This is a genomic window from Psychrobacter pacificensis (assembly GCF_900101915.1).
GTDB classification, from domain to species: Bacteria; Pseudomonadota; Gammaproteobacteria; order Pseudomonadales; family Moraxellaceae; genus Psychrobacter; species Psychrobacter pacificensis.
The window spans coordinates 1-57,671 of sequence record NZ_FNAL01000008.1; the positions used below are offsets into that span (position 1 = coordinate 1).

A 57,671-nucleotide genomic window follows, 5' to 3' on the forward strand; every position below is an offset into this window, starting at 1 on the left:
GAGACTTTATTTGCTTGTCTAAAGGGCCGTGGCTTTAATCTTGAAGATACCCACTTAACCCATCTTGATCGGGTCAGTAAATTAGTCGCAGTGAACGCCTTAGCATTTTGTTGGGCTTATCATGTCGGTATTTATAAAGACAAAGATAAGCCGTTAAAGCGCAAGTTAAAGTCAAACGCTCGACCTCAAGCCAGTTTGTTTGCGCTTGGCCTGGATGTGTTGATTGAGGGCCTTCACTTGGTGTTCTTTAACAATGATAAGACTGTATTTCGACAGTTAGTTAGCTTTTTAACCCCTAAACCTATGAAAATCGGGTGGGGATGATTTTTTTGTCGTGTGCAGAGAAGTTTTATTACAAAACAGTTGCATAAAAGAGACTTTAAGCTTAGACTTTTCGACCCAACAAATATTAACTAATGGAGTCACGTATGAAAAAAGTTGTTGCTGTGGCATTGCTCGCTGTTTTGACATCAGGTTGTGCGACGCAAAACTATCTTGTGTCTTCATCGACTGCACCGACAGCCGCTACAAAGGCTGATGCTGATAAAATGCAGACTTTCTTTGTCAGCGGTTTGGGTCAAGAACAAGACATTGATGCGGCCGAAGTTTGCCAAGGCAAAGAGAATGTGGCTAGTATCCAAACGCAAAGCAACTTTATCAATATTGCGCTAGGTTTTATATCTTCAGGTATCTACACCCCACGCCAAGTCCGTGTTTACTGCAAGTAAGGAATAATGAATATGAAAAAACTACTAACAATGGCAGTGATGGGTTCAGTATTATTGGTATCAGGTTGTGCAACCCAAACAGGTCTTATTCAACCAACTCAAAATACCACTCCAGAATATACTAAGTCACAGACCTTCTTTATTGGCGGTATTGGGCAAGAACAGACTGTAAACGCTGCTGAAGTATGCGGCGGCGCACAAAATGTTGCCAAAGTTCAAACAGTACAAGAAGCCAAGGACATCGCACTAGGTTTGGTCACTTTTGGTATTTATACCCCTCGTACGGCTAAAGTTTTCTGTCGATAAGAGACGCTATCAATACCTCACATCATTTATTTTGACCATTAATTGATCGATGTTGAGCGCTGTATCTTAGAGCCGTTAAAAAAAGAGCAAACAGTCACTGTTTGCTCTTTTTTTTATGGTGAGTATTGGTCATCAGTGATGACAGAGATGCTGCAATGAATGGGTAAGATAACTGGTAATATTTTTATAACGGTGTTTATTTTGATTATTGCTATCATAAAGTATGGACTATAAAAAATGACTATACCGAACACTAATATTGATCGATATGATCCATTCTACAGTTGGCATTTCGGTATGACTGATATGTTTTTATGTTGAGGAAAATAACATGGCAGAAAAAAATTACTATGACATTTTAGGGGTCAAAAAAGACGCCACAGACGCCGAGATCAAAAAAAAATACCGTAAGCTTGTGCGTCAATTTCACCCTGATGTCAGCGATGATCCAGACGCGGATAGTAAGATTGCTGAGATTAATAACGCTTATGAAACCATTAGAGATAAAGACAAGCGTGCCGAATACGATGCGATGTTGGACAACCCGTTCGCTGGACAAGGTGGTGCAGGCGGTTTTGGTGGTTTTGGCGGTCAGGCAGGAACGTCGCAAGGCGGTTTTCGCTGGGAGGATATCAAAGGCCAGTTCGGCGATGGCGAAGCATTTGGCGATGGCGGCTTTCGTTTCGATGATATTTTTTCAGCGTTTGGTCGCGGGGCGCGTGGTTCAGCCAGTGGTCGCTCTCAAAGCCAAGGGTTTGACCCTTTCGGTGGCGGTTTTGGGACGCAAGATAGTAAAGGTCAGGACCAGCATGCCGAGATTACGGTCGATCTGTCTTCGGTCTATCAAGGGGACGATTACAGCATCAAGTTAAACGTTCCTGTGCGTCAGCCTAATGGCGAGGTGAGCTACGACAACAAAACGCTCAAAATTAAAATTCCAAAAGGCATTACCGATGGCAAGCAAATTCGCTTGAGCGGGCAAGGTGCTGCTGGCAGTAGTAATGGCAAAAATGGTGATTTGTTCTTAAAAGTAAAAATCCGCCATGATGACAATATCCGTATCGAAGGTGCAGACGTTTACCAGACTGTCAATATCGCACCATGGGAAGCCGCATTGGGTGAAAAAATTAATGTCAGCACGCCAGCTGGCACACTTGGTGTGACCATACCCAAAAACAGTAAATCAGGTAGCAATCTGCGTCTAAAGGGCAAAGGTATCCCTGCCAAGCAAGCGGGCGATTTATACTTGACCTTAAATATCATTAACCCTGATGTCAGTAGCGATGCGGCAAGACAGGCTTATGAGCAGCTCAAGCAAGCCTTTGCCGGCACCACTATCAACCGTTAATCCATGCGCTTGATGGTCGACATTCATCATTATAGTTAGCCATAGAGATGAATGCACCAAGGATGAAATAAAGAGAAAACGAGGATAATAGCTATGAAACACTCGCCTGAATTTACCGATATCATTATGAGCTTAGATGAGCTTGTCTCTGCTTGTGGCCAAGAGCGCCAATGGGTCATCGAATTGATTGAAGAAAGTATTATTGAATACGATGTACCAGAACGTGAGCAATTCACTGGCTATCAGCTGACAACCGTGCGCCGTGCCTCACGACTCAGCCGTGATTTTGATGCCAGCGTGCCTGCCATTGGGTTGATACTTGAACTGTTAGATGAGGTTGAGCAGCTGCGTCAATTCAAACGACAGTCTGAGCGCCAAACGCCTATCATAGAGGTTGAGATCGACAGTATAAAGTAGTTAAGACCTAAAAACACCGCATAAAAAAAGGCCTTTATTAGGCCTTTTTTTATCGACAGAAAATGCTTTGCTAAAAATTAACGTGAATAAGTAGGATCAGCTGCTGCGGTAAATAATACATCAGTTGACGAGTTCAGAGCCGTCTCTGCCGAGTCTTGAATCACACCGATGATAAACCCAATGGCAACCACTTGCATGGCGATGTCGTTCGGTATGCTAAATAAGCTCGCTGCCAAAGGAATCAGCAGCAACGAACCACCAGCAACACCAGAAGCACCGCAAGCACTAATCGTCGCCACCAAACTCAATAGAAGCGCTGAAGCAAAAGACACCTCAATGCCCAAGGTGTGAGCGGCAGCAAGGGTTAACACGTTGATGGTAATCGCCGCACCCGCCATGTTGATAGTTGCTCCTAGCGGGATGGTCACTGAGTAAGTATCTTCGTGCAATCCAAGCTTACGCGCTAGGTTCATATTCACAGGAATATTGGCAGCCGAACTGCGCGTAAAGAAGGCTGTAATTCCTGATTCGCGTAGACATCTGAACACAAGTGGATAAGGGTTTTTGCCCGTCTTAACAAACACGATAATAGGGTTTGCGACCAAAGCGATAAACAGCATACAGCTGATAAGTACCATCAAAATACGGGCATAGCCTGCTAGCGAGGCAAAGCCTGTTTCAGCGACCGTACTGGCAACCAGACCCAAAATACCAAAAGGCGCTAGGGCAATAATCCACTTGACCACTTGCGAGATGGCATCAGCAAAGTCACCAACGACATTGCGGGCCGTGTCGCTGGCTTGGCGTAGCGCAAAACCAATGATGATGGCCCATGCCAAGATACCGATATAATTGGCTTCTGCAATGGCATTGACCGGATTGGCAACCAAATTCATCAATAGGTTGGTCAATACTTCTTTTAGGTCAGCGGGGGGAACTTGCGCGATATCGGCGTTGACCAATACCAGATCAGTGGGGAACAAAAAGCTGGCACCAACGGCAGTTAAGGCAGCCAAAAAAGTGCCAAACATATACATGATGAGCACAGGCTTGACATAGACTTCATTGCCACTGCGATGTTGGCTAATCGCCGCCATGACCAAAATGAACACCAGTATAGGCGCTACGGCTTTGAGCGCGCCGACAAATAGCGTACCAAGTAGCCCTATGGCGATACCGATACTTGGTGCTAGCCAACCGATCAGCACCCCCAACACCAAACTAATAATAATGAGCGGCACCAGCCCAATACGCTGATACATCGCAATCAATGAACGCATTTGTACATCCTCGACATCTGTCAAAAGTAAATGAATTGTTTGAGCAAAAATTTATCGAGGGATGGTAGCATTTTTTGGCATATTCGCATACCACTCATAGCAGTGGAGGCGACGTATAAAGTAACAGGTAAAATATAACGAGTGTGCTCAAATGTGGAGCAAGTATAGACGAAGGCAAATGAGCAAAAATGCTTAGGGCGTGTTAAAAGTAGTGATAAGGTAAAGAGAGAAATAAACGGCAGCGCTATACCCTAAAGTGGGTCAACTCATAGCCTAATTGCTGATAGGCTTTATATTTGTGGCGACCTTCTTGGGTACTGGTAGCATCAGGTCGGATCAGCTCAAGGACGCGAGAGGGCTTGGCGTTATTGGTCGCTGCCATAAAATCATTGATAGGGCGCGTTGTTGTGTTGAGCACGATACCATTAAAGTCTGCTGGCATATAACTGCCGAGCAATACGGGCGCTAAAGATTTGTCGGCGTCAGAGTCAGCGGCTTTAGAATGAATATCCGACAGGCATTGATGCGGTATAAAGCTCGTGGCCTCTTGTGCCCAAAGTGCTCTATCTAGCTCTGCTAGCAACGTTTCATCTTCGATCAAAATCAATAAAGACTGCGTGCTTTTGTTCAGTGCTGTCTGAGTCAGCTGACAAATAAAGCCCAAGAAATCTTGGGCTTTACTCTCACTTAATACATAAAAACTGATCTTCATAGAATGGTTTTCATAAAGTATTTGATAAAATAGCATTTATCAATAGACGGTCGTTAATGCACTGCCATTGATCGATTAAGCCATATCCGCGCTGTTTTTCAGGTACTGCATAAATAGCGGTACTGGACGGCCAGTCGCGGCTTTGTCTTTGCCTGAGTTCCATGCGGTACCAGCAATGTCTAAATGCGCCCATGCCTGACCTTCTTCAATGAAGCGAGACAAGAAGCAAGCGGCAGTCACTGCGCCCGCACCTTTACCACCGATGTTTTGGATATCAGCAATTGGCGAGTCAATCAGTGCTTGATACTCATCATCAAGTGGCATGTGCCAGATAAGATCACCTGATAAGTTGCTCGCATTCTCGAGATCAAACAATACATCTTCATCGTTACTAAAGACTGCCGAACGCACATGGCCCAATGCAACCACACAAGCACCCGTCAATGTGGCGACATCGATGATGGCTTTTGGATTATAGCGCTGTACATAGCATAAAGTATCAGCCAGTACCAAGCGACCTTCGGCATCGGTGTTCAGAATTTCAACAGATTTACCATTCATGGCTTTGACAATATCGCCTGGGCGCGTGGCATCCCCTGATGGCATGTTTTCAGCACAGGCGAGCGCACCGACCACGTTGATTGGTAGACGTGCTTCACATAAAGCTTTGATAGTACCAAGTACTGAGGCTGAACCACCCATGTCAAACTTCATCTCATCCATTGCCGCGCCTGGCTTGATTGAGATACCGCCTGAATCAAAGGTCACGCCTTTACCGACCAAGACGATAGGCGCATCATCATTTGTAGCTTGTGCATTATTGTCGCTAGCTTTGCCGGCTTTCTTAGCGGATTTTTTGGTTGGTAGTTTATCAGTGAGCGCTTTTTTTAGACCAGTCACTTTCGCGTTGCTAATCGTTTGCTCGGTGGTGCCAGCGTTTGCACTAAATGAGGATTTACCGCGGTACTCCATGATGACAAGCTGACCTTCTTTGGTAGAGCCTTGAGCCACTGATAAGAAACAGTTCATACCCAGCGCTGACATCTCGTCTTCACCGAGTACCTTGACAGTCAATAGGTCAGGATAGGTTTTTGCAAGTTCTTGTGCTTGCTCTGCCATATATGCAGGGAAGCAAATATTACCTGGCTCATTGGCAACGTCACGAGTGAGGCTTTGACCGGCGAATACTGCCTCAGCAAATGCGAGTGCAGGCTTTAGTGAGTTATCAGCTAACAGATAAATATCAGTCAATACAGGCGTTGTTTGCTCAGATTTATATTTGTCAAAGCGATAGCTGGCTGCCAATAGGTTTAGGGCAAATTGACCAAAATGGCTTTCTTCTAGCGCATCACCTAAGGCAACGGTAATAGACGATACACGCTTTTGCGTGCTGCTATAGATGGTCTTGGCAATTTTTTGCAGTACGGTATTGCTGAATTTGTCCGTGTTACCGACACCAACCAACAATAGCTGTACAGGGTTTTGTTTGGTGGTTTTTTTATCCCCTGCCAATGCATAATCAGCAACGGTCTCACAGGCTGTGCCCTTAAAATGAGAGACTTCAATCAATTGCTCAATACGAGCGGTATAATCTGTCAGCATGGAGTTGGCAAGGATGTTTTTCTTATCATCGACCAAGACCACCAGACAAGCGTCGTCTTTACTTTTGGCTTCTTTTTTGAGGATTTTTTGCGTATGCGTCTTTGGCAGGTGCTGAGATAATTTGATATTCATATAGTTATCCTTATTAGAGTTATGAAAATGATGCAATTGCTGGTGCCTGTTAGATTATTGGATTATTTGGCTTGTAGAGCAATCACGATAGTGTAGCATATTGCGATGATGGTGCGCAGTTTGCACCGTTTAGGTAAAATGTCGGAACCGTTTTACTTGATCAGTGGTTAGGGATTCACGCTAACCTTTCACCAACTCATCAGTCGTTACTAACGCACTAAACCTGTCTTGTAGCGCTGCCATCGCGGTGTCATGCATGACCTCAGCACTGATGGTTTTTCTAGTAGCACTTGGGAGATCGCGAGTGGCACAGGCGTCGTGACAGACAAAATTGTCAAAACCCAGATCAAAGGCAGCTCTCACACTGGAACTTACGCACATGTGGCTCATGAAACCTGCAAAAATAATTTGTTGTTTGTTTGCAGACGAGAGTAGTGATTGTAGCTGCGTATCATAAAACGCATTGGGATGGTTTTTGGCAATCACGGTTTCGCCATCTTGCGGCTGTAGCTCTTCGACGATCTCGACGTTAGATGATAAAGGATCAAAGACATTACCATTTTCTGCACCATGATGGGTGATGTGAAAGATAGGGACATCTTGCTTGCGGGCTTTATCCAGCAATAGTCGTGCGTTGTCGATGGCCTTAGCGCCTGCTTGACCTAATGGCATGGCACCATCGACGTATTCGTTTTGATAATCGATAAGTACGAGGGCGCAATTTGACCAATCAAGTGTATCGAACTGACCACCAGCGAGTTCAAGTAGGGTTGCGGGCGTAGATGTGGTATTAGTCATTGGTATTCTCCATTACATTAGATGACATAAAAATATTTTTATCCGTCAGTCAGTTTAGCAATTAATAACAGAGATAGAGATTCGATGATACGAATGACAAACAAACCTTTCCAAACTAAATAAATAAAAAACGTATTGGAGAAAACCCTGTTAAACCAATTCCATATAAGATTTCATTAACGATTTATCCAATATTTGATATGTTTATCGTCTACCGATAGTAATGTGCTATCAGTAAAGTGTACGTAATGTTTGCAAACACATTTCACAGCCATTTTTAGGCAAAACATGCTAGGATTAGCGGTTATATTTGTCGCTTGTGTTTGTTGAGTAGGACTAATCAGTCACTCAGTAATTGTCAGTATTATTTGAACGTATACGATGCCTATGATGCATTGTTATTGTGCTCAAATATGACGATAGATCCCCCAATCCATCATGCGCATACCAACTGTTTAAGAGTACCCATTGTGATATTACGCCGCTATATGACTCGACAAGTTGCCTCGACCACTGCTTTGGTGCTGGGGTTTTTGGTAGTAATGATGCTTGGCGGTCGTTTGATACGTTATTTTGGCATTGCTGCTGAAGGCCGTTTGGATATTGGCCTGCTGTTTACGATCATCGGGTACAACCTGCCGTATTTTCTAGAATTGATATTACCGCTGGCCTTTTTTATCGCGTTGATGCTGGTGTTTGGTCGTTTATATGTCGATCAAGAAATGGCTGTCATCAATGCCAGTGGGGTGTCTCGCGGTAGGCTGGCTCGCCTGATGACACCATTGATATTAGCGTTGTTTGTTGGTGAGGCGGCGCTATCTATCGTAGGCAAACCATGGGGCGTACGCTCATCTGAGGCGGTATGGCAGCAGCAAGCATTGACCAGTGCGTTCGATCTGATTAGCCCAAATGAGTTTATAAGCAGCGATAACTACCATCTATACGTGGGTAGTCTCAGCGATGATAAGAAAAAACTACAAGATGTGATATTGATCCAATCTGAACCGACGCCAAAGGGTAATGCTGGCAAAAGCGCTGATATGAATAATACGATTGATCAAGAAACCGCTGATCAAATGGGCATCTCTGATATGCCAAAAGATATTATAAATAGAGATGCAAAAAACATCAGTAAAGATACCATCACGCTCGCCAAGCGTGCTGAACAGGTCAATACTGGCAATAGTGGTGTGACCCAGTTGGATCTATTTCAAGGTCGTCGCTATGAGGTGGGTGCAGGCAGCTTGAAATACAATCAAGTCGCCTTTGACCGTTATCGCATCACGCTTACTGAATCCTCGCAAGAGGTCATTACTGAAGACAATATTGAAACCCAAGCAATTGGACCTCTATGGCAAGCGGCAACGGGTGATGCACAAACCAGTACAAATAACGCGCTGCGTGCTGCTCAAGGTGAGCTTGGCTACCGTCTGGCACTGCCGTGGCTGATGATTATCGCACCGATGCTGGCTGTACCGCTTGCGCAAGTGCGTCCACGTCAAGGGCGTTGGCTGCGTCTATTTCCTTCTATCTTATTATTTGTCAGCTGTGCGCTAGGCATCATCTCGCTTAAGAACGCAGTGAGCAAAGGCAGTATTAGCGTATGGGCATATGCATGGCTGGTATTAGGCTTTATGGCACTAGCGCTTTATTTGAATTGGGGCAGCCGTGTGCAACATCGATTGCGCTTTCGTAAACAAGAAAATAGATTAGCCGTCGCCGCGCCTATCAGCAGTCTGGACAATCAACACAATAGCTCACAAGGAGGGCAGTCTTAATGCGCTCTTTATTTGCTAAGTCTGCAGGGGCTGGTCAGCTGGCCAAAAAACCTGCCAATTTAAAAGTCCTCAGCCGTTATGTCAAACTCAACGCCTTACTTGCTATTATCGCGGCCGTCGTTGGTTTATGGGCGTTACAGCTGGTATTCTCTTATCTATCAGAGCTCGATTCGTTAGATGACCGTTATACGATGGGGCAGGCACTTAAATATATCTTTTATCGATCACCCTATTTCTTAGAGCAATTCATCCCAACGGGTGCGCTACTCGGTGCCGTCATAGGATTGGGCTTACTTGCTAATAAAAGTGAGCTGGTCGTCATGCGTGCGGCTGGGGTCAGCATCTATCGTATCGTCGGCTGGGTGTTACAACCTGCCTTCATTTTTGTGCTACTGGCATTGGCGATTAATCAGTTCGTGCTACCGCATTCCAATCAATTGGCAAAGCAAATAAACGATGAGGACAACACATCGCTAGTCACTTCGGTGCGCGGCTATTGGACGGTGCAGCCACGCTTTGAAAATGCACAAGATGGCAGCGCCACACCTGATGGCAGTGATATTTTATATATCGATTATGCCGATGTTCAGGGTAATATCGGCGAGGTAAAACGTTGGCATTTAGATAACAACGGTAATCTGCAAACCGCTGTACATGCTAATGGCGGAAAATATACGGGGCGTGAGCCTATCGATGTGACCAGTGACAAGCCAAGCGAGCAGTATCGCTACGAATGGCAGCTGAACGATATGGTCGAGCTTAGCATTAATCAGGGCTTTGAGAGTAGCCAAGCCGTTTCACCATCAGATACGCTCAGCTTACCATTCGCTCCAGAGTCTGTGTATCTACTGACGCGCAAGGCAGAGGATTTGTCTCTGACGCAACTATACGAGCATCGTCAGTTTATGCGAGGGCAGGGCAAGCGCTCCTTGGATCATGAAGTGGCGTTTTGGCAAAAGCTATTATCACCTTTATCAATATTGTCACTGGTCATTGTTGCTTGCTCATTCGTCTTTGGCTCGCTACGGACGCACAGTTTGGGCTTGCGCATCGTGGTGGCTTTGCTGTTTGGCTTGCTCTTTAGCTATATTCAGGATTTGGTCGGATTTATATCGCTTGCTACAGGATTTTCGCCCATGCTGATGGTGTTGTTACCGATAATAGGCAGTGCGCTATTGGGTGGTTATTTGATAAAACGCCAGATGTAGAAAGACAGTTGGTCATACAAGACAAAAAGCACGCTAGATCTATTTTAGCGTGCTTTTTTATGACGATCTTTTATGGTTGGATGCTGAAGACTAAACTTTGGTCGCCATAGTAATCGTATAGGTTTTGCCTTGTTTGATCTTTTCGCTATTGCCGAACACTTCGGTAAACGAGCGCTTCATAAACTGGCGCAAGCCATTGATGGTCACGACATAAAAACGGCCACCTTGACGCATGCGTGCATAGGCATCAAGGAAGTACAGATAGTGTTGCTCTTTGCCAACTTTGGCGGGCAAGTTCGACATCACAAGGCTAAAGTCTTTGTCCGCTGCCACATGATTAAAGCCATTTGATAAATGCACATCGACGTTTTTTAGACCATTTTTTTCGCAGTTACGGCGAGCATATTCTACTGCCATAAAGTCTTTATCAATCAAGGTATGCTGACCATTTGGACATTCACGCGCGGCTGTCATACCAAGTACGCCATAGCCACAGCCCAAATCGATTGAATCATCATCGTTTTGGAAATCCACATAATCAAGCAGCATCAGGCTACCGTCATCGAGCTTTTGCGGTGAAAAAATACCCCACGTGGTTGCAAAATCAAACGGCTTACCCAGCACGTCTTGGCGAAAGTTAATGTCTTCGCGCCAATGTTGGGCATTTTTTAGCAGGTCAGCAGGTGGCTTATGATTTAGTGGGTGGCTCATAGGATTCTCGGATAATAGATAGGTAAAAGGGGGTGCGTTGTCTAATTAGACAGTGCGCATCGTATGACGAGTATTGTAGCGAGAAAAGGGCAGGTTTGCAGCATCGTATTACGGGAATCATTATGGTTGCCAAATTTAGCATGTAGAAAATACATAGAAAAAAAGATATTGGCAAGATTAGGTGAGAGGCTTACACTCAACTTTAACCTGATAGCTCTGAAGTAGTATGTATGGCAGACATTATATTTGTATCTAAAGTCGACTTCTGGATCGCGTTGATTTTATGGGTCGGTAGTTTATCACTTATCCTCATTCCATTATGGGAATGGCGCTGGGGCAAAAGTAATTCACGTATGCGAAACATACTGCTAATGATTATCCTACTGCCTTTTGCAGCACTGATGCTTATGCCTTTTTTTGGTACTAAATACACCCTAACCGATAGCCAGCTATATGTGGATAGTGGTCTGTCTACTCAAACCATTGAACTGGCAGATATCACATATATTACGCCAACTCGAAGCATGACGTCTGCACCAGCACTATCATTGGATAGACTTAAAATAGAATATCGAAACAAAGAAATATTGATATCGCCAAAAGACAAGCCGCGCTTTTATCAAGAGATACAAGCACGTAATCCCAAAATAGTGATAGAGAAAAAATATAATTTCTAGACTACTTACTCAACCGTTTCTTTAACACATGATCAAACACAAATGGACCAAAGGGCAAAAATGAACCAAGCACACCAGCAGGGAGCGCCCACAGCGGCATTTTGATTTTATGTGCCGTGATAAAGAGCACCACAATATAGGCGATGAACAACACTCCATGCACAGGCCCGACGTAGCCCACCATTTCAGGCATATTCAGCATATATTTGAGTGGCATGGCGATACCTAGCAGCAGCAAAAAAGACGTGCCTTCCAAATAACCCATAATGGTCAATTTTTTTAACGCAAATGCTTGCGCTTTGGTGAGAGTGGGCTTGGATGATGGCTGAGCTTGCGGCACAGTATGGTCCTTTGCTGATGAGTCAATATATAAATTAAGCGCTCGCGCTAACCACGTGGATGGTGCGCGGTATGTAGCTGCTGCAATCTTGCTGTCGCCACATGGGTATAGATTTGCGTCGTGGACAAGTCACTGTGTCCAAGCAATAGCTGTACGCTGCGCAAGTCGGCGCCATGATTGAGCAAATGAGTGGCAAAGGCATGGCGCAGCGTATGCGGTGAGAGTTCTTTGTCGATACTGGCTACTTTGGCGTAACGCTTGATAAGATACCAAAAGTTTTGCCGCGTCATATAGCCGCCTTGCGCGGTCAGAAATACCGCTTGGCAGTTACCAGATTTTAGATGGGCAATCAGATCGCTGCGCCCATGAGACAGATAATCTTCCAGTGCGTCCGCTGCGTATTCACCGAGTGGCACCAGTCGGGTTTTATTGCCTTTACCTGTGATTTGTAGCCAGCCTGCGTTTAGGTTCACTTGCTCAAGTGACAGATTAATCAGCTCACTGACGCGCAAACCGCAGGCATAGAGCACTTCTAGCATCGCTTTGTCACGCAGTCCAAGCGCCGTACTGGTATCAGGTGCGGCAAGGAGATTATCGACATCAGCCTCGGCCAAATCCTTTGGCAACGGACGTCCAAGCTTTGGGCTTTTGATACGCTCGCAGGGATTGTCTTCGCGCAGATTGCTCGCTATCATCCATAAATAGAACTGACGCAGACTTGAGAGCATACGCGCTTGGGTGCGTGGGGTTTTACCATCTTGGGCAAGCAGTGAAAGGCAGTGCAGCACATCATCAGGCTGCCAGCGGGTCAGGGCGAGTGGGTTGGTCAACTCACAAGAACGCAAGTCGCGCACATAAGCATTACGGGTACGCGTCGCCAAACCACGTGCTAGCATGGCTTGACGAAACTCCGTCATATAAGACGGCTCATCATCGACTGCCAGCGCTTTGGGTTGCCTTTGCTGTACGGCGCGGTCACGACTCATAGGATGCTCGGATATAGGTCAGATATAAGTTAACCACTTTTTTTCTTCACCACATAGCGATAGAGCGTGGCGCTTGCTGGCGTGGTGTCATCGCCATCAACAGTGATTTCATCAGGGTCAGTATCTAGGCTGATATTTTCTGCCAATGTTTCTTGAGTCATCAGCTCATGACCCAGATGACGACAGAAATTTGGAATGTCGCGGGTGGTAGCAGGGTCAGTGGCCAGTATCTCAATCACCTCACCGCTATCTGCTTTTCGGATGACTCGGTGCAGCATCATCACAGGCTCAGGACAGATCAGCCCCTGCGTGTCTAGGTGATGGTCGATGGTCGTATCTGGTATAGAAGTAGTCATAGTCATTATCGTAAAACTAAGTAGGTAGGTTAAAGAATGGATCGTTTGTTTAATCGCTTACTGAGGTGTACTGTCTAGATCGTCTACGGCTGCTGCCTCTTTGTCAGTGTTTGCCACGTCTAAGAAGTTAAAAAAGCGCTTAAAACTGACTTTGAATAAAAATGCCACACCCACCCAGCAGGATAATCCCAGCCATGCTGTATCAGCAAATAATAAGCCGCCAAGCAAAATGATGGACGATACGCCAATACTCATGGCAATCATCGAGGGTTGGTTTAAGCGATAACGATAAACCACAAAAGCATCATAAAGCGTAATGGGGATGGTCAACGCAACCAATGCGTAGGGCAGATTGTAAAACAGTTGATAAAGCAGCTGACTGTCATGAAAGGCCTTGATACTAGCGATGGTACCAAAGACCACAAAAGCAAAAATGGCCGCATAAATCAGATAAATCGCCAGCTGGTTGGCTCGCTGTGCGCCCTTGATACGAGCGATAGCAAGCGGGGCAAAACCATGTTGCGACTTAGTATGCAAGTCTTGGTCTAGGGCAGTGGTCATAGTAATCAGTCATTTATCTGTGAATAGGTACGATGTAGCAAAATGGTGCGACAGAAATAACAGTGTCTTCTACCTATCTTGCCTAATTAGTCTGCTTTGACCGCGTCGATAGCCAAGCTGCTATTTGGATCGGCAAAATACGTCGACATCAAAATACACGCAGAGATATCATCAATCGGGTCGCGCTCGTTTTGGATCCAGCCGTTGTCCCATGCGATTTCTCTTGCTTCGATAGAGGTTAAACGCTCATCACATAATGATACGGTCACTGGCAGATGCTGCTCCATAATTCTATGAGCCAGACGCCGCGCAAATTTATGTGCGCGTTTTGAGAGCATGGAGCTGCTACCATCCATATTAAGTGGCAGGCCGACCACCACCTGTGCCACGCCCCAGACTTTGATAATACCGATGAGGTTGTCCCAGTCGGGCTGACCATTATTCATCGCCAAGATGTCAAAAGCGCGTGCGGTTTGGGTCAAGCTATTACCGAGTGCCATGCCCATTTTCTTGACACCATAATCTAGCGCCAAAATAAGATGCGGTTTGATCTTTGGTTCAATGGCATCAATCTCAATGTCACTCATATTGCCACTAACCTTGCCATTAGTGTCAATGTCATCATCAATGGTATCTTCATCATTTGCTATAAAAGGGCTATCTACCATATTAAAGGCTATCCTTTTTTATCTGTATTCATAGAGCATGTGCTATTAAGCATGTCCGATGTCACTGCTAAGATAGTCAAAGTTGACGCCGATTTTGTCAGCGGCGATTTGCCAGCGCTCTTCGAACGGCGTATCAAACAATAAAGTCAGATCGGCAGGGCAGACGAGCCAATCACCATTACCCAGTTCTTGGTCTAACTGTTTTTTGCCCCAGCTGGCATGACCCAAGCACAGTTGATAGTGACCGACGCCTTGACCTGCCGCGATACGCTTTAGAATATCTTGGCTGGTGGTGATGCAGACATTCTCTGAAATCGCAAAAGAGGACGCCCATTCAGGCTGACCTGTATGCAGCACAAAGCCGACCTCAGGATACATAGGGCCACCTTCTAAAGCCACATCTTCCATCACTTGCGGATTGGTCACTTCAATATCTAAATCTTCTAGAAGCTTGCCCACTCGTGCTTGCTCTAATGGGCGATTGACCATCAGACCTAGCGCACCATGCTTATCATGGCGGCAGATATAGATGAGCGCCTGCTCAAACCTTGGGTCTGACAGCTCTGGCGCCGCAATTAAGAAGTGGTGAGTCAAATTGGTTTTAGACATAGAAACAAACGCAACCGAATAATAAGGGTGAAAGACCACTATATGGTGATAACCAATAGAAAAGCAAGATTCGCGCCAATTGCTATTGATAGCCACAAAGATTTAACAAGTACTTTTTTGATGAATCGTGCTGGATGATTTAACGACAATTAATGTGTCATTTGACATCAGACAGCAAGCTACGAGCATGATCACGAGTCACATCGGTGATCGTAACGCCACCAGACATACGCGCCAGCTCATCTACCTGCGCGCTGTCTGTCAGTATTATCAGCTCACTTTCGGTCTGTTCTTGATGGTGCTTTTGTACCAAGATATGTTGGTGCGCTTGCGCCGCGACTTGTGCTTGGTGAGTGATCGCGAGCAATTGCTGCGTTTGCCCAAGCGCGCGTAGTAGCTCGCCGACCACCTGCGCCGTACCGCCGCTGATACCGACATCGACTTCATCGAATACGAGCATGGGTTTGGCAGCTTTGTTATCAGCGTTGGTTGCTTGCAAGACTTGCATGACCAGCGCCATTCGTGACAGCTCACCACCTGAGGCGATTTTATGCAGTGGCTGCATGGGCATACCGACATTGGCACTGAACAATAAATCAATATCGTAGCAGCCATGTGCATTGTACTGGCTAGGCTCTGTCTTTTTGGTAAAAACGAACTCGCAGCGCGCATTGGGTAAGGCAAGCGGTTGTAGTTGTTCTATAAGCTGTTTACTAATGGTTGGTGCCGCTTTTGTACGCTCTTGATTTAGCTGTGTGGCCAGTGCTAGATAATCCTGCCAAGCTTGCTCAATTTGCGCGGCCATCGCATCACTGCTCGGCTCGTTTTCTAACTGCTCTAATTGCTTTTGCCAAGCTTTTGCTTCATCAATCAAATCGCTCGCTGGCAAGTTGTACTTACGTGATAAGCGATGACTTAAACTGATGAGATTGTCTAATGCTTGTAAGCGTTCAGGGTCAGGTAGTTGCTGCTCGGCATAATCTGACAGTAGCGCCGTCACCTCGGTGATTTGTTGCTGCGCCAAATGCAGCTGCTCAGAGGCTTGCTCAAAGGTTTGGCTGACACCAACTTGATGATCGCAAAGTTTGATTACTTGCCCGAGCAAGGTCATTACATCTGGCTCATCGGTATCGTTGTCGAGCAGATGCAAGCCATGGCTGGCCTCTTGCATTAAGGCCTCAATATTAGAGAGCTCCTCGTGCTCAGATTCAACTTCTGCATAGTCCACAGCCAATAGAGGGGTGATGTCTGCCAGTTGGCTTTGTAAAAGTTGAATACGGTCTTGACGCTGAGCCTCGCGACTTGCAATATCATCAGCGCGACGCTTTAGCTGCTGATACTGCTGATAGCTACTGGCTGTCTGACGCGTGAGTGGCGTTATTTGTGCCATCTCATCGAGCCAATTCACCACAAACTGCGGCTTGAGTAAGGCTTGCTGAGCATGTTGGCTATGAATATTGACCAGTAATGCGCCCAAGCTTTTTAGCTCAGCCAAACTGGCAGGCGAACCATTCAACCATGCTTTTGAGCGACCAGTATTGCTCAGCTGCCGCCGAATAAGTACTTCAGGCTCGTCTAGCGCCCGATCATTCTTGGCAAACCATTCGGCAATGACGCTGTTGTTGTGTACATCAAACTGAGCATAAATGTCTGCGTTGTCTGCGCCATGTCTGACCATCGCGATGTCTGCGCGTGCACCTACACACAAGGATAGTGCATCCAGCAATAACGACTTGCCAGCCCCTGTTTCACCAGTGATGACATTGAAGCCTTCAGCGACACTCAGCTCATGCTGAGCGATCAACGCAAACTGATGTAAAGTTAATGATACTAGCATCAACGCCTCTCATGACAGACAATGAACTTCATATAAATCTTAAGAAGCCATCTATAAAATAAGATAAATAAAGCAATGAATTTATCTATTTAACGACACTAAATAGATAAATATTGTAGGCAAACAGTATGGTGCTAAATGTGCTCAAATACAAACATTAAGGGAGTGTATAATCGAATTTGTGATTGGAAGATTACCACAAAATTATCAAAAACTGGCAATGAGTAATCGCTGTAATATCAATCATTAAGAGGGTTGATTATAGCAAAATTATGTCTATATACTAAGCGCGATTTCGGACAAAATTCATAAAAATAGACTCAGTATAATGATGTGTTAATGGCATAAAAGCAGATAAATAAGCCCATTTGAGCCCAGCATCAAATAGTATTTTCCTAGTCGCTTTAACAAACTTTATAGAGATAATGTGGTAGCATAATCTCACATAATGATAAACTCTTCTTGTTATATTGATGACATACGGTGCATGATAACGAGTCATGATTTTGTAAAATTACAGGCGTATAGTGAGAAGAGTATGCCAATCAGTCATTATTCCAAAGCGTTTTCATAGAACCTGTGGCTACTCTTAGCACGCAGATATCTAGTAGAGAAGGATACCGCACTCAGTGCAGAGAGGTGTGTTGATGACGCGGCTCTAGCGGTAACCAGTTACTTATTTTTTAGTTTTACCATAATTATTTGATAAGGAAGCCACTATGACAGCGGCGCAATTTACTAACGTAACAGTTAATGCCCAAGCGACAGTATCTTATGATGGTCGCTGTTCCAGCCATACCATTATGTTTGAAGACGGTCGTCACAAAACCTTGGGTGTGATCTTACCTTGTGATAACTTGGTTGAGCATTATCACTTTAGCACCAATACATCCGAGCGTATCGAAATCACCGGCGGCGAGTGTGAAGTGAAAATTAATGGTGATGACGAGTTTAGCTACTACCGTGCTGGTCAATCGTTTGTTGTCGAAGGCAATAGCGGTTTCAATCTACGTACCGAAGAAATCGTCCAGTATGTCTGCCATTTAGAAGGTTGATATTATCAACAATGCGATTAAGTTAATATTGGCTGCAATTAAGCTAGTATCATCAGTGAACAGCTAACGCCATCAAATATTAATGACCAAACAATAAACAATATCAGATTGGTATTGTTTATTTCTGTTTTTAGTGCTGACTTAATCGCTCCCTCATTGCCAACGAGTTGCAGTGCTCAATGCCAATGACATTCTTCTTATTCCATCGCTTAGCGCGATATCCACCTAATACTTAATAGGCCTGTTATGGCAAAACCCATTTACTTTTACGGCATTCATGCCATTGATGCGTTACTTAAACACCGCCCTTTGGATGGTCTTAGCTTGTTTGTGCAACAGGGACGCGAGAGTGACAGCCATGTACAAGCCATTATGGCTGAGGCGGAAGCTAATGGTATCAGTATCCAGCCGACCCAAAAAGATAAGCTGACACAGCTATGTGGTAGCCCGCAGCATCAAGGCGTGGTACTCAATGCTCGTCCGCTAGGTTTTGCTGATGAAGGTCTGCTTGATACCATTATTGGTCGCGAACAGTGCTTATTGTTAGTGCTAGATCAAATCACAGACGCACATAACTTTGGCGCTTGCTTGCGCACAGCCGTAGCAATGGGTGTGGACGCCGTGGTTTGTCCGAAGCACCATGCAGCAAGCCTGACGCCCACAGTCGCTAAAGTATCTGTTGGGGCCGCAGAGATGATGCCGATTATTAGTGTCACCAATTTGGCACGTACACTTTCGCACATCAAAAACGCAGGAGTATTTGTGTTTGGTACGGCGCTCAATGCCGATGCGAAGCCTATCCATGCCGCTGATCTGACTGGCAAAACAGCCATCATTATGGGGTCAGAAGGAGAGGGGATGCGCCGCCTGACAATGGAGAGCTGCGATGAGCTGGTTTATATTCCGATGTCAGGAAACGAGCATGGCAACCTACAAAGCTTAAACGTAAGCGTCGCTACTGGTATGGCACTGTATGAGGTTAATCGCCAGCGAACTTTAGCTGCTGGGCAAGCGTAAGGTACTCTTGGTGTAGGGGTTCTAGCTGTAAGTATAGAGAGGCAAGGTCGCTCTCGTTAAGTATGATATCGTCTGCATGACGATTGCGCTCTTCACGACTGAGCTGGTTGGTCATAATGGCTTTGATTTTTTGAATACTTTGATCATCACGCTGACTGGCACGCGCAAGCTGCGTGTCTTCGGTGGCATCCATTACAAGGATACGTTGGCATAAATTGGCAAGACCTGCTTCTGCTCCCTCAATGAGTAGGGGTGCGGACAATACCACATAAGCTGAGGTACTAGACTCTAACTGTGCTTTGGCTGTCTCACGTATCGCTGGATGCGTGATCGCCTCAAGCTCAATAAGCGCTTCAGGGTTTGCAAATACGTGCGTGCGTACGGCCGCTCTATTCATTGATCCGTCATCATTTAATACCCAATCACCGAATCTTTTTTGGATTTTGCGCAGAGTATCGCTGCCTTTAGTAACGATCTCATGAGCGATCACATCGGCATCGATAATATCGATCCCTTGCTCAGAAAACCAAGCACTAGCAGCGGATTTGCCACTACCGATCCCGCCTGTTAAACCAACGACGAGCGTCTTGTTTTTTGTCTGTAGATTCTGTGGTTGACGCGAATAAGATTGTGCGGCTTTATTTGACATAATGATGGCTTATTTGACAGAGGTAGTAAAAGCAGTGACTAATGAAGAAATTGCTTATCAATAATCGTGACTGTAGATTAGGGGAAAATTTTACTATCAAGACTCAGTAAGTATACATACCAAGATACCAGCTGACGATATCTGAGCCGTATAATAAAGCAACAATGCCTGCGACAGCAATGTAAGGACCAAAGGCAAAAGGCCTGCTCTCACCTTGTTTTTTCATCAAGATTATTCCGACGATCGACCCAAGCAAGGATGATAATAAAATAATTAATGGCAACATCATGGGCCCGAGCCAAGCACCTAATACTGCTAGTAATTTAAAATCACCTTGTCCCATCCCATGTTTCTTAGTGATTAAGTAGAATACTTTAACGACGATCCAGAGTGATAAAAATCCGAAGAGTAAACCCCATATCGACTGCGTTGGTGAGACAAACCAGCCTTGTGAGTTGACGGCCAATCCTAGACCTGCTAGTGGAAAAGTCAGGCGATCGGGTAGTAGCTGCGTATCAAAATCAATACCGGTTAGAGCCACTAGTGTCCACACTAAAACGAGCGCTGACAATCCAGTTGCATTGACACCGAATTTGTAGATCACGAGCACCGATAGTAAAGCGGTTACTAACTCAACTACAGGATACCGCAAACCAATCGCAGCTTTGCAGTTTGAGCAGCGCCCTTTTAGTGCCAGCCAGCTGATTAAGGGTATGTTTTCATACCATCTGATCTTATGAGCGCAATGGGGGCAGCGTGAGGCAGGTCGACTCAAAGTAATGGGTTGGTCAGTAGCCACGACATTCGCTATAGGTAACGTATGCTCGCGTGGCATATCTGCCTGTTCGATCATAAATTGGCTACATTCTTGTCGCCAACCGTAAATCATCATAAGTGGGATACGATGAATCACAACATTTAAAAAACTACCAACACAAAGACCTAACAAACCAAATACGACCAAGGCTAGAGCTATATTTTCTTGTAGTAACTGTATGAATTGCATTAAACCATTATCCTACGACTGAGCCCATTTGGAAGATTGGTAAGTACATCGCAATGACCAGACCACCAACTAATACACCCAGTACAGCCATGATCATAGGTTCCATTAAGCTGGTCAAACCATCAACGGCATTGTCGACTTCGTTTTCGTAGTAGACAGCGACTTTATCGAGCATTTCTTCCAAGCTACCAGACTCTTCGCCGATACCCACCATTTGAATAACGAGACTTGGGAATAAATTGGTTGAACGTATGGAGAACTGTAGTTGCTGACCAGTAGAAACGTCATTTTTGACCTGTTGAGTGGCATTATAAAACACGACATTGTTGGTCGCACCAGCAGTAGAATCTAGCGCATCAATGAGAGGTACACCAGCGGCAAAAGTGGTAGATAGGGTACGAGCAAAGCGCGCAATAATTGCTTGATAAGCAATATTGCCAAAAATTGGTGCTTTTAATACCGCACGGTCTAAAAAGTCACGGAATTTTTTAGAGCGTTTTTTTGCTTCTGAAAATCCGATAATAGCCCCACCGATAAAAATAATTAAAATAAACCACCATGCTTTCATCCACTCAGACATACCCACTACCATTTGAGTAAAAGCAGGTAGCTCTGCGCCAAATGACTCAAATAGGTCTGAAAATACAGGCACGACTTTTATTAATAGAATCATAGTAACGATAATGGCAACTACGATGACAGCAATCGGATATTTTATTGCTTTCTTAATCTTTGCTTTTAGTAATTCGCTTTTTTCTTTGTAAGTCGCTACACGCTCAAGCATGGTCTCTAGCGCACCCGATTGTTCACCAGATTCGACGAGTGAGCAGAATAGATCATCAAAGTAACGAGGGTGTTTACGTAGGGCGGAAGCAAAGGTGCCACCTGCTTCGATATCAGCTTTGATTTGTAGCACCAAGTCTTTCATACTCGGATTATCAAGCGAATCTGCTACAATTTCAAAAGATTGAGTCAGCGGGACACCTGCTTTCATCATCGTTGCCAATTGTCGCGCAAAAATCGCAATATCAATGGCTTTAATTGGTTTTTTGAAGGTGTAGAGCGGTTTTGGTTTCTTCTTGATACCTTTAACCGTGATCCCTTGCTTGCGTAAAGTAGCTTTGGCTAACTCTAAGCTACGACTAGTGGTTTCGCCTTTCACCTTTTGCCCGCGCCGGTTTACGCCATCATAGACAAAGTCCAACAGCATGTCAGTCTTAGCTTTTGCCATATTACTACCCTCGAGATTGTCTAATATAGATATTGCAAACATAAAGCAGAATACCAGACAAAATTGTTGGCTGGTATACTTTATTTTAGCGCAAAAAACCAGTGCCTATCTGTTTTATTTTTAAGTATATCTATTAGATAGTATTTCTACGTTAGGAGCCTTTAGAAAGAAAAATACTAGAAGATTAAGGCGTTTTGAACATTCGACCATGGCACTGACAGCGACAATTTTTTAGGCGATTCGATGTTAAAAATAATAAGTTTAGTCACTCTAAGCGCTTATTTTTAACGATGAAGCGGCAAAAAAGAGTCCTATCCCCTGCTTTTATCGTTGGGGCTGATGCTAAAATTGCCCCATACTGCGTTACAAATCTCGCTAAGGCATCTGCATTATCGTCGCTTTGTGCCTTGTCTGGAACAATTTTAGCGATCAGCAGTGCCTATTTGCGAATGTTCAACACGCCCTAATAGTTGCATATACGACTTAATGCTTATGCTACTTATTCAGAAGTAACGCGCATCATTTCTTGAATACTAGTGACACCTTGCAGAACTTTTAAAACCCCAGAACGGCGTAGATCTCGAAAACCATTTTTGAGCGCCGCATCTTTGATATCTATGGCATTGCCGTCTTCCATAATGATACGTGAGATGTCGGGGCTGACCTTCATCACCTCATAAATACCTACACGGCCTTTATAACCTTCACGGCACTCATTGCAGCCCACTGGCTCATAAATCACGTTGTCTGGATTATCCAAATCTGCATCAGTAAAACCAATCTCTAGCAAACTTTGACGAGGGATATTGATCGGTTTTTTACAGTTCTTACACAGTCGCCGCGCCAAACGTTGCGCAATGACTAAGTTGACTGACGTTGCAATGTTAAAAGACGCCACTCCCATATTACGCAAACGCGTTAATGTCTCAGGTGCTGAATTGGTATGTAGGGTGGAGAGTACCATATGCCCTGTTTGTGCCGCTTTAATAGCGATCTCGGCAGTTTCCAAGTCACGAATCTCACCAACCATGACAATATCAGGATCTTGACGCAAAAAAGACTTGAGCGCATTAGCAAAGGTTAGGCCGACCTTAGCGTTGACATTGACCTGATTGATACCTTCAAGGTTAATCTCCACAGGGTCTTCGGCGGTTGAAATATTGGTGGCACCAGTGTTTAAGATATTGATACCTGTGTAAAGAGAGACTGTCTTACCAGAACCAGTAGGGCCAGTAATCAGTAGCATACCTTGTGGTTTGTGCAGCGCTTCTAAAAACATCTCCTGCTGATCAGGTTCATACCCTAGCGCATCAATACCAAGCATGGCTGATGAAGGATCTAGGATACGCAAAACGATTTTTTCACCGAATAAGGTTGGTAATGAGTTTACCCGGAAATCGATGGCTTTGGTCTTAGAGATTTTGAGCTTGATACGACCATCTTGTGGTATTCTGCGCTCTGAGATATCCATCTGTGACATGACTTTTAGACGAGCCGCAATTTTACCAGCGAGCTGGACTGGCGGACTGGCTATTTTTTGCATCACGCCATCAACACGAAAACGTACTCGGAAAGATTTTTCGTAAGGCTCAAAGTGCAAATCAGAGGCACCCATGCGAATAGCATCGACCAACATTTTATTGACGAATTTTACAACAGGTGCTTCATCGACCCCATCATTAAGTTTGGTTGTCCCTTCGTCCTGATCGTCATCACCATCTTCAAAACCAACATTTAAGTCACTGTCAGAGAAGCTGTCAAAGCTCTGCATCGTATCAGCGTAAACGCTTTCGATACGCTTTTTTAGCTTGTTTTCTTCAACAACAATCGTTTCGATAGACAAGCGAGAATTAAAGGCAATAGCATCAATAGCATCAACACGAGTTGGATCACTAAGCGCTACAAATAAGCGTTGGCCGCGCTTGAATAATGGCAATGCATTAAACTTACGGACGATTTTTTCATCGACTAAGTCCTTTGGAATGACATCAGTGCTGAGCGCATCGAGATCGAACAAGGGATCGCCAAAGGCTTGTGATAACATTTGAGCAAGGTGATAAGAATCAGCCAGTTTATTGTCTACAAGGTACGGCACCAATCCGATTTTCTGCTCCTGCGACTCAATCTGTGCCGTTTTCATATTTGCTTCGCTAACGACACCATCACTGATGAGCTGCTGCGCTAGACCACCATATTTACTGGTTGTAATAGACATTATGACCTCTCCTTGATAAAGGGTTTGCACACCGCTTTAGAATACAGACTACTATATATGCTTTAATATATTTGCGGTAATGGATGCGTATTTTGATTCAGCAAGTTATTTCTACTTCTTTCGTAATAACTTAGAGAGCATTTAGGGCGTGTTGAACATTCGACCATGGCACTGACAGCGACTATTTTTTAGGCGATTCGATGTTAAAAATAATAAGTTTAGTCATTCTAAGCGCTTATTTTTAACGATGAAGCGGCAAAAAAGAGTCCTGTCCCCTGCTTTTATCGTTGGGGCTGATGCTAAAATTGCCCCATACTGCGTTACAAATCTCGCTAAGGCATCTGCATTATCGTCGCTTTGTGCCTTGTCTGGAACAATTTTAGCGATCAGCAGTGCCTATTTGCGAATGTTCAACACGCCCTAATAATTTTTAATTTCTGTTAGACACAATATACGACTTTACTTTATTTTAGTTTAAAGGCTTTCTACAAATGATTAAACAATCAATACGTCAAAATCTCTGTTTTTAGTTGTCATTTTTGAACATAGGTATTGAAAAGCACCGCTGCTTCTGGCAGCACACTACTATAGCACTTACGAATTATTTGTTATACTGGCGCGCATATGAGCCGAATTGGCGCGAATACATGAGACAAGGTAAATAAGTATGCAAGCTTGGGTGATCGGTAATTGGAAGCAGAATCCGGCAACTAGCCATGATGTTGATGCGCTGTTAAGTGACCTGCTGACTAAGGTTGATGCTAAAAATCAAGCTAAAATGCCAACCTCTAATAGTCAATGCAAATTGATGGTAGCACCAAGCAGTATTCATTTGGCCGCAGTCAGTGCACGCTTAGCAAATACTCCAATAATCAGCGCCGCTCAAGACGTGAGCGCTCATAGTGCAAGCACAGGCGCTTACACCGGAGACTGCTCAGCACAGCAAGTCGCAGATACAGGAGCTACTTGGACGATACTTGGTCACTCTGAGCGTCGCCAGTATCATAAAGAATCTCATGACTGTCTAATAAATAAAATGTATCATGCGTTTTCTCAAAATCTTGGTGTGGTGTTCTGTATCGGCGAAACGCAAGAACAGTATGATAATGGTCAAACACTTGACGTTATCAATGAACAACTCTCAGTGATCAAAGATTTACTGGCGCAGCAGCCAGATATTACAGCTTCTTTGTCCGAGAGATTGATTATTGCGTACGAGCCTGTCTGGGCGATTGGTACAGGTAAAGTACCGACTGTGACAGAGGTCAGTAAGACTCATCAACATATCAAGCAAACCGTTGCAGGCTTTGCTGACATAGCAGGTGCGATTACCGTACTGTATGGCGGTAGCGTTAATGCTGATAATGCTGATAGCTTTGCTTCTAACTCTATGATTGATGGCGCATTGGTTGGCGGTGCCTCATTGAAAGCAGATAGCTTCTTAGCGATCGCTGATGCTTTTAGTCAAGCGAATGCTTAATCAAATAAATAACGCTCAGATATCAGTATCATAGCTGATAGACAGTATGGTTTTACCAGTTGGTAAAAGTAGGTTTAACAGTACCCTTGCATTCGTGTACAATGCGCCTTATTTATATAATCGATTTGGTATCATGAGATGCTAGTCATTATTTTTATTAACCTTACGTTTTATTTTCCGTTATCAGTCGTCATTACGCGGCAAAAGAGGCCACCATGTTTACGTTTATATTAGCCCTGCATATTATCGTGGCCATTGCCATGATCGGCTTGATTTTGATACAGCATGGTAAAGGGGCAGATGCTGGGGCTTCTTTTGGTGCCGGCTCATCAGGTACTGTATTTGGTGCAGCGGGAACTGCCAACTTTTTGACGCGTGCGACTGCAGTACTAACGGTCATATTCTTTATTACCAGTATGACGCTGGCGGTGCATGCGCGTAAGCAGGCCGAAGACCAGTTTCGTCTAGACGCGCCAGTGTCAGCACCGCAAACGCCGCGTCCATTGACACAAAATCCTGAATAAGTGGCTTTTGAGTAGTCAGTGCTTGCTATTTTGGTAGGTTACATTTACAATGCTTTTCTATTTTCGCAAGTCCTTATCTATTAATGCCTACCTTACGCATTATATATAGTAGATAGGAAGTTAGAAAACAGAGTAGTAAAATGCGATTGTGGTGGAATTGGTAGACACGCCATCTTGAGGGGGTGGTGGCGCAAGCCGTGGGGGTTCAAGTCCCCCCAATCGCACCAAGTTTTATAGACGTAGCATAGCGTCAGGTTGGATTTTTAGTAGTAATCACTTGATTTATAATTATTTTAAATAAAGTGTTGACACTTCTACATTATCTCACTATAATATGCGTTCTAGATTGATGCGGGGTGGAGCAGTCTGGTAGCTCGTCGGGCTCATAACCCGAAGGTCGTTGGTTCAAATCCAGCCCCCGCTACCACTTTTTATACTGATGTTTTGTACACTAAATTTGTCAGTACCGATTAACCCACCATAATGTTTGTGGGTTTTTTTGTATCTGAAGGTCAGTGTTATCGCGGTATCTATCCTACTTATGTTAAGCTCTAGGTCTATAGAGTACGATATTACTCGTCACTGGTCATCATCGGCCGCCACTGGCACGATGCTCCTTAAGCAACACTATCTTTTATTCCTCACGCTTTTATCGATAGTAGTGCTTTATAACTAATAAAAGCATTGTTTGGCTGAGCTTGATGTTTTTTAGGCTCGCCCCTATATAAACGCACAATACCTGTTATATGTTTGTGGTTTACCATTATATAATGACCGTAACTCTTACTATATATAAGTACGAAAAGAGCAAAGCTTTGATACGGTTTACTGAGTACGATAGATAAGCGAATAGGAAAATACAAAGAGATTATGAAGCTTTCGACTAAAGTTGCAGAACTGACTAATATTATTGCCCCTGCTGTGGCCGCTTGCGATGTGTCGCTATGGGGTATAGAATTTGCGCCACAAGGCCGTCGCTCTTTATTGCGTATTTATATTGAGGCATTGCCAGAAGACCAAGCCCAAGATAAGCACGTTACTATCGAAGACTGTGCCGCAGTGAACCATCAAGTAAGCGGTATCCTCGAAGTTCATGATCCTATCGCTGGTGAATATATTTTAGAAGTGTCTTCACCTGGTTTTGACCGTGCATTTTTCTCAGATGAGCAAATGCATGCCTATGTGGGTCAAACAGTAAGCTTACGTTTGATTCAAGCTATCGGCACAGGTGATCAAAAACGTCGTAAAGCAACAGGTACATTAGATAGTATCGATGATAAAGTTTTAAAACTGACGTCAAGCGATGGTGAGCAGTTTGAGATTGCATTAAGTAATATTGATAAAGCCAACTTAGTTTACGAAGATGCCTAACGACATATTATTAGGCAGCTGCTCATAGATCAGCAGTGTCATCTTCAAATAGCTTATGTGGCTTATAGTAACTATATAATAGCAACACCCAAATTATAAAATTTAAGTCAATTAAAAAATGATAGGACAGGTATAGCATGAGTCGTGAAATCTTAACGGTAGTAGAAACTGTCAGTAATGAAAAGGGCTTAAATCCTGAAGACATCTTTGAAGCCATAGAAGACGCTTTGGTGGTATCGACCAAGAAAAAAGTATATACCGAGCAGCCAGAAGTGGCTGTGCGAGTAGCTATTGACCGTGCAACTGGCGATTATGACACTTATCGTTATTGGACCGTGGTTGCAGATGAAGACCATGAAATGCCTGCTTGTCAGCTTGCTATCACAGATCTTGATCAAAAAGAATGGTCAATTGGTGATATCAAAGAAGAGCAAATCGAATCGATTGAATTTGGTCGTATTGCAGCCACTCAAGCAAAGCAGGTCATCATCCAAAAAATCCGTGAAGCTGAGCGTGCACTTGTGGCAGACGCTTTTGAGCCGCGTGTTGGTGAAATGATGTATGGCGAAGTCAAGAAACAGACACGTGATGGCTATATCATCGACTTAGGCGACAATGCTGAAGGCTACTTGTCACGCGATCAAATGTTGCCACGTGAGCAGCTACGTCCAAAATCACGTATCAACGCCATCTTATATCATGTAAACCGTGAAAACCGCGGTGCACAGCTATTGTTATCTCGCACGCATCCTGAAATGCTATCAGCATTGATGCAAAAAGAAGTACCTGAGATTGCAGAACAAATTATCGAAATCCGTAACGTCGCTCGCCTGCCTGGTACTCGTGCTAAAATAGCCGTGAAGACCAACGATCATCGTATCGATCCTGTTGGGGCTTGTATTGGTATGCGTGGCACACGTATCCAAGCAGTACAGCAAGAGCTAGATGGTGAGCGTATCGATGTCGTAGTATGGTCAGATGATCCAGCTCAGTTCATCATCAGCTCTTTAGAACCAGCTGATGTCAGCAGCATCATCTTAGATGAAGACACTCAAACAGCAGATATTATCTTTAGCACCAACGATCAACTGGCACGCGCGATTGGCTCACAAGGCCAAAACGTACGCTTGGCCTCTGAGTTGACTGGCTATAAGCTGAATATGATGCTCGAAGAAGAGTACAAACAGCGTCAAGAAAACGAATCAAAAGCATTTATTGAATTATTTTATGATCGCCTAGAAGTTGATCAAGATCTAGCGCAGGCGCTGGTTGATATTGGTTTTACCAGTATCGAAGAAGTGGCCTATGTGCCAGTCGATACCTTCTATGACATTGAAGGGTTAGACGATGAAGCAATCGACATGATTCAAGAACGTGCTAAAGACGTCGTCATTGCTGATGAGCTGGTCAAACAACAGAACATGAAAGAGCCAAGTCAAGAGCTTGAAGGTATGACAGTCAGCTGGGCCTATAAAATGGCACAAAAAGATATTATTACCGTGGATGATTTAGCAGAACAAGCCGTCTTCGATCTAGAAGATATCGAAGGATTAGACTCCGAAACTGCAGGAAAACTCATCATGAAAGCTCGGGAATCTTGGTTCGATGAATAAGCGGTAACTGCATATCGCTGTCTTTTGGTGATATGCTATTGAGAATAAAGTGCTGGTGTCTACATACTGTAAATACTGGCCTTAACCCAATCATTTGTAGCCAACAACTGAATTGAACATATAGCAAATAATAGACAGTAGGTGATAATAAATGGCAGATAAGACCGTCAAAGAACTGGCAGAAATGGTAGGCAAAACTACAAGTGCTGTAAAGCAGCAATTAGTAGATGCTGGCCTGCCTGCTCGCGCAGAGGATGACCTAGTCACCGAGTTTGAGCAAGAGAAGTTGGTGACGTATTTAAAACAAAGTCATGGTCAAAACGAAAAGCGTCGTATTAGTCTCAAATCTAAGACAACGAGTACCGCTCGTGTGACTGGCTCTTCGGGTAAATCTAAGAGCGTTAATGTTGAAGTACGCAAAAAGAAAGTATTTGAGAAGCCGGATCCAAAGAAAATAGCTGAAGAATTAGCCGCGCGAGAGCAGGCTCTCATTGAATCTCAAGAGCGTGCTGCTAAAGAAGCAGAAGAACGTGCTGCGACCAAGAAAAAAGCAGAAGAGCGCCAAGCAGCAACTTTAGCTGCAATGCGTGCAAGCTTAGGCTCTAGCAAAAAATCAGACGACAAAAACGATGATATTTCCACCTCAGTTGTCGTTAAAAAAGGCGGTAAAGCGAGCAAAGCCACCGTTGAAGTCAAGCCTAAAGAGCAGCCGAAGAAAAAGGTTACTGCTACTAAACCTAAAGTTGAGACAGCTGCTGAGCGTAAAGCTCGCGAAACTCGTGAGAAAGAAGAAGCGCGTCTACGTGAAATCGAATTAGAAACTCGCCGTACTCAAGCAGAAGAAGCGCAAAAGCGTACGCTTGAGCAAATGCGTAAAATGGCTGGTAAATATACCGATCGTGAGCCTGTTGCCGAAGTGCGTAAAGATGAACCATTGGCTGAAGGCCTGGTCGGTGATGCATTAGAAGAGTCATTTGAAAAAGAACGTCGCGAAATCAAACGCGGTGCAAACAGCACGGGTGCTCGTGGTCGTCGTCGTAAGAATCAAGATGAGCGTGAAATCAAAAACCGTAAAAACGGTTTGCGTTCAACACAAGCATCACAACATAAGTTTGAAAAACCTGTCGAAAAAATCGTCTATGATGTTGAGATTAGTGAGCACATCACTGTTGCAGATCTTGCACAGCGTATGGCAGTCAAGGCTCGTGAAGTCATTAAATTATTGATGAAAATGGGTGAAATCGCTCGCGAATCAGATACCATCGATCAAGCGACAGCAAGTCTGATCGTTGAAGAGATGGGTCACAACCCTGTCCTTGTCAGTGATACCAAGGTCGAAGACGATCTACAAGATGCCGTTGATGAGCGCAGCAGTAACGTGCAAACCCGTCCACCTGTCGTCACTATCATGGGTCACGTTGACCATGGTAAGACCTCATTGCTTGATAAGATTCGCGAGACCAAAGTAGCGACTGGCGAAGCAGGTGGTATTACTCAGCATATCGGTGCTTATCACGTAGAAACCGATCGTGGTGTTATCACTTTCCTTGATACTCCAGGTCACGCGGCGTTTAGCGCAATGCGCTCACGCGGTGCTCAGGCAACTGATATTGTTGTACTTGTCGTCGCAGCTGATGATGGCATGATGCCACAAACGGCAGAAGCGATTGATCATGCACGTGCTGCTGGTACGCCAATCATTGTTGCTATTAATAAAATGGATAAGCCAAGTGCTGATCCTGACCGTGTTCTCAATGAATTGACTACCAAAGAAGTCGTCACAGAAGAATGGGGTGGCGACACACCAATGGCACGTATTTCAGCCAAGACAGGCGAAGGTATCGACGACTTACTAGAGTTTATTAGCTTGCAAGCTGAGTTAATGGAGTTAGAGGCGCCACTAGACGGTGCTGCACAAGGTGTGGTTATTGAATCAAGACTCGAAAAAGGTCGTGGCCCTGTGGTTAGTGTTCTAGTTAAGAAAGGCACGTTGAAACAAGGCGACTTGGTTCTAGCTGGTGAGCACTATGGTAAAGTACGTGCACTAACTGACGAGAATGGTCAACGTGTTAAATCAGCTGGCCCTTCTATTCCTGTAGAGATTTTAGGTCTGCCTGAAACACCTGCGGCTGGTAGTGAATTCTTAGTAGTAACGGACGAGAAAAAAGCGCGCGAAGTTGCGGCCTTTAGAACTAACCGTGAGCGTGAGCGCCAACTTGAGCGTCAAAATGCCATGCGTTTAGAAAGCATGTTCGATCAGATGGGTCAAGGCGATGTGTCATTCTTGAACATTGTATTGAAGACAGACGTACGTGGTTCACTTGAAGCACTACTAGCTGCCCTAAATGAATTGTCTACTGATGAAGTAAAAGTCAGAGTTATCAGTTCAGGTGTTGGTCCTATCTCTGAGTCTGACGTAACACTTGCAGAATCTAGCGAAGCGGTATTGTTAGGCTTTAACGTCCGTGCAGATGCCACCGCACGCCGTAAAGCAGATACAGCTAACATGGATATTCGTTACTATAGTGTCATCTATGGTTTGATTGATGATGTGAAATCTGCAATGAGTGGTATGCTTGCTCCTGAACATCGTGAGAAAATCTTGGGTGTTGCAGAAGTTCGTGAAGTATTCCGCTCTAGTAAGTTTGGTGCGGCTGCTGGTTGTATGGTGGTTGAAGGTACAATCTATCGCAACAAACCTATCCGCGTATTGCGTGATGACCAAGTCATCTTTACTGGTCAATTGCAATCATTACGTCGTTATAAAGAAGACGTCAATGAAGTACGTACTGGTATGGAATGTGGTCTGGCCGTTCGTGGCTATGATGTCGAAGCTGGCGATAAGATCGAAGTCTTTGAAATTCAAGAGTTCGCCCGTACTATCTAAAGCCGCTGTTCGATAACAGAGTATGTAGCAATGCAATATGCCAAATGTGCTGAGCATGCTAGATACTCTGTCGATATTCAGCTGTACTTAGGCCTATCAGGTACACCCTGCTAGGCCTTTTTTAGCAAATATCATTACTACATTTTTTAGCAAACAGTTCTATATATTAATAACAATAGACCCATTAAAGTAAGGTAACAACATGAACCAACGTTTACAACGCTTATCCGATCAGATCCAGCGTGAGCTTGCTGTTCTTATTCGTGATGAAGTCAATGATCCTCGTCTGACAGGTTTTGTCACAATCTCCAGTGTCAAAGTGAGCCCAGATTTAGGCTATGCAGATATCTATGTCACTATCATGGAGCCTGAGCTCAATGATGCCATGACTAAGACCAATCACGTAGAAAGCGTCAAAGTACTGAATAAAGCAGCAGGGTTTTTGCGTACTGAGCTGAGCCATAGCCTAAAAACACGTACTACGCCGCGCCTACGCTTTCACTATGATGAAGTGACTGCTCGTGGTAACTACATGATGGACTTGATTAATAAAGCCGTCAACAAAACTGAGCAAAACGAGAATGACGAGTAAGTTATTATTATGTCTATAACGTCTAAGCAACCTGATAAAAAAGCCAGCAAAGCACCTGAAAAAATAAAAGTTTCAGGGGTTATCTTGGTGGACAAACCCAAAGGTATGACTTCACAGCAAGTTGTGTCGAAAGTGAAGTATTTGTTTAAGTCACCGATACACGATAGCAAAAAGGCTGGTCATACTGGTACGCTTGATCCGATGGCAACTGGTTTATTGCCGATTTGCCTAGGCGAAGCGACCAAGTTTAGTCATTATCAACTGGATGCTGACAAGTCTTATCAAGCAACGATTTTGCTTGGTAGTCAAACCGATACGGGTGATGCAGACGGTCAAGTGGTGGCACAATCATCTATTCCAACATTTGATGATGTTTCATTGGCTACTATCGCACAGCAATTTCTGGGCCCTCAGCAGCAGATACCACCGATGTATTCAGCATTAAAAAAAGATGGCAAAAAACTGTATGAGTATGCCCGCGCTGGTATTGAAATTGATAGGCCACCGAGAGATATCATTATTAAGGCGATTGAGCTGCATGCGATTGATGATATACAGATTTGTTTGACAGTCACTTGTACCAAAGGGACTTACGTACGCGTATTAGCAGAGGATATTGCAAAAAAGCTAGGAACGCTTGGACATTTAACGGCATTGCGTCGCACGCAAGTCGGTAATTTTAGTATTGATGATTCTATTGCACTATCGGCTTTAGAAGACAAAGACTTAGATAGCCGACACTCTCAGTTATTGCCTGTCGATGCGTGTATTGATATCGATGCTGAGTTGGTACTGACCGAAGAACAGTGCGCGCGCGTACATATGGGACAGCGCTTAAACGTATCCGATAGCTTGATAGGTAAGCTTAGAGATTATGTTGCAAGCAATGCTGCTCATCAAATATCCCATGCCAGTGAAGCAGAAACCAATATTGCTGGTTCTGATATCGGTACTGAAGACAGCATGGACATCTCGCAGCCTTTACAGCACGAGTTAGCTGTTGATATACGCTTGCTAAATGAGCAAGGAGCATTTCTTGGATTGGGCGCCATTAGCCTCAATGGACGCTTACAGCCCAAAAAGCTTATCCAACGTTGAGGCTGTATTAATAAATGCTGATCAGTAGGCAACGGTTTTTGTCTGCTTTACTAATGGTTTACACTAATCACATACCGTCACATTTTATTGCAGGTTTCGCCTATGGTGAAACCTGTTTTTTTTATACAGTGTATATACCAGTTAAGGACAGCTGCATAAAATGAAAATGGACGACAATAATAACCAAAAAATAGAATTATAACCAAGGACATTTTCTAATAAGTATAAAACCAGTCAAGGGAAGACTATTAACGATGTATAACATTAATGAATGATAAAAATATTAAAACAAATGAATTAATACAAACTCAATGCTAAATACAAAAGGAAATATTATGAAAACGATCGCTTTTTTACTACACAATAACTTCGAGCAAGCAGAATATGAAGATGTGAATAACCAGCTAAAAAACAAAGGTTATAAGACGCTACTGATCACTACGAACGATGCTAAAGAAGTCCAAGCCATGCAGCAGGATGTAAATAAAGGTGATACCTTTACTGCTGATATCTTCGTAAAAGATGCAAATGTTTCCGATTATGATGCATTGGTATTGCCAGGTGGTACAGTGAACGCTGATACTATTCGTGGTAACAAAGACGCTCATAAGGTTATCAATGCCATTAACGACGCAGGTAAACCATTAGCTGTGATTTGTCATGCACCTTGGGCACTTATCAACACGGGCATTGCTAAAGGCAAAACACTAACCGCCTATCATACGCTGCAAACCGATCTAGAAAATGCTGGTGCGACGTACGTCGATAAGACTGTACAAGTCGATGGCAGTTTAATTACTTCACGTAATCCAGATGATATCAGTAATTTTGTCGATGCTATCGACAAAGCATTGTCTTAAATTTTGCTTTATTTATTGAAAGATGAAAAATTAAAAATTCTCAACTATTTATAATTACAATTAAAGATATAATTACAATTAAGGAAAATATTATGTCTAACTCTAACCCAAATGATACTGAACTTGAGCAACAACGTGCTGAATCGGCAACGGCCGCTCTTAAGAGTCAAACTGAAGACAACCATACTGAAAACAGCGAAGCAGCAGCAGACCGCATTGCTAGTAATGTAAAAGATGCTAAAGAAGACAAATAGTATCTTTGTGTGTCATTCAGCCTAGAATGGTACAGCTGCATTTGGCTTTAGCTTAGTAGCAATAATTATTTTAGTATTGGTAACTGTAAAATAGATATTTTGAAAAATAATAATGTAGGAGCTAACATGAGTAACTCAACAGATAATATGGATGCGCAAGAAAAAAAAATTCAGCAATTATCAGAAGACATTGATCCTGGTGAGGATGCTACTCCTGATAGTTTGGCAGAAGCCACCACAGCGTCACCACTTGACGATGACGAGCTAGGTGGCAATGCAACACAAGATGATATTAACAAATAAGCAAACATTGTCATCTGTTGATAAACTGTCCTCCCATTAAGGCCAGATCTAAATTTACAAGTTTTATGAAAAACTGCTGATAGTTCAGCAGTTTTTTGTTATAATTGCCCTCACATTTAAATCAGGTTTTGAATAATGTATGTTAGTTAGATCCACACCTTAACTAGGTGTTGACGTTGATAAATATAATGCATACGTTCAAACGTGTTAAATGGTCGTTATCTTTAACTGAATTTGTCGTACACTAGGTCAACTCTAGTAATGCAGGGTTGTCCTGAATGGCGCGCAAGTTATTTTATTTACTATTCTACTGCTTTTAATCTGACTCAAATTGTAGTCCGTTTTTAAAGTTTTTAGCATTGCCGGAGATATTTATGCTAACTAATACCGATCGTGAACAAATCATCGCTCAATACCAACGTGGCGAAAACGACACTGGCTCCCCAGAAGTTCAAGTAGCTTTGTTGAGCGCTCGTATCAACGATTTGCAGAATCATTTCAAAGAACATAAAGCTGACCATCATAGCCGTCGCGGTCTTATCCGTATGGTTAACACGCGTCGCAAATTGCTTGATTACCTAAAAGGTAAAGATCTTGGTCGCTACACCACTCTTATCAGTCAGTTAGGTCTACGTCGCTAATCTAACGACAATAATACGAGTGGGTGGTAAAACAAAGGACGCCATTATATGGCAGAATCTTAAAATTTTTGCTAACCGCTTGGAACTTGTTTGTTGTTATCGATAAAATAGATTTTTCTAAAAACGGTGTGGAATAGTTTCACGCCGTTTTTTTATGCTTATTCATTTTGAAAGCTATGTTTAGATAGCACCATTTGTCTAAAACACATCAATGTCGACAAACATCAGCTACCAAAAATAATGATAATGATGCTGATTGGGCGTTAAAATCAGTATTTCCTATCGATAACGGCTCTGTTCTGCAATTAATTGGTCAATGGCTATAAATCACTGTAAAATAATGCCTTGTGAGTTCGATAGTATATCTACTGAATATATAGCGACTACTGATAAAGTACTTGTCTCTTAGCTTACTGCGTAAATAGCTGATTCTTGAGAGCGTAGACATAGCCTGGACGGTCTTTAGCGCCGAAGTCTTTTGACTTAATGTCTGTTTGATAGTATTTATAGTAAAGCCAAAATTGAACGACCAAATATACATAATAGTACGATGTCTAGCACGAAAAGATATATGAAATAATTAGGTAAAGTTATTGGCATTGATTGAGATGATTTCTAATAGAGAGATTGTCAGTTAATGACCATATACACAGAATTTTAATGACAGATATCAGGTTTTTCAAAGCTGATATCACTTTTGTCAGTCAACATTAGGAAGATTATATGACAATGTTTAATACCATTAAGCGTGAATTTCAGTACGGCGATCAGCAGGTCGTTATCGAGACAGGCCGAATTGCCCGTCAAGCAAACTCTGTATTAGTACATATGGGTGGCGTGACCGTACTTGTCGCAGCAGTCGTAAAATCAGAAGCCAAAGAAGGTCAAAACTTCTTTCCATTGACCGTAAACTATCAAGAAAAAATGTACGCTGTGGGTAAAATCCCAGGTGCTTACGGCAAACGTGAAGGCCGTGCGAGCGAGTTTGAAACGCTGACCTCTCGCTTAATCGACCGTCCGATTCGTCCGTTATTTCCTGAAGGTTATGTAAACGAGATTCAAATTACTGCCACCGTCGTGTCATCAGACAAGACGCAGCACGCAGACATCGCCGCGATGATTGGTGCATCAGCGGCATTGGCAATCTCAGATGCGCCGTTTAACGGTCCTATCGCTGGCGCACGCGTTGGCTTTATCGATGGCGAATACGTGCTAAACCCAACGCTTGAGCAGCTAGAAACCAGTGACCTTGACCTTGTGGTTGCGGGCACCAAATCAGCAGTATTGATGGTTGAATCAGAAGCAGCAGAGCTGTCAGAAGACCAAATGTTAGGCGCAGTCTTGTACGGTCACGAGCAGCAACAAATCGTCATCGACAACATCGTTGCCCTTGCTGAAGAAGTGGGCACACAAAAGCAAGAATTCACCGCGCCTGCTGCCAATGCTGAGCTAGAGTCTGCGGTAAAAGCGCAGTTCGGCGACAAAATCGCTGAAGCCTACACCATCACTGAAAAGCAAGAGCGTTACGCGGCCCTTGATGAGATTAAGCAAGCCATCATTGAGAGCCTAGCAGGTGATGCTGAAGCGGACGACTACAGTGACAAAGTGTCTGAGCTCAAAGACATCTATGAAGAACAAAAATACCGCACCGTGCGTGACAATATCCTATCAGGTAAGCCACGTATTGATGGTCGTGATCTTGAGACGGTTCGTGCACTTGACGTACAGGTTGGCGTATTGCCATACACGCATGGCTCTGCGCTATTCACGCGCGGCGAGACGCAGGCATTGGTTACCACCACGCTAGGCAACACCCGTGATGTCAATATGATTGACTCACTAGGTGGCACGATTCGCGACCATTTCATGCTGCATTATAACTTCCCACACTTTTCAGTAGGTGAGACAGGTCGTGAAGGCGCGCCAAAGCGTCGTGAAATCGGTCATGGTCGCCTAGCACGCCGCGGTGTACAAGCGATGCTACCAGACAGCGAGCGCTTCCCATACGTCATCCGTGTGGTATCAGAAATCACTGAATCAAACGGTTCATCTTCTATGGCGTCTGTTTGCGGTGCAAGCTTGGCGTTGATGGATGCAGGCGTACCATTAAAAGCACCAGTTGCTGGTATCGCGATGGGTCTGGTTAAAGAAGGCGAGCGTTTTGCTGTCTTGTCAGATATCTTAGGTGACGAAGATCATCTAGGCGATATGGACTTTAAAGTAGCTGGTTCTAAAAACGGTATCACTGCACTACAGATGGATATCAAGATTGAAGGTATTACCCCTGACATCATGGAGCAAGCGCTTAAGCAAGCCCACGCTGGTCGTATCCATATCTTGGACGCAATGAACCAAGTATTGCCTGAGAGCCGTACTGAAATCAACGCTCATGCACCAAACTATGCCGTTATCGAAATCAACCCAGACAAAATTCGTGACGTTATCGGTAAAGGCGGTGCAACTATCCGTCAGCTAACCGAAGAGACTGGTGCGGTTATCGATATCGATGACGCTGGTACGATTCGTATCTTTGGTGAAAACAAAGCAGCGACTAAAGCCGCTATCGGTAAAATCGAAGCAATAACTGCTGAAGTTGAAGTTGGCAAAACTTATGAAGGTACGGTTGCTCGTATCGTCGACTTTGGTGCGTTTGTTAACCTATTACCAAACACTGATGGCCTAGTGCACATCTCACAAATCGCAGAAGAGCGCGTAGAAAATGTATCTGATTATCTGAAAGAAGGTCAGGTCGTTAAAGTGCTTGTGCAAGACGTTGATAACCGCGGCCGTATCAAACTGACGATGAAAGGTGTTGAGCAGAACTAAGGCTCAGTATTTGATGTAGTTTGATTCATAAAAACCGCCTTGGGATGCTCTTATGAGTGCCCAAGGCGGTTTTTTTATAGGCGCAAAAAAATGATGACTGGCTAGAGAGCCATTTATAAATCAATGCTTTTGGGCATATGTATATCGATACGCAGTTTTGGTAGGTCTTGTAAATACGTGGTCAATAATGGCAACGTATCAGTCTGCCAATCTAGAGGTAGCGAATTTATACTCCCATTTTTATTAGATATAGGATCGCGAGGATTATCGGAGATAAGCGGACGAGCGAGTAGCGCAACCCTACGGATACCCTGATAGCGTATGAGCGGAATTAATTTCTGCTGTAGGTCAATCAAAGCCGCGATGAGCCAACGCGACCGCGCAGGATGGTATGGGTGGTTTGATACAGCAAGGTTGGCGATATAACTTGGTTGATTGCCGTTACTACTGATGCCAAGACCAGATTGCTCACGTGTGCGCTTATACAGTAAGCAGCTGCCGACACTCAGACTGCCATCACGGCACACGCTATGATAATGATGATAGTTATCAGGAAACAATGTTTTGGCTCGCGTGAGCACAGGGTCTAGAATGACACCAGCGTTATTGACAGGTAAAACAAGCAGCTGTGCATTGCTATTTAAAATAGAGGCATGCGTAAGTTGTAGAATCGCCATTATAGACCTCTTTGTGAAAATCCTGCGTTTATTGTGTCTCTGTACTAGTAGAGCTATCCGCTTCTAATTGTGCTATTTGCTGTTCAAGTAGAGCGATTTGTTCTGCTTTCATATCGGTTAGCTGTTTATTCATTGCCAATTGCTCAGCAGCCAACTTTTCTTGTTCAGCTAAGCGTTTACGTTCATCTTCTAAACGATCAATTTCTTCTTTGGCTAAGCTGTCCGTCTTTGGCAGCGGTGCATTTAAGATAGCTTTAGGGTTTCGCGTTTCAACACCCTTATTGTCGTCTGCACTGGCGCTTTCATCAGTGAAACTGCTGTCAGTGAGTACAGTGTCAGGCTCATCAGTTATGACGTGTGGAGTTGAAGCCGCTTGAGCAGCCTCGGTTTGCTTATTCATCGTAGTTGATTGAATGATAGGTGAAACCACTTCTGGCTCGGGTTTTACCCAAAGTAAGTAACCAACAGCAATGAGTATCACCGCAAAAATAAGGATAATCCAAACTCGTCGGCCAGCTGTCGCAGATGTTGCCCTAGAAGGCTTGGTCGATAAAGGGCGCATTTTTTTACGGTTCATATTATGATCGATTTGTGTCAAGAATATAAGTAGACCTACTATAGCAAACTCAAAATAAAAAGCCTATCTATTGATAGATAGGCTTAAGTCAGTATGAAATAGTGAGTTGCTTAGGTGGTAGTCTAGAAACAACACTGGATAACTAGGGTTTGAACTTGACTGTACCACTGGTGCCTGTTGTCATGGCATCGCGAGCAAGCTGATCCTCAAGATGGTTTTTGGCGCTGATGGCATCAGGGTCAGGGCGATGTTCCGAATGTCCGCATTTTGTGCATTCGATGTATTCATCTGGCGCTGGCGTAACAATATTTATCTGTACCACAGCGTCCATCTCCTGGCATTTTGGACAGCGCACTCCTGCTAAAAATCGACGTTTAGGGCTTGATGACTGATAGCGCATTTAGATAGCCTCGCGTGTTGTTTGAGCATTTGCAGCATCAGTGTTTTTTGCATCAGTGAAACCGTTATGGCGTAGCAAGGCATCTATGTTCGCACTACGGCCACGGAAGTTTTCGAAATTGGTTTTGGCTGGAAAACTGCCTCCAACAGACAGGATCGACTCACGAAAAGCTTTACCCGTTGCTGGGTTAAAAATACCGTCTTCTTCAAACTTACTAAACGCGTCAGCTGATAGCAGCTCAGCCCATTTATACGAGTAATAACCTGCAGCATAGCCACCTGCGAATATATGGCTGAAGCCATTGGCAAAGCGGTTATAGTCAGGTGTTTGCATGATAGCGATATCGCTACGCACGGCATTTAAAGTCGCTAAGATACCCTCATAATTAAGTGCTGGTGTATGGGCATGAATCAGCAAATCAAACAGCGCAAACTCAATCTGGCGCAGCGTTTGTAGGCCGCTTTGGAAGTTTTTGACAGCCAATAGTGCATCAAGTTTGTCTTTAGGCAATGGCTCGCCAGTGTCGACATGACTGCTAATAAGGGCAATGCCTTCAGCATCCCAAGCCCAGTTTTCCATAAACTGACTAGGAAGCTCGACGGCATCCCATTCGACGCCATTGACACCCGCGACATCACCGACCGTCACTTGAGTTAACAAATGATGTAAGCCGTGACCAAATTCGTGGAATAAGGTCAGCACCTCTTCATGGGTCAATAAGCTTGGCTTGCCATCAAGTGCGGGCGTAAAATTGCCAACCATGAAGCAAACAGGTAGCTGCTGATGGTTTTGTTCCTCGTAACTGTAACGAGATTGAAAACCACTCATCCAAGCACCGCCGCGCTTGCCGCTACGAGCAAACAAATCAAAATAAAATCCGCCAATCAATTGATCATCAGCATCAAACAGTTGGTAAAAACGTACGTCATCGTGCCAGCGTGATACAGAATGATCATCTGCACCCTCATAGCTTTGCTCTTGTACTGTAATACCATATAGACGTTCGACAATGGCAAACAAACCGCTCGTCACTTTTGGCAGTGGGAAATAAGGACGAATCTCTTCTTGTGACAAGCTAAATTCACTTTGTTTTACTTTCTCAGCGATGTAGGCGCTATCCCAAGGTTGCAATTCATCAATGCCATAATCCTGCGCACACCTCTGTAACTGTGCTAAATCTTTCTGCGCGGCCGGGGTCGCTTGAGTGGCCAAGTCACGCAGGAACGTTTCTACCTCTGAGACACTGTCTGCCATCTTAGTCGATAGAGAGACTTCAGCATAGTTAGCAAATCCTAATAACTTGGCCTTTTGTTCACGTAAGGTGAGAATTTGGCTCATGATGTCAGCATTGTTTAATGACTCACCTTTAGCATTGGTATGCGTATCAAATTCAGAGGCGCGCGTGACATAAGCGCGATACAGCGTTTCCCGTAAGCTGCGGTCATCAGCGTGGGTCATAACCGCTAGATATATAGGAATGTTCAAGCTTGCGACATAATAAGGCGTCGGAAGCGCGTCTATATCTGTTTGACTCAGGGTGCCATTAGCAAGCTCACGCGTTTTGTACTGTGCACCTGCATCTGCCAATAGCGCCAAACCGCTCTCTGTTAAGCCTTTTAGCTGATTTGGTTGTAGAGGCAATGCAAAGGCTTGGGTTGCATCCAAGATATGATCTGAGAATGTCGCAGATAAGGTAGATAGCTCACTTTGAATAGCAGCAAATTTATCTTGCTCAGCTTGAGGCAAGGCGACCCCTGATAACTCAAAGCTACGTAGTGCCAGCTCGATCGCCCGCGCACGTGCCGGCTCAAGTGCCGCAAAAAACTCGGTATCATCGGCGATCGTTTGATAGCGGGTAAAAAGTGGCTGATGTTGACCAACCCGCGTCCCGTAAGCCGATAACTTGGGCAGTAGCTCGTGGTGGACATGACGAATCTCATCGTTACTCATCACGCCATTGAGATGAGACAAGATTCCCCAGCTACGATCTAGCGCTAGATTGATATGATCAAACTGCATCACATCTGCCAGCGCTTGCTCAGCGCTTAATTTTGCAATGCCAGTACTATTGTCAGCCCCCGCCGTCAAGTTATCTAAGAAACTATTGGCATCGTCGATAGCATTGATGACTTGGGTTTGTAATGTACTTGGCGCAGCATTGGTAAAATCAACAAGGCGCAAATCTGAAGAAGGAAGAGACATAAAGGTATCCGATATTAATGATTATTATGAAAGAAACATTGGGCAAACGTAGCTTTTAAATCGCGCTTGATACGAGCTAACTTTGCGATGTACTACGATTCGCGCCATTTAAAATTTATATTTAGTTATATAAAAGATGGGTTCATTTAGTCAAAATACAACCTGAGTACTTATAAACTAAAAGTGAATGCTTAAACTAAAAGTGAATGCTCAAAGGAAACGACAAATAATATAGTAAGCTGAGATGTTAGAAATCTTTAACAATACAGATTGCTCTACTTACAAAGTGCTATCATTTGCTTGCAAATTAACCCTATAGCGAGCTTAGGGTAGCTGTTAGCATCAAGATAAAGGAATTTAAAAATTGTACGCCGATCAGGCGTACAGATAGACAATGGACAAAAAATATTGATGAATTGACAGCATAATTCGTTGTTTATCGACAATGATTAGAGCTGCTATTAATAATAAATAAGGCAAGATGCCCTGACATTGTACACATAAAAGAATGTATAAAATCGAAAGTAAATGATAATAAAACAAGGAGCAATATATGAAAGCGACTCTTAAAAGCTTACGTGAAACCAAAGCCAATCCAGCGGTAAGTATCTTTGTTAAGACTCACCGCGCGCATCCAGCTAACGAGCAAGATCCTATCGCTCTAAAAAATCAGTTGAAAGTTGTCGAAGACCGCCTAAATAAAGAATATGATAAGAGCACAGCGACGACTATTTTAGATAATATTCATGCAAAGACCAAAGAATTAAATCATAACTATAATCTTGATACTTTAGCGATATTTGCTAGTACAGATGATGTGCAAATCGTCCGTATGCCAATCGATACGACCGAGCGCGTTGTCATATCAGACAGCTTTGCCACTCGTGATTTGGTGCGTGATATGGCCAGTGCGGTACATTACTACACGGTTGTCCTAACCCGCGATAATTCTCGTCTGATTGAAGCATCAAATGATCGCGTCATTAGAGAGTTTGATAAAGATGACGACATACAAAACAACATGGAAAATATCCAGTTTCCTGTTGAAAATAACGGGCTGTATAACACAGGTGACGGTGGGTCAGATCGTTCATCAAATAATGAAAGCAGCCACTTAAAAGAATACTTTAATCAAGTCGATAAAAGCGTACAAGAGCTATGGGGTGAGCACAAAATGCCACTCGTGATCGTTGGTGACGCCAAAAACATCGGTTACTATAAAGAAGTCTGCGACCGTCCAGACAACATCATTGCTACCGTGTCAAATGTTACTAATTTAGAAGATGGCAGCGCTCAGCATATCGTTGATAGTGTACAAGAAGCGGTAGAAGAATACCGTACATCATTACATCATGCTGCTTTGGGCGAAATCGATAAAGCCCGCGGTGCGAATATGCTGCAGACTGATCTGCAGGAAGTATACCGTAGTGCATTCCAAGGCGCTGGCGAGACCCTTTATGTACGTCGTGGCTATATCCAATCTGCCAAAATTGATGAAAAAGCGCAAACTCTAAGCCTTGTAAGCGACGCTAGCGCAGAAGGCGTGACTGATGATGCGATCGGTGAAATCATCGAGCATGTCATCCATAATGGTGGTAAAGCTGTATTTATGCCACAAGATATCATGGGTGAAGATCAACCAATCGCGTTGGTTACTCGTTACTAATTTAACGATGATCTAACAATAACACCTACGTGCGATATTCATTTATGAATTAGCCATTAATAATGCATAGGTGTAATATGAGAGCATTGGTTTGATATGAGCCAGTGCTCTTTTTATTTCTTTCATTACTATCACTCTGAGTGTTATCGTAGCTGAGCTATTGATTTTTACTCCATAAATATTGAGCGTACAATTAACCAAATTATGACTACCACCTCTTTTGTTTTAACTAGCTACAACATTCACAAAGGCATGTCACCACTAAACCGTCAGGTGAAAATGCAAGGTATTGCTCAAGCGCTAGAAACTGTGGGTGCTGATATATTGTGTCTACAAGAAGTGCAGGGACAAAACCTCAAACGTAACATGCAATATAATGAGTACCCCAATCAATCTCAGCATGAATGGTTTGGCGAATTTTTGGATTTAGAAAATAGCTATGGCAAAAACTCAGAATACGAGAATGGTCATCACGGCAATGCCGTATTAAGCCGGTTCCCATTAGACCCAAAGCACAATGTCAATATTACGGTCAATCGGCTAGAGCAGCGCGGCGTCCTGCATTGTGAAGTGCAGCCTATCGGTTGGGACAGACCAGTTGTTGTACTGTGCGCGCATCTAAATCTGTTTGAGCGTGACCGTATTAAGCAGTATCAGGCTATCAGCGATTATGTAAGAAATGAGATTGCACCTGATCAACCGCTCATCTTGGCAGGCGATTTTAACGATTGGAAAAAGATGTCTTGCGACAAACTGGCAACTGAGCTTGGTATGATAGAAGCATTTAGACATTGTCATGGCAAATTGCTACCGACATTCCCCGCAAAACTGCCAGTGCTCAGTTTAGATCGTATCTATCTGCGTAATTTGGTTGTCAAAGACGCATGGGTACATGGTGGAAAGCCGTGGTCATCATTGTCGGATCATTTGCCGATTAGTGCAAAGCTGATGCTGCCTTAATACTTTCTTAATACTTGGTGGTGATGTGCTCGGATGCACTGCCTTGATAATCTATCGAGACTAAAACATCTTTTTAGCAAAAATACTATCGACTAAAATCCCCCCTTATGAAATAGTCATCTAACTTGAAATAAATAGTAAGCACTAACTAATAAACAAAATATAAGGATATATCACTATGGCAACGCCATCTACTAACGACAATAACCAACAACCTCAACTCCCCAATACCCAGCACGCTGCCCTGATACGTGAATTCGGTGAACCAGAAGTAATGATATATCAGGATGGTGTCGACATCCCTGAATTACAGGACGATCAGGTATTGGTCAAAGTCGCCTATGCCGGTATCAACCCTGTCGATTATAAAACCCGCCAAGGCAAAGGGTGGGGCGCAGAAAATATACAAAAACAAAAATTCGACAATAACCAGCCTGCTATTTTAGGGTTTGACGTATCAGGTACAGTGGTTGATAGCAGCAGCGATGAGTTCGCTATTGGAGATCGCGTTGCCGCCTTGACCTTTACTGGTGGTTGCTATGCGCAGTACGTGGCGGTAGACACCAAAATGCTTGCCAAAGTGCCAGAGAATGTGACATTAGAGCAGGCAGGGGCATTGCCGTGCATTGGGCAAACAGCGCTACAGTTTGTGGAATTTGCAGATATCAAAGAGGGTGAGCATGTCGTAATCAATGCACCAGCAGGCGGCGTCGGTCACTTATTAATACAGCTATTAATGGACAAAGTAAGCCGTGATGATATTAAGGTCACAGTTATTTGCTCACCAGAAAAATATGCCAAGCTCGGTGAGCTTATCGATACTGACAAGCTGGCAGGCTGGATTGATTATACCAAAGACGAAGCGTTCCCTGACTTGCAAGCCGACGTACTACTTGACTTAGTTGGCGATGATGCTGGCGTGCGCGCCCTGAGTGTGCTCAAATCGGGCGCGCGCGTGAATGTGTTGCCAACCATTTGGGTCGATAAACTCAAAGAAGCAGGCGAGCAAAAAAGCTTAGAAGTATCAGGGTATAAAGCGCAGCGTAGTGGTGATGATATGGCGCGTGTTTTACAGCAAGTCGCTGATGGTCAATTAACCTTAAAAATCCAAAAAATCTATCCTTTATCAGAAGTGGTAGCCGCGCACCATGAGCTACAAAAGGGCGATGCATTCGGAAAAATTGTCCTTGCTGCTTCTGAATAAGGGGCGCTAACCAGTTTTTTAAAAATCATAGGATCCTTTACGTACTTCATAAAGCTCTACAAGAATGGTGTCTCTGACAACACAACAGGCCTACTCTCTAATGTTGTCTGCTGTAGGATAGTGAGAGACACGCTGATAAATGAAGTAATAACAAAGGATGTTCTATGATTATGAATAAAGACATTGAAAATAAAGATACAGAGAATAAAAAACAGACGAAAAAGTAACGGATCATGTGGCCTAGACATGAATGATAAAGGCGAGCAGTTGTTTGCCATGTCTTTGTTGGCGGTGGCTACTTCTGCCTCTGCTGAAGCGCGCAAAGCAGCACTGGATGATACCCGTGCGATGATTAAAGATCCAGAAACGCAGACATTTAATCAGATTAATGAAGAGGTCATGTCGCGGGTACTGCGTCAGACAGCAACCAAAGTGGCCACCAATATGGTCAAAACGAAAGCCGCGCAAATCATTCCTGCGGTGGGTGCAGTAGTGGCAGGCGGTGTTAATGCCAACTATAGTGAATTCAGTATAAAAACGATACAGTGGGACTGGGATAATTTTTTCGCAGCCTCTGTCTGCGTAGGCACAGCACGCAAGGAAAATTTAGACCAGTTCCACCTTGATATATAATGTATCTGTTTTATTTAGGATTGACTATATACGGCCAATGTCTGTGAAGCGGCGTATCAATGCTACCGTGAACGTTTTTTAGATCGCATTGCATAGGTAATCGTTTACTCAACCTGACCATGGCAATTTTAGTTTGCAAGCATTTGACGAAATGTCAGGCTAATCCGTCCAGTATCGACTGTTTTTGTTTTCGTGATTGTATGCTTCCAAAAGCGCTGTGTGTCTCCATGCATGACAATTAATTGTCCAGACTCAAGATAAAGCGCGACTTTTTCTTGAGTTTTTTTGTGCTTAAAGACAAATTTGCGGGTGGCACCAAGGGAGAGAGATGCAATGATTGGTTGATGACCGAGCTCTTTTTCATCATCGGCATGATAGCCCATGCCATCAGTGCCAGTTGGATAATAGTTGAGCAAGCAGGTGTTGAAATGTGCTGCAATACCGATGTCTGCCAACGCTTTTTCTACATATTGTTTCACGTGGAACACTATATCTGACCATGGTACTGTTTGCCGCGTATGCCCTGAATACTGATAGTCTGCATCCGCGTCTCCCATCCAGACAATTTGGCGAGTCGTCACATGAGTTTTACCAAATAACGTCACTATATCCGATTGCCAAGGCAACTCATTTAACAATGTATCGTATAGGGTATTGGCATCGTTTATGACTATGCCTAGATCGTTTACATTACCATCATAGGGCAATATATTATCTGTGGGTGCGGGCGCAAAAAGGTCAGTCATAGATCAATAGTTATCTCTCATTATTTGCTGCGTTGATAGTGCTCTTGAATGATCTGAGCACACAGTTTGGGCGCTTCCATTGGCAGCAGGTGACCATAGTCTAGCAATGAGATGATGCTGCTATCAGGCACAAATTTTTGCCATTGTTGTCGTACCTTATCATTGATGAATAAGGTAGGCTTACCGGTAATCAGCGTATAAGGGCAGCGTAGTTTTTTGAGCGCGGCATCGATATGAGGGGCGCTAAAATAGTTGGCCAGCTCTTGCTCTGGAGCAAACATCAAGCTGTAACTTCCATTTGGATTTTTGCTCAAGCTCTGTTCGGCAAATATCTGCAAGTGTTCATCACTGATTCGTCTATAAGCACGCTGCGCACGCAAGTTGTCATAATGAGCATCGACACTTGGCCACGTAGATTGCCGATTTACTGTGCTTTTGAAAGGCTCACGACTCAGCAGGATAGAGCGCGGTAACAGATTATACAAAATAGCTTGGTTTTTGGTGAATGTGACAGGCTCTATCAGATATAGCTGCGAAAACAGCTCTGGACGTTTGGCTGCTGCCATGGCTGTGGCGGTTGCGCCTTGTGAATGTCCGATACCGACGACAGGCTTATCTTGTGTTTTTTCTAAAAACTCAATAAGCAGGTCAGCATCTTGCTCACGCGTTAGACGACGGCTGTGCGGTTTGTCATACCAATAGCCACGCAGGGCAAGTGAGCTGATATCAAACTCAGTTGCCAGCTCATTTAGCAATGGCGTATAGGTACCAACGGTGAAACTATTACCACCATAAAAATGCGCGGGTGTGCGGCGATGGTTATCTGTTTGAACTGACTGATTGAGCTGGCTAAGATGATAGTAACGTGCTTTTTTACCATCAAGATTGATGCTGTTTGTAAATGCTTCCATAAAATAAACACTTCCTTGTGATTTATTTTGATGGGTCTTAGTTGTCTTCACCTAAGAAACCACCGCTTTGACGTTGCCATAATTTAGCATAGACGCCATCGCGTGCGAGCAGCGCCTCGTGACTGCCTTGTTCAATAATACGCCCTTTGTCCATCACTACTAGTCGATCCAGTGCCGCAACGGTTGATAAACGGTGGGCAATGGCAATCACGGTTTTGCCAGTCATCATGTCGTTTAAGCTTTCAGTAATAGCAAATTCGATTTCAGAGTCAAGGGCACTCGTGGCTTCATCAAGCAGCAAAATTGGTGCGTTTTTCAGCATTACGCGGGAGATGGCGATACGCTGGCGCTGACCACCTGAGAGTTTGACGCCGCGCTCACCGACCTGGGTATCAAGGGCGGTGTTGCCTTTGTCATCGCTTAAGTCTTTGATAAAGTCCCATGCTTGGGCTTGCTTAGTGGCTTCAATAATTTCAGCATCGGTGGCATCTGGACGACCATAAGCAATGTTTTCACGGATGGTACGATGCAATAATGAGGTATCTTGGGTCACCATACCAATTTGCTGGCGCAGTGACTCTTGAGTGACCTCATCAATTGCCTGTCCATCAATAAAGATTTTGCCACTATCGACATCAAAGAAGCGTAGTAGTAAATTCACCAAGGTTGATTTGCCTGCCCCAGAGCGTCCGACCAGACCGATTTTTTCACCTGGTTTGATGTCCAAATAAAAGTCATCTAGCAGCTTCACACGGTTGCTCGCCAGTGCGGTACCTGCATTGTGCGCCTCATCGACGCGCGCGCCTTCATCATCGGCAGCGATCATATCCTCTTCGTAACCAAAATCAATATGATCAAAGACAATACGACCATCAGTGACCGTTAGTGTTTGCGCATTAGGTTTATCGACGATTTTTTGCGGGGCTGATAGAGTACGCATACCATCTTGTACCGTACCAATACTCTCAAACAAACTGGTGGTCTGCCACATAATCCAGTGGGTCAAACCGTTTAAGCGCAGTGCCATAGCAGTCGCTGCGGCAATCGCACCAACACCAACATCACCTTGTTGCCACAAATATACACCGATAGCTGCAGTCGAGCCAATCAAAGTCACACTGATGGCATGGTTGACGACCTCAAGATAGCTGACCCAGCGCATCTGTGCGTGTACCGTACCCAAAAACTGATTCATCGCGTATTTGGCATAACCCAATTCGCGCTGCGAGTGGCTAAACAGCTTGACGGTCATGATATTGGCATAAGCATCGGTGATGCGTCCTGTCATCAACGCACGGGCATCCGCTTGGACAATGGCCGTACGTTTGAGGCGCGGAATAAAGTACCACATGGAAAGCCCAAACAGTACAAACCAAACCGCAAATGGAATGAGCAGCAAGCTGTCTAGATTAAACAAAATCACCCCAGTAGTGACAAAATACACCACCACATACATCATCATATCGGTGATGGTCATCACTGTATCACGCACGGCCAATGCCGTTTGCATCACCTTTGCTGAGACACGTCCTGAAAACTCATCTTGATAAAACTGCATCGACTGCCCAAGCATTCGGCGGTGAAAACGCCAGCGCATCTGCATCGGAAACACGCCTTGGATCACTTGAAAATGTACCAATGACGATAAGGCAATCCAAAATGGGCTAAGGATTAACACAGCAAACATCAGCAGTAGCATGTCGCTTTTTTCTGCCCACAGTGTCTGCGGGGTATAAGCACCCAGCCAATCCACCAAGTTACCAATCCATGCAAACAACATGGCCTCATAGACCCCAACACCTGCGGAGAGGATCATAAATAAGAACAGCCAGCCACGTAAACCATGAGTACAGGCCCACAAAAACTTCAACAACCCCTTACGAGGCAATGGCATGGGCGTTTCTGGGAAGGCAGGAAGACGGGATTCAAAAAAACGAAAGAGAGCGTTCATAGGCGGCAATAATACGTCAAAACAGAGCGGTTTTGAGTCGTTACTTATGTTAATAAAATAGCAGGGTATTTTATCAAAACTTGGCAATCAGGCGTGCAGTAAATTGTAATTGATCCATGCATCGTGCTTTTGGTTGATACGTTATTGCCAATAACGCGCGTGGAAATACGGATAAATAGATTGCTGTCAAAAATATATTTTGCTACCTTCTAGACCGCAACTGGCTTAGTTGATCGAATGATGAGCGTTGTCATCATATTTTTTAATGAAATCAGTGGAATACAAAGCGGCTTACTTGATGCTGCGCCACCAGTGTATGGATAATAAATACCCAGTACTAGGGTTCAAAAGGTAGGCCTTAATGATGTATCTAACCATTGCGGTGCTGTGTAGCGTCGCTGTTTCAGTGCTTTTAAAAATACTACGCCAAAAGAAAATGGATATTCGTCAGACCATTGTCGCAGGTTATCCCGTCGCTTTTTTACTGACTTGGCTTTTATTGAAGCCTGATGTCGGCGCCATACATGCGCTAGATAGTGCTTGGGGTATTATCATTGCACTTGGCATTTTACTCCCATCAGTATTTATTATTCTTGGACGTGCTATTGAGGCGGTGGGAATGGTGGCAACGGATGCCTCCCAGCGCTTATCACTTATTATTCCGATCATTGCCGCTTTTTTGCTATTTGGTGAGGTGCTGACAGGTACGCGTGTGCTGGGGTTGGTACTTGGCTTTTTGGCACTAGGAGCACTGGTTTATCGACCACAGCAGACAGATACCCCTAAGCAAAAAAAATACACACCGCTGTGGTTATTCGGTGTATGGACGGGTTACGGCATCATCGATATCTTGTTTAAGCAGGTTGCCAAGCAGGGTACTGCTTTTCCGTTGACACTGTTTGTGAGCTTTGGCGTCGCAGGTTTATTATTACTCGTCTATCTGCTCGTCACTCGGGTGCGCTGGCAGGCAGACGCCCTTGTCGCTGGATTGCTACTTGGCGCGCTCAACATGGGTAATATTTATGCTTATATCAGAGCCCATCAAATGCTCTCCGATTCACCCAGTATTGTGTTTACGGGGATGAACGTGGGTGTCATCGCAGTCGCCACATTGATCGGAGTGGGCGCGTTTAAAGAACGACTCAATCGCATCAATTTGGTGGGGCTGCTACTCGCAGTATGCTGTGTGGGCGTCTTATTTTTGGCGTGAGATATGTTGTCCAAGGAAGGATAAAGTAGAATTTTTAGCAAAGTTGTCACGTTTTCTATATAGGCATACTTATCATCCTATGATAAGGTCATCTACAAATAGCAGACCTTATATAGGTGATAGAAAGCTTGATTTATAATGTTTAATTTCACTCAATAAAAATAGGATGTACTTTCAATGGAATACGACAATCAGTTGCAGCGCATAAAAAACGGTTCAGGGTTTATCGCTGCGCTCGACCAAAGTGGTGGCAGCACACCAAAGGCTTTAGAGAATTACGGCATCAGCGGCGATGAGTATGAGAATGATGAGGCCATGTTTGATTTGGTGCATGAGATGCGTGCCCGTATCATGACGTGCGACTGTTTTGACAATGAGCGTGTGCTTGGTGCGATCTTATTTGAAGATACCATGGAGCGTGACGTCAATGGTAAGTCGACCGCCAACTATTTGTGGGAAGACAAGCAAATCGTTCCATTCTTGAAGGTAGATAAAGGTTTGGCGGAGCAGATGAGCGGCGTCCAAGTCATGAAGCCGATGCCTAATCTAGACCTGTTGCTAGATAAAGCCAAGAACTATCCAATATTTGGTACCAAGATGCGCTCAGTCATTTATGAGCCAAATGTCGATGGTATTGAGCTCGTTGTACAGCAGCAGTTTGATGTGGCCAAGCAAATCATCTCAAAAGGCTTGATGCCAATCGTTGAGCCAGAGGTCAATATTGATAGTGCCCAAAAACATGATTGCGAAGTGCTATTAAAAACCAATATTTTGCGTAATCTGGAACGCCTAAATGACGAACAGCAAGTGATGCTCAAGCTGACATTGCCTGAAGAAGCAGGATTTTATCAGGAACTGGTTGACCATCCAAAAGTGCTCAAAGTCGTGGCGCTATCTGGTGGTTATAGTCGCACTGATGCGTGCGCGAAGCTCAAACAAAACCCCGGTATGATTGCCAGCTTCTCGCGCGCCTTTACCGAAGGGTTGAGTAAGCAGCAAAGCGATGAAGAGTTTGCCGATACCATTAATACGTCGATTGAGGAGATTTATCAGGCGTCGAAGGTTTGATATTACTAAATACATAAACTAAAAAAGCCCAAACCTGATAGTCAGGTTTGGGCTTTTTTATTATAGTAAAAAGCTTATACCTCTTTGTATAACTGGCGTCCTTCCTTGTTGTATTTTTCCATCATCTCAGCCATGCCTTGACGGACTTCTTCAGCACTGGCTTCGCCTACTTGTCCGACCAGTTCTGTATCGACTTTTTTGATCAAATGATCATCATCGCTCAAGTCGCCTGATTGCGGCGTCACTTTTTGGTTGGTGGCATCTTTGCCCAGTCCTGCTGCATACTCACGCACGTTTTGCGTGATTTTCATGGAGCAAAACTTCGGACCACACATAGAGCAAAAGTGTGCCGATTTATGCGCATCTTTTGGCAAGGTCTCATCGTGATATTCGCGCGCGGTATCAGGGTCGAGCGCCAGATTGAACTGATCATCCCAGCGGAATTCAAAGCGCGCTTTGGATAGCGCATTATCACGCGCCTGCGCACCGGGGTGACCTTTGGCAAGGTCGGCGGCGTGTGCAGCGATTTTATAGGTAATAATGCCGTCTTTGACGTCTTTTTTGTTTGGTAGCCCTAAGTGCTCTTTTGGTGTGACATAGCACAGCATCGCGGTACCAAACCAGCCAATCATCGCCGCACCAATCGCACTGGTGATATGGTCATAACCCGGGGCGATGTCAGTCGTTAATGGGCCCAAGGTATAGAAAGGCGCGTCCGCACACAGATCAAGCTGCAAATCCATGTTTTCTTTGATACGGTTCATCGCCACGTGTCCAGGGCCTTCAATCATCACCTGTACGTCGTGCTCCCATGCCACTTTGGTCAATTCTCCAAGGGTGCGTAGCTCGCCGAACTGCGCTTCATCATTGGCATCTTGCAAGCAGCCAGGACGTAGACCGTCACCTAGACTGAACGCCACATCGTATTGCTTCATAATCTCGCAGATATCTTCAAAATGCGTGTATAAAAAGCTCTCTTTATGATGTGCCAGACACCACTGCGCCATGATAGAGCCACCGCGTGAGACGATACCTGTCAAACGCTTTGCGGTGAGCGGTACATAGCGGAGCAGGACGCCTGCGTGAATGGTAAAGTAATCCACACCTTGTTCGGCTTGCTCGATCAGGGTATCACGAAATATTTCCCACGTCAGATCTTCAGCGACGCCATCGACTTTTTCTAAGGCTTGATAAATCGGTACGGTACCAATCGGCACAGGAGAGTTACGGATTAGCCATTCACGAGTTTCATGAATGTGATTGCCCGTCGATAAATCCATGATGGTATCCGCGCCCCAACGCGTGGCCCATGTCATTTTGGAGACTTCTTCATCAATCGATGAGCCGAGCGCTGAGTTGCCGATATTGGCATTGATTTTTACCAAAAAGTTGCGCCCGATGATCATTGGCTCAGATTCAGGGTGGTTGATGTTGTTGGGGATAATTGCGCGTCCAGCGGCTACTTCATCACGGACAAACTCAGGGGTGATAATTTTGGGCGTGTTGGCACCAAAGCTCTCGCCATCATGTTGGCGCATGTCGGTCAGCTCGTGCTGCTTTTGCGTCTCACGTATCGCGATATATTCCATCTCAGGGGTAATGATGCCGCGACGCGCGTAGTACATCTGCGTGACGTTTTTCCCTGCTTTGGCACGGCGCGGTTTGTCAATATGGGCAAACCTGAGGTTGGCAGTACTGATGTCACGAGCACGCGCTTGCCCGTACGAGCTAGACAGACCGCTTAGTTGCTCGGTATCACCGCGCTCAGCGATCCAGTTTTCACGCAGTTTGGGTAGACCGCGGGTCAGATCAATCTCGACATTGGGGTCAGTGTACACACCTGAGGTATCGTACACATAAAAAGGCGGATTGTGCTCGCCATCCTTATCACCCGTGCCGCCAACTGGCGTATCCGTTAAGCTGATTTCACGCATCGGTACTTGAATATCAGGCCGTGAGCCTTCGATATAGACTTTGCGCGAGGCGGGTAGGATACGGTGTAAGTCGCGCGCGTCTTCTTCAAAGCGTGCATCACTGGCGGCGCGGTGGGCAGGCGTTTTTAGTGCGTCGGCTTTTTTATCGGCTTTGGTGTCTGATACGAGAGGTATGTTATTGGCTGGGTTGTGCGTTTGGACTTGTGATGCCGCTGAGGCACTGTCTAAAGAGGCACTGTCAAAAGAGCTGCTGTTTGAAATAGTCATATGCTGTCCTAGCGTGTTGGTTTTTGAATAAAAGCAACACCGCCAGTAGCTGCGGGGCAAACACTCGTCATTCAGACAAATTTATATTATCAACACCTAACAGCGAGCAAAGAAATTGTCGCGGTTAATGGTCATCAAATAGTGGACGCCGCTTTCTATCTTCTCTCATTATCTACGTATGCGACGTGCATCGTTAGACAATAGCGATGATAAAAAAGTATTTCTACGCGTCCGTTGTCATCAATAACAACGTGCTTAAGACTTCCCTGCGTCGGTACTAACCGCATCAGGTTCGGCGGGTGATCTCTCAGCGAATGTAGATAGGTGGCTACTTTTATCAATGTTCAACTATAAACGTTTAATAAAGTAGGCCAATGCTACACCGCACCCCGAGTCTGTCAGTGTTGTAAATCTTCTTCATACTAACAAAATTCTGCGTTAACGGCTAATGGAATTTGGATGAAAATATCAGGCGCTTATTTTGCTATTTAGCATGGATACAAAGAACAGGAGTTATTGATAGTAATTAAAATTCCTTGATATTACTGATACTTAGAGGCGATGGCCAAATATTGTGTAAAGCGAATGCAGGATTTGAGAGGTTGTCATTAAACTGTCATAAAGATTTGGCAAGATAACGCTCATATCACAAACAATGCTTTTTTATATCGTTGTTAAACTTCAGGAGTCCTACATGCGTTATTCGTTATTAGCAGTGGCCGTTAGTTGTACATTAATGCTTACGGCGTGTAATAAGTCAACAGAAACGGCAGAACCAGCTGCTGATACGACCAGTAGCGCCGCTACCACGGCTGAAACCACCACTCAGACTCAGGCAACGCCTTCTGCTGACACGGGTTTCAAATCTGCTGAAAACATCGCCATGAATATCACAGGTGCAGGCGCATCATTCCCGCAGCCGATCTATGCCAAATGGTCTTCTGACTATAACGCTGCCACAGGTGGCCAAGTCAACTATCAATCTATTGGTTCATCTGGTGGTATCAAACAAATCCAATCAAAAACCGTCGATTTTGGTGCTTCTGATGCGCCATTGACACCTGAAGAGCTTGAAGAGTCTGGTCTTATCCAGTTCCCAACCGTGATTGGTGGCGTTGTGCCAATCGTTAACATCGATGGCGTTGAGCCAGGTCAGTTGAAGCTAGATGGTGAAACCTTAGCCAATATCTATCTGGGTAAAATCAATAACTGGAATGATCCTGCGATCAAAGCCATGAACCCAGATTTGACTTTGCCAGATTCCGCCATCACCACAGTATTCCGCTCAGACGGTTCAGGTACGACGTTTAACTTTACCGATTATCTCGCCAAGGTATCACCAGATTGGAAAGACAGCGTTGGGGTTGATAAAACGGTCAAGTGGCCAACCTCTGCGACTGGTGCAGGTGGTAAAGGTAATGAGGGCGTCTCAAGCTACGTCAACCGCATGAAAAACTCTATCGGCTATGTGGAGTATGCCTACGCCAAGCAAAACAACATGTCACATGCCGCGCTTAAAAATGCCGCGGGCAATATCGTGCAGCCATCTGCTGAAACCTTTGCCGCCGCTGGTGACATCGATTGGTCACAACAAGAAGGCTTTTATAAAGTCATCACCAACTCTGAGACGGATCAAGCATGGCCAATCGCTGCTGCTACTTTCATCTTAGTACACAAGCAACCAGAGAACCCTCAGCAAGTCGCTGGCGTGTTGAACTTCTTTGACTGGGCGTATACCCAAGGTGATGATGATGCCATGGCGCTAGACTATGTCCCATTCTCTGATACAGCAGTGGCTCTATTCAAAGAGAAATGGAATGAGGTCAAAGGTAGCGATGGACAGCCTGTTTATAAGCCAGCGCAATAAACGATCTGTACAAGCTGCTGCTTAATGACTTTTTGATTTCCTCTTAAGCCACTATTCTCCGGTAGTGGTTTGAGAGGTTTTATCACAGCAAATTTGACCAAAACACTAATCGCTATATTTCACGATAACCATTAGTACGGATACAAGTTGCGTTTGCTGTCATAAAACGAAATGAACACCCTGGTTTTTTGAATTCACCCATTCAATGCTGAGACACTTATGACAGACTTAAGGTCCCAACTGGCTAAACAAAAACGTTACGACGCTTTATTTGTCAACTCTACCAAAGCGTTTGCCATACTCGTCCTCCTATCGTTAGGAGGCATTTTGGTGTCTCTTATTGTTGGGGCGTGGCCGAGTATCCAAGAGTTTGGTCTGGGGTTTTATAGCAGTAATAATTGGGATACGGTTGCCAATGAGTACGGGGCACTCGCGCCTATTTATGGCACCTTGGTGACGTCATTTATCGCGATTGTTATCGCTGTACCAGTCAGTTTTGGTATTGCGATATTTTTGACCGAAATGTGTCCAAAGTTCCTCAAAAAACCGCTTGGTATTGCCATTGAGCTGTTGGCAGGTATTCCTTCTATCATTTATGGGATGTGGGGCTTGTTTGTCTTTGCGCCTTTCTTTGGTGAGCACATTCAGCCATGGTTTATTGAGCATGTGGGCCCGCTACCTATCATCGGCAAGCTATTTACAGGCGCACCCATGGGACTAGG

At 44.4% G+C, this 57,671-nt stretch carries 53 protein-coding genes, 2 tRNA genes, 1 pseudogene and 1 riboswitch (1 of these 57 running past the window's edge); of the genes and pseudogenes, 32 read left to right on the top strand and 24 right to left on the bottom strand.

Translation table 11 applies throughout. From position 1 onward, the window contains the following. The 5 genes and pseudogenes from BLR43_RS13590 to BLR43_RS06305 all read left to right on the top strand — a co-directional run. Positions 1 to 324: pseudogene (locus BLR43_RS13590) on the top strand (IS4-like element ISAba33 family transposase); the annotation flags it as partial. 104 nt (positions 325 to 428) lie between these two features. Next, a complete protein-coding gene (locus tag BLR43_RS06290; RefSeq protein ID WP_058024719.1) occupies positions 429 to 728 on the top strand; it encodes a Bor family protein in 300 nt (99 codons plus the stop codon). Positions 729 to 740: 12 nt separating this feature from the next. After that, the gene (locus tag BLR43_RS06295; RefSeq protein WP_071002625.1) at positions 741 to 1,034 is read left to right on the top strand and encodes a Bor family protein; all 294 of its coding nucleotides are present in this window, start codon (positions 741 to 743) and stop codon (positions 1,032 to 1,034) included. Positions 1,035 to 1,365: 331 nt separating this feature from the next. Next, the gene (locus tag BLR43_RS06300) at positions 1,366 to 2,382 is read left to right on the top strand and encodes a DnaJ C-terminal domain-containing protein (protein WP_093069655.1); all 1,017 of its coding nucleotides are present in this window, start codon (positions 1,366 to 1,368) and stop codon (positions 2,380 to 2,382) included. Between the two features lie 93 nt (positions 2,383 to 2,475). Further along, positions 2,476 to 2,799 carry a chaperone modulator CbpM gene (locus BLR43_RS06305; protein WP_071002623.1) on the top strand — a complete coding sequence of 108 codons (324 nt, stop codon included), beginning with the start codon at positions 2,476 to 2,478 and terminating at the stop codon, positions 2,797 to 2,799. Positions 2,800 to 2,876: 77 nt separating this feature from the next. Here the strand turns inward: BLR43_RS06305 and sstT are convergent, their stop codons facing one another. The 4 genes from sstT to BLR43_RS06325 form a co-directional block, all read right to left on the bottom strand. Then, entirely contained in the window at positions 2,877 to 4,079 is a 1,203-nt protein-coding gene (gene sstT, locus BLR43_RS06310; protein ID WP_093069657.1) for a serine/threonine transporter SstT, read from the bottom strand. Positions 4,080 to 4,323: 244 nt separating this feature from the next. Then, a complete protein-coding gene (locus BLR43_RS06315) occupies positions 4,324 to 4,791 on the bottom strand; it encodes a DNA polymerase III subunit chi (protein ID WP_093069659.1) in 468 nt (155 codons plus the stop codon). Between the two features lie 75 nt (positions 4,792 to 4,866). Further along, a complete protein-coding gene (locus tag BLR43_RS06320; RefSeq protein ID WP_093069662.1) occupies positions 4,867 to 6,525 on the bottom strand; it encodes a leucyl aminopeptidase in 1,659 nt (552 codons plus the stop codon). A 180-nt stretch (positions 6,526 to 6,705) separates the two neighbouring features. Beyond that, complete coding sequence (locus tag BLR43_RS06325; protein ID WP_093069664.1) at positions 6,706 to 7,323, bottom strand: cysteine hydrolase family protein; 618 nt, start codon at positions 7,321 to 7,323, stop codon at positions 6,706 to 6,708. Between the two features lie 488 nt (positions 7,324 to 7,811). Here BLR43_RS06325 and BLR43_RS06330 point away from each other — a divergent pair, with 488 nt between their 5' ends. Together BLR43_RS06330 and lptG are read left to right on the top strand one after the other, a co-directional pair. Then, positions 7,812 to 9,101, top strand: a complete 1,290-nt coding sequence (locus BLR43_RS06330; RefSeq protein ID WP_093069847.1) for an LPS export ABC transporter permease LptF — start codon at positions 7,812 to 7,814, stop codon at positions 9,099 to 9,101. Next, positions 9,101 to 10,309 carry an LPS export ABC transporter permease LptG gene (gene lptG / locus BLR43_RS06335; protein WP_093069667.1) on the top strand — a complete coding sequence of 403 codons (1,209 nt, stop codon included), beginning with the start codon at positions 9,101 to 9,103 and terminating at the stop codon, positions 10,307 to 10,309. The genes BLR43_RS06330 and lptG overlap by 1 nt, the downstream gene beginning before the upstream one ends. Before the next feature lie 90 nt (positions 10,310 to 10,399). Here the strand turns inward: lptG and BLR43_RS06340 are convergent, their stop codons facing one another. Beyond that, positions 10,400 to 11,020 (bottom strand): class I SAM-dependent methyltransferase, encoded by a 621-nt coding sequence (locus BLR43_RS06340; protein ID WP_093069669.1) that lies wholly within the window; start codon positions 11,018 to 11,020, stop codon positions 10,400 to 10,402. Positions 11,021 to 11,250: 230 nt separating this feature from the next. Here BLR43_RS06340 and BLR43_RS06345 point away from each other — a divergent pair, with 230 nt between their 5' ends. Further along, on the top strand, positions 11,251 to 11,697 hold the full coding sequence (locus tag BLR43_RS06345; protein WP_093069671.1) for a PH domain-containing protein: 447 nt from the start codon (positions 11,251 to 11,253) through the stop codon (positions 11,695 to 11,697). Between the two features lies 1 nt (position 11,698). On the opposite strand, the gene BLR43_RS06350 is transcribed toward BLR43_RS06345, so the two are convergent. From BLR43_RS06350 to recN, 7 genes are all read right to left on the bottom strand, one after another. Then, a complete protein-coding gene (locus BLR43_RS06350) occupies positions 11,699 to 12,037 on the bottom strand; it encodes a DUF3817 domain-containing protein (protein WP_093069674.1) in 339 nt (112 codons plus the stop codon). Positions 12,038 to 12,084: 47 nt separating this feature from the next. Beyond that, positions 12,085 to 13,023 (bottom strand): site-specific tyrosine recombinase XerD, encoded by a 939-nt coding sequence (xerD, locus tag BLR43_RS06355; RefSeq protein WP_093069677.1) that lies wholly within the window; start codon positions 13,021 to 13,023, stop codon positions 12,085 to 12,087. A 29-nt stretch (positions 13,024 to 13,052) separates the two neighbouring features. Further along, positions 13,053 to 13,379: a sulfurtransferase TusA gene (gene tusA / locus BLR43_RS06360; RefSeq protein WP_093069679.1), complete on the bottom strand. Its 327-nt coding sequence runs from the start codon at positions 13,377 to 13,379 to the stop codon at positions 13,053 to 13,055. 57 nt (positions 13,380 to 13,436) lie between these two features. Next, positions 13,437 to 13,940, bottom strand: coding sequence for a hypothetical protein (locus tag BLR43_RS06365; protein WP_093069682.1), 504 nt, complete (start codon positions 13,938 to 13,940; stop codon positions 13,437 to 13,439). Positions 13,941 to 14,026: 86 nt separating this feature from the next. After that, positions 14,027 to 14,608 (bottom strand): Holliday junction resolvase RuvX, encoded by a 582-nt coding sequence (ruvX, locus tag BLR43_RS06370; protein WP_379542904.1) that lies wholly within the window; start codon positions 14,606 to 14,608, stop codon positions 14,027 to 14,029. 45 nt (positions 14,609 to 14,653) lie between these two features. Next, the gene (locus tag BLR43_RS06375; protein WP_093069684.1) at positions 14,654 to 15,217 is read right to left on the bottom strand and encodes a YqgE/AlgH family protein; all 564 of its coding nucleotides are present in this window, start codon (positions 15,215 to 15,217) and stop codon (positions 14,654 to 14,656) included. 157 nt (positions 15,218 to 15,374) lie between these two features. Next, complete coding sequence (gene recN / locus BLR43_RS06380) at positions 15,375 to 17,054, bottom strand: DNA repair protein RecN (protein ID WP_093069687.1); 1,680 nt, start codon at positions 17,052 to 17,054, stop codon at positions 15,375 to 15,377. Positions 17,055 to 17,773: 719 nt separating this feature from the next. Here recN and ppnP point away from each other — a divergent pair. Continuing rightward, positions 17,774 to 18,109, top strand: coding sequence for a pyrimidine/purine nucleoside phosphorylase (gene ppnP, locus BLR43_RS06385; protein ID WP_058023616.1), 336 nt, complete (start codon positions 17,774 to 17,776; stop codon positions 18,107 to 18,109). 246 nt (positions 18,110 to 18,355) lie between these two features. Beyond that, a complete protein-coding gene (gene rlmB, locus BLR43_RS06390) occupies positions 18,356 to 19,126 on the top strand; it encodes a 23S rRNA (guanosine(2251)-2'-O)-methyltransferase RlmB (protein ID WP_093069689.1) in 771 nt (256 codons plus the stop codon). Here the strand turns inward: rlmB and coaE are convergent. The 4 genes from coaE to pilB form a co-directional block, all read right to left on the bottom strand. After that, positions 19,089 to 19,775, bottom strand: a complete 687-nt coding sequence (gene coaE / locus BLR43_RS06395; RefSeq protein ID WP_093069692.1) for a dephospho-CoA kinase — start codon at positions 19,773 to 19,775, stop codon at positions 19,089 to 19,091. The genes rlmB and coaE overlap by 38 nt on opposite strands. Positions 19,776 to 19,878: 103 nt before the next feature. Then, complete coding sequence (locus BLR43_RS06400) at positions 19,879 to 20,781, bottom strand: prepilin peptidase (protein ID WP_093069694.1); 903 nt, start codon at positions 20,779 to 20,781, stop codon at positions 19,879 to 19,881. Positions 20,782 to 20,788: 7 nt separating this feature from the next. Continuing rightward, positions 20,789 to 22,012 carry a type II secretion system F family protein gene (locus tag BLR43_RS06405; protein ID WP_093069696.1) on the bottom strand — a complete coding sequence of 408 codons (1,224 nt, stop codon included), beginning with the start codon at positions 22,010 to 22,012 and terminating at the stop codon, positions 20,789 to 20,791. Positions 22,013 to 22,511: 499 nt separating this feature from the next. Further along, positions 22,512 to 24,227 (bottom strand): type IV-A pilus assembly ATPase PilB, encoded by a 1,716-nt coding sequence (gene pilB, locus BLR43_RS06410; protein ID WP_093069698.1) that lies wholly within the window; start codon positions 24,225 to 24,227, stop codon positions 22,512 to 22,514. Between the two features lie 667 nt (positions 24,228 to 24,894). Here pilB and tpiA point away from each other — a divergent pair. The 14 genes from tpiA (at position 24,895) to pnp (ending at position 38,676) form a co-directional block, all read left to right on the top strand. Next, positions 24,895 to 25,707, top strand: a complete 813-nt coding sequence (gene tpiA, locus BLR43_RS06415) for a triose-phosphate isomerase (protein ID WP_093069701.1) — start codon at positions 24,895 to 24,897, stop codon at positions 25,705 to 25,707. A 215-nt stretch (positions 25,708 to 25,922) separates the two neighbouring features. Then, positions 25,923 to 26,231 carry a preprotein translocase subunit SecG gene (gene secG, locus BLR43_RS06420; RefSeq protein ID WP_021814138.1) on the top strand — a complete coding sequence of 103 codons (309 nt, stop codon included), beginning with the start codon at positions 25,923 to 25,925 and terminating at the stop codon, positions 26,229 to 26,231. A gap of 142 nt (positions 26,232 to 26,373) precedes the next feature. Continuing rightward, a tRNA-Leu gene (locus BLR43_RS06425) sits at positions 26,374 to 26,458 on the top strand. Positions 26,459 to 26,581: 123 nt separating this feature from the next. After that, positions 26,582 to 26,658, top strand: a tRNA-Met gene (locus BLR43_RS06430). Positions 26,659 to 27,101: 443 nt separating this feature from the next. Continuing rightward, positions 27,102 to 27,602, top strand: coding sequence for a ribosome maturation factor RimP (gene rimP / locus BLR43_RS06435; protein ID WP_093069703.1), 501 nt, complete (start codon positions 27,102 to 27,104; stop codon positions 27,600 to 27,602). A 137-nt stretch (positions 27,603 to 27,739) separates the two neighbouring features. After that, positions 27,740 to 29,215 (top strand): transcription termination factor NusA, encoded by a 1,476-nt coding sequence (gene nusA, locus BLR43_RS06440; protein WP_093069705.1) that lies wholly within the window; start codon positions 27,740 to 27,742, stop codon positions 29,213 to 29,215. A gap of 151 nt (positions 29,216 to 29,366) precedes the next feature. Then, positions 29,367 to 32,102 (top strand): translation initiation factor IF-2, encoded by a 2,736-nt coding sequence (gene infB / locus BLR43_RS06445; RefSeq protein WP_093069708.1) that lies wholly within the window; start codon positions 29,367 to 29,369, stop codon positions 32,100 to 32,102. Positions 32,103 to 32,304: 202 nt separating this feature from the next. Further along, complete coding sequence (locus tag BLR43_RS06450; protein ID WP_093069711.1) at positions 32,305 to 32,694, top strand: ribosome-binding factor A; 390 nt, start codon at positions 32,305 to 32,307, stop codon at positions 32,692 to 32,694. A gap of 9 nt (positions 32,695 to 32,703) precedes the next feature. Further along, a complete protein-coding gene (gene truB, locus BLR43_RS06455; RefSeq protein WP_071002601.1) occupies positions 32,704 to 33,792 on the top strand; it encodes a tRNA pseudouridine(55) synthase TruB in 1,089 nt (362 codons plus the stop codon). A 335-nt stretch (positions 33,793 to 34,127) separates the two neighbouring features. Beyond that, positions 34,128 to 34,652, top strand: a complete 525-nt coding sequence (locus BLR43_RS06460; protein ID WP_093069713.1) for a type 1 glutamine amidotransferase domain-containing protein — start codon at positions 34,128 to 34,130, stop codon at positions 34,650 to 34,652. A 92-nt stretch (positions 34,653 to 34,744) separates the two neighbouring features. Further along, entirely contained in the window at positions 34,745 to 34,906 is a 162-nt protein-coding gene (locus tag BLR43_RS13595; protein WP_156770984.1) for a hypothetical protein, read from the top strand. Positions 34,907 to 35,032: 126 nt separating this feature from the next. Beyond that, positions 35,033 to 35,209: a hypothetical protein gene (locus BLR43_RS13600; RefSeq protein WP_167669387.1), complete on the top strand. Its 177-nt coding sequence runs from the start codon at positions 35,033 to 35,035 to the stop codon at positions 35,207 to 35,209. 374 nt (positions 35,210 to 35,583) lie between these two features. Next, on the top strand, positions 35,584 to 35,850 hold the full coding sequence (rpsO, locus tag BLR43_RS06465; RefSeq protein WP_058023603.1) for a 30S ribosomal protein S15: 267 nt from the start codon (positions 35,584 to 35,586) through the stop codon (positions 35,848 to 35,850). Positions 35,851 to 36,573: 723 nt separating this feature from the next. Then, positions 36,574 to 38,676: a polyribonucleotide nucleotidyltransferase gene (gene pnp / locus BLR43_RS06470; protein WP_093069715.1), complete on the top strand. Its 2,103-nt coding sequence runs from the start codon at positions 36,574 to 36,576 to the stop codon at positions 38,674 to 38,676. A 113-nt stretch (positions 38,677 to 38,789) separates the two neighbouring features. On the opposite strand, the gene BLR43_RS06475 is transcribed toward pnp, so the two are convergent. The 4 genes from BLR43_RS06475 to BLR43_RS06490 form a co-directional block, all read right to left on the bottom strand. Next, positions 38,790 to 39,353 carry a hypothetical protein gene (locus BLR43_RS06475; RefSeq protein ID WP_071002598.1) on the bottom strand — a complete coding sequence of 188 codons (564 nt, stop codon included), beginning with the start codon at positions 39,351 to 39,353 and terminating at the stop codon, positions 38,790 to 38,792. Between the two features lie 28 nt (positions 39,354 to 39,381). Beyond that, positions 39,382 to 39,930, bottom strand: coding sequence for a cell envelope integrity TolA family protein (locus BLR43_RS06480; protein ID WP_058023600.1), 549 nt, complete (start codon positions 39,928 to 39,930; stop codon positions 39,382 to 39,384). Positions 39,931 to 40,072: 142 nt separating this feature from the next. Beyond that, positions 40,073 to 40,330, bottom strand: coding sequence for a YheV family putative zinc ribbon protein (locus BLR43_RS06485; protein WP_058023599.1), 258 nt, complete (start codon positions 40,328 to 40,330; stop codon positions 40,073 to 40,075). Further along, complete coding sequence (locus tag BLR43_RS06490; RefSeq protein WP_093069718.1) at positions 40,331 to 42,532, bottom strand: M3 family metallopeptidase; 2,202 nt, start codon at positions 42,530 to 42,532, stop codon at positions 40,331 to 40,333. 553 nt (positions 42,533 to 43,085) lie between these two features. On the opposite strand from BLR43_RS06490, the gene BLR43_RS06495 reads away from it, so the two are divergent. From BLR43_RS06495 to BLR43_RS06510, 4 genes are all read left to right on the top strand, one after another. Further along, a complete protein-coding gene (locus BLR43_RS06495; protein ID WP_093069721.1) occupies positions 43,086 to 44,198 on the top strand; it encodes an AOC03_06830 family ribosome hibernation factor in 1,113 nt (370 codons plus the stop codon). 204 nt (positions 44,199 to 44,402) lie between these two features. Then, positions 44,403 to 45,158: an endonuclease/exonuclease/phosphatase family protein gene (locus BLR43_RS06500; protein WP_093069724.1), complete on the top strand. Its 756-nt coding sequence runs from the start codon at positions 44,403 to 44,405 to the stop codon at positions 45,156 to 45,158. A 178-nt stretch (positions 45,159 to 45,336) separates the two neighbouring features. Continuing rightward, positions 45,337 to 46,362: an NADP-dependent oxidoreductase gene (locus tag BLR43_RS06505; RefSeq protein ID WP_071002593.1), complete on the top strand. Its 1,026-nt coding sequence runs from the start codon at positions 45,337 to 45,339 to the stop codon at positions 46,360 to 46,362. A gap of 246 nt (positions 46,363 to 46,608) precedes the next feature. Beyond that, positions 46,609 to 46,995: an EcsC family protein gene (locus BLR43_RS06510; protein WP_093069727.1), complete on the top strand. Its 387-nt coding sequence runs from the start codon at positions 46,609 to 46,611 to the stop codon at positions 46,993 to 46,995. Between the two features lie 128 nt (positions 46,996 to 47,123). On the opposite strand, the gene BLR43_RS06515 is transcribed toward BLR43_RS06510, so the two are convergent. Genes BLR43_RS06515 through BLR43_RS06525 form a run of 3 tightly spaced genes read right to left on the bottom strand, consistent with a single transcriptional unit; the run spans position 47,124 to position 50,603 of the window. After that, positions 47,124 to 47,741, bottom strand: coding sequence for an alpha-ketoglutarate-dependent dioxygenase AlkB family protein (locus tag BLR43_RS06515; protein WP_093069730.1), 618 nt, complete (start codon positions 47,739 to 47,741; stop codon positions 47,124 to 47,126). Between the two features lie 20 nt (positions 47,742 to 47,761). Continuing rightward, positions 47,762 to 48,652, bottom strand: a complete 891-nt coding sequence (locus BLR43_RS06520) for an alpha/beta fold hydrolase (protein ID WP_093069733.1) — start codon at positions 48,650 to 48,652, stop codon at positions 47,762 to 47,764. Positions 48,653 to 48,689: 37 nt separating this feature from the next. Beyond that, a complete protein-coding gene (locus BLR43_RS06525) occupies positions 48,690 to 50,603 on the bottom strand; it encodes an ABC transporter ATP-binding protein (RefSeq protein WP_093069736.1) in 1,914 nt (637 codons plus the stop codon). Between the two features lie 361 nt (positions 50,604 to 50,964). Between BLR43_RS06525 and BLR43_RS06530 the strand changes: the two genes are divergently transcribed. Further along, positions 50,965 to 51,813, top strand: a complete 849-nt coding sequence (locus BLR43_RS06530) for a hypothetical protein (protein WP_093069739.1) — start codon at positions 50,965 to 50,967, stop codon at positions 51,811 to 51,813. A gap of 177 nt (positions 51,814 to 51,990) precedes the next feature. Continuing rightward, a complete protein-coding gene (locus BLR43_RS06535; RefSeq protein ID WP_093069741.1) occupies positions 51,991 to 52,881 on the top strand; it encodes a fructose bisphosphate aldolase in 891 nt (296 codons plus the stop codon). 74 nt (positions 52,882 to 52,955) lie between these two features. On the opposite strand, the gene thiC is transcribed toward BLR43_RS06535, so the two are convergent. Beyond that, positions 52,956 to 55,082, bottom strand: a complete 2,127-nt coding sequence (gene thiC / locus BLR43_RS06540) for a phosphomethylpyrimidine synthase ThiC (RefSeq protein ID WP_227674202.1) — start codon at positions 55,080 to 55,082, stop codon at positions 52,956 to 52,958. A 246-nt stretch (positions 55,083 to 55,328) separates the two neighbouring features. Then, positions 55,329 to 55,484, bottom strand: a riboswitch (TPP riboswitch). Positions 55,485 to 55,776: 292 nt separating this feature from the next. Here thiC and pstS point away from each other — a divergent pair. Continuing rightward, on the top strand, positions 55,777 to 56,949 hold the full coding sequence (gene pstS, locus BLR43_RS06545) for a phosphate ABC transporter substrate-binding protein PstS (RefSeq protein WP_093069744.1): 1,173 nt from the start codon (positions 55,777 to 55,779) through the stop codon (positions 56,947 to 56,949). Between the two features lie 219 nt (positions 56,950 to 57,168). Continuing rightward, positions 57,169 to 57,671, top strand: partial view of a phosphate ABC transporter permease subunit PstC gene (gene pstC / locus BLR43_RS06550; RefSeq protein WP_093069746.1) — the 5' portion only. Its footprint extends 451 nt past the window's final position; the window shows 503 of its 954 coding nt (coding positions 1–503); the start codon lies at positions 57,169 to 57,171; the stop codon falls past the right edge of the window.

Coding starts and splice junctions, on each gene's coding strand:
- BLR43_RS06290 (WP_058024719.1), top strand. CDS start 429: ATGAAAAAAGTTGTTGCTGTGGCATTGCTCGCTGTTTTGACATCAGGT.
- BLR43_RS06295 (WP_071002625.1), top strand. CDS start 741: ATGAAAAAACTACTAACAATGGCAGTGATGGGTTCAGTATTATTGGTA.
- BLR43_RS06300 (WP_093069655.1), top strand. CDS start 1,366: ATGGCAGAAAAAAATTACTATGACATTTTAGGGGTCAAAAAAGACGCC.
- BLR43_RS06305 (WP_071002623.1), top strand. CDS start 2,476: ATGAAACACTCGCCTGAATTTACCGATATCATTATGAGCTTAGATGAG.
- sstT (WP_093069657.1), bottom strand. CDS start 4,079: ATGCGTTCATTGATTGCGATGTATCAGCGTATTGGGCTGGTGCCGCTC.
- BLR43_RS06315 (WP_093069659.1), bottom strand. CDS start 4,791: ATGAAGATCAGTTTTTATGTATTAAGTGAGAGTAAAGCCCAAGATTTC.
- BLR43_RS06320 (WP_093069662.1), bottom strand. CDS start 6,525: ATGAATATCAAATTATCTCAGCACCTGCCAAAGACGCATACGCAAAAA.
- BLR43_RS06325 (WP_093069664.1), bottom strand. CDS start 7,323: ATGACTAATACCACATCTACGCCCGCAACCCTACTTGAACTCGCTGGT.
- BLR43_RS06330 (WP_093069847.1), top strand. CDS start 7,812: ATGACTCGACAAGTTGCCTCGACCACTGCTTTGGTGCTGGGGTTTTTG.
- lptG (WP_093069667.1), top strand. CDS start 9,101: ATGCGCTCTTTATTTGCTAAGTCTGCAGGGGCTGGTCAGCTGGCCAAA.
- BLR43_RS06340 (WP_093069669.1), bottom strand. CDS start 11,020: ATGAGCCACCCACTAAATCATAAGCCACCTGCTGACCTGCTAAAAAAT.
- BLR43_RS06345 (WP_093069671.1), top strand. CDS start 11,251: ATGGCAGACATTATATTTGTATCTAAAGTCGACTTCTGGATCGCGTTG.
- xerD (WP_093069677.1), bottom strand. CDS start 13,023: ATGAGTCGTGACCGCGCCGTACAGCAAAGGCAACCCAAAGCGCTGGCA.
- tusA (WP_093069679.1), bottom strand. CDS start 13,379: ATGACTACTTCTATACCAGATACGACCATCGACCATCACCTAGACACG.
- BLR43_RS06365 (WP_093069682.1), bottom strand. CDS start 13,940: ATGACCACTGCCCTAGACCAAGACTTGCATACTAAGTCGCAACATGGT.
- ruvX (WP_379542904.1), bottom strand. CDS start 14,608: ATGGTAGATAGCCCTTTTATAGCAAATGATGAAGATACCATTGATGAT.
- BLR43_RS06375 (WP_093069684.1), bottom strand. CDS start 15,217: ATGTCTAAAACCAATTTGACTCACCACTTCTTAATTGCGGCGCCAGAG.
- recN (WP_093069687.1), bottom strand. CDS start 17,054: ATGCTAGTATCATTAACTTTACATCAGTTTGCGTTGATCGCTCAGCAT.
- ppnP (WP_058023616.1), top strand. CDS start 17,774: ATGACAGCGGCGCAATTTACTAACGTAACAGTTAATGCCCAAGCGACA.
- rlmB (WP_093069689.1), top strand. CDS start 18,356: ATGGCAAAACCCATTTACTTTTACGGCATTCATGCCATTGATGCGTTA.
- coaE (WP_093069692.1), bottom strand. CDS start 19,775: ATGTCAAATAAAGCCGCACAATCTTATTCGCGTCAACCACAGAATCTA.
- BLR43_RS06400 (WP_093069694.1), bottom strand. CDS start 20,781: ATGCAATTCATACAGTTACTACAAGAAAATATAGCTCTAGCCTTGGTC.
- BLR43_RS06405 (WP_093069696.1), bottom strand. CDS start 22,012: ATGGCAAAAGCTAAGACTGACATGCTGTTGGACTTTGTCTATGATGGC.
- pilB (WP_093069698.1), bottom strand. CDS start 24,227: ATGTCTATTACAACCAGTAAATATGGTGGTCTAGCGCAGCAGCTCATC.
- tpiA (WP_093069701.1), top strand. CDS start 24,895: ATGCAAGCTTGGGTGATCGGTAATTGGAAGCAGAATCCGGCAACTAGC.
- secG (WP_021814138.1), top strand. CDS start 25,923: ATGTTTACGTTTATATTAGCCCTGCATATTATCGTGGCCATTGCCATG.
- rimP (WP_093069703.1), top strand. CDS start 27,102: ATGAAGCTTTCGACTAAAGTTGCAGAACTGACTAATATTATTGCCCCT.
- nusA (WP_093069705.1), top strand. CDS start 27,740: ATGAGTCGTGAAATCTTAACGGTAGTAGAAACTGTCAGTAATGAAAAG.
- infB (WP_093069708.1), top strand. CDS start 29,367: ATGGCAGATAAGACCGTCAAAGAACTGGCAGAAATGGTAGGCAAAACT.
- BLR43_RS06450 (WP_093069711.1), top strand. CDS start 32,305: ATGAACCAACGTTTACAACGCTTATCCGATCAGATCCAGCGTGAGCTT.
- truB (WP_071002601.1), top strand. CDS start 32,704: ATGTCTATAACGTCTAAGCAACCTGATAAAAAAGCCAGCAAAGCACCT.
- BLR43_RS06460 (WP_093069713.1), top strand. CDS start 34,128: ATGAAAACGATCGCTTTTTTACTACACAATAACTTCGAGCAAGCAGAA.
- BLR43_RS13595 (WP_156770984.1), top strand. CDS start 34,745: ATGTCTAACTCTAACCCAAATGATACTGAACTTGAGCAACAACGTGCT.
- BLR43_RS13600 (WP_167669387.1), top strand. CDS start 35,033: ATGAGTAACTCAACAGATAATATGGATGCGCAAGAAAAAAAAATTCAG.
- rpsO (WP_058023603.1), top strand. CDS start 35,584: ATGCTAACTAATACCGATCGTGAACAAATCATCGCTCAATACCAACGT.
- pnp (WP_093069715.1), top strand. CDS start 36,574: ATGACAATGTTTAATACCATTAAGCGTGAATTTCAGTACGGCGATCAG.
- BLR43_RS06475 (WP_071002598.1), bottom strand. CDS start 39,353: ATGGCGATTCTACAACTTACGCATGCCTCTATTTTAAATAGCAATGCA.
- BLR43_RS06480 (WP_058023600.1), bottom strand. CDS start 39,930: ATGAACCGTAAAAAAATGCGCCCTTTATCGACCAAGCCTTCTAGGGCA.
- BLR43_RS06485 (WP_058023599.1), bottom strand. CDS start 40,330: ATGCGCTATCAGTCATCAAGCCCTAAACGTCGATTTTTAGCAGGAGTG.
- BLR43_RS06490 (WP_093069718.1), bottom strand. CDS start 42,532: ATGTCTCTTCCTTCTTCAGATTTGCGCCTTGTTGATTTTACCAATGCT.
- BLR43_RS06495 (WP_093069721.1), top strand. CDS start 43,086: ATGAAAGCGACTCTTAAAAGCTTACGTGAAACCAAAGCCAATCCAGCG.
- BLR43_RS06500 (WP_093069724.1), top strand. CDS start 44,403: ATGACTACCACCTCTTTTGTTTTAACTAGCTACAACATTCACAAAGGC.
- BLR43_RS06505 (WP_071002593.1), top strand. CDS start 45,337: ATGGCAACGCCATCTACTAACGACAATAACCAACAACCTCAACTCCCC.
- BLR43_RS06510 (WP_093069727.1), top strand. CDS start 46,609: ATGAATGATAAAGGCGAGCAGTTGTTTGCCATGTCTTTGTTGGCGGTG.
- BLR43_RS06515 (WP_093069730.1), bottom strand. CDS start 47,741: ATGACTGACCTTTTTGCGCCCGCACCCACAGATAATATATTGCCCTAT.
- BLR43_RS06520 (WP_093069733.1), bottom strand. CDS start 48,652: ATGGAAGCATTTACAAACAGCATCAATCTTGATGGTAAAAAAGCACGT.
- BLR43_RS06525 (WP_093069736.1), bottom strand. CDS start 50,603: ATGAACGCTCTCTTTCGTTTTTTTGAATCCCGTCTTCCTGCCTTCCCA.
- BLR43_RS06530 (WP_093069739.1), top strand. CDS start 50,965: ATGATGTATCTAACCATTGCGGTGCTGTGTAGCGTCGCTGTTTCAGTG.
- BLR43_RS06535 (WP_093069741.1), top strand. CDS start 51,991: ATGGAATACGACAATCAGTTGCAGCGCATAAAAAACGGTTCAGGGTTT.
- thiC (WP_227674202.1), bottom strand. CDS start 55,082: ATGACTATTTCAAACAGCAGCTCTTTTGACAGTGCCTCTTTAGACAGT.
- pstS (WP_093069744.1), top strand. CDS start 55,777: ATGCGTTATTCGTTATTAGCAGTGGCCGTTAGTTGTACATTAATGCTT.